55 protein-coding genes (2 of these 55 cut by a window edge) are annotated in these 57671 nt (G+C 56.3%); 14 read left to right on the forward strand and 41 right to left on the reverse strand.

Going from position 1 to position 57671, the window contains the following annotated elements:
- Nucleotides 1–203: the 3' portion of an aldo/keto reductase gene (locus tag ACOTZD_RS17400; RefSeq protein WP_017383171.1), read on the forward strand. 772 nt of this gene lie to the left of the window's left edge; the window shows 203 of its 975 coding nt (coding positions 773–975); its start codon lies off the left edge, out of view; the stop codon is at nt 201–203.
- 69 nt (nt 204–272) lie between these two features.
- Here the strand turns inward: ACOTZD_RS17400 and thiL are convergent, their stop codons facing one another.
- The 5 genes from thiL to nrdR form a co-directional block, all read right to left on the reverse strand.
- The gene (gene thiL / locus ACOTZD_RS17405; RefSeq protein WP_023315516.1) at nt 273–1244 is read right to left on the reverse strand and encodes a thiamine-phosphate kinase; all 972 of its coding nucleotides are present in this window, start codon (nt 1242–1244) and stop codon (nt 273–275) included.
- A 77-nt stretch (nt 1245–1321) separates the two neighbouring features.
- Nucleotides 1322–1741, reverse strand: coding sequence for a transcription antitermination factor NusB (gene nusB, locus ACOTZD_RS17410; RefSeq protein ID WP_006809908.1), 420 nt, complete (start codon nt 1739–1741; stop codon nt 1322–1324).
- Nucleotides 1742–1762: 21 nt separating this feature from the next.
- On the reverse strand, nt 1763–2233 hold the full coding sequence (ribE, locus tag ACOTZD_RS17415) for a 6,7-dimethyl-8-ribityllumazine synthase (RefSeq protein WP_003859098.1): 471 nt from the start codon (nt 2231–2233) through the stop codon (nt 1763–1765).
- Between the two features lie 87 nt (nt 2234–2320).
- Entirely contained in the window at nt 2321–3424 is a 1104-nt protein-coding gene (ribD, locus tag ACOTZD_RS17420; protein WP_022650459.1) for a bifunctional diaminohydroxyphosphoribosylaminopyrimidine deaminase/5-amino-6-(5-phosphoribosylamino)uracil reductase RibD, read from the reverse strand.
- Nucleotides 3425–3428: 4 nt separating this feature from the next.
- Nucleotides 3429–3878 (reverse strand): transcriptional regulator NrdR, encoded by a 450-nt coding sequence (gene nrdR, locus ACOTZD_RS17425; protein ID WP_003859099.1) that lies wholly within the window; start codon nt 3876–3878, stop codon nt 3429–3431.
- Between the two features lie 152 nt (nt 3879–4030).
- On the opposite strand from nrdR, the gene ACOTZD_RS17430 reads away from it, so the two are divergent.
- On the forward strand, nt 4031–4570 hold the full coding sequence (locus tag ACOTZD_RS17430) for a DUF3251 domain-containing protein (protein ID WP_003859100.1): 540 nt from the start codon (nt 4031–4033) through the stop codon (nt 4568–4570).
- Nucleotides 4571–4838: 268 nt separating this feature from the next.
- Nucleotides 4839–5723, forward strand: coding sequence for a nucleoside-specific channel-forming protein Tsx (locus ACOTZD_RS17435; RefSeq protein ID WP_032610182.1), 885 nt, complete (start codon nt 4839–4841; stop codon nt 5721–5723).
- Nucleotides 5724–5841: 118 nt separating this feature from the next.
- Here the strand turns inward: ACOTZD_RS17435 and ACOTZD_RS17440 are convergent, their stop codons facing one another.
- The 7 genes from ACOTZD_RS17440 to queA form a co-directional block, all read right to left on the reverse strand.
- A complete protein-coding gene (locus ACOTZD_RS17440) occupies nt 5842–6522 on the reverse strand; it encodes a helix-turn-helix transcriptional regulator (protein WP_022650457.1) in 681 nt (226 codons plus the stop codon).
- 10 nt (nt 6523–6532) lie between these two features.
- Nucleotides 6533–6898, reverse strand: coding sequence for a VOC family protein (locus tag ACOTZD_RS17445; RefSeq protein WP_032657358.1), 366 nt, complete (start codon nt 6896–6898; stop codon nt 6533–6535).
- A 137-nt stretch (nt 6899–7035) separates the two neighbouring features.
- Nucleotides 7036–8007, reverse strand: a complete 972-nt coding sequence (gene secF, locus ACOTZD_RS17450) for a protein translocase subunit SecF (protein ID WP_003859105.1) — start codon at nt 8005–8007, stop codon at nt 7036–7038.
- Between the two features lie 10 nt (nt 8008–8017).
- Nucleotides 8018–9865, reverse strand: a complete 1848-nt coding sequence (gene secD / locus ACOTZD_RS17455) for a protein translocase subunit SecD (protein WP_003859106.1) — start codon at nt 9863–9865, stop codon at nt 8018–8020.
- A 27-nt stretch (nt 9866–9892) separates the two neighbouring features.
- Nucleotides 9893–10225: a preprotein translocase subunit YajC gene (gene yajC, locus ACOTZD_RS17460; RefSeq protein WP_003859109.1), complete on the reverse strand. Its 333-nt coding sequence runs from the start codon at nt 10223–10225 to the stop codon at nt 9893–9895.
- Between the two features lie 22 nt (nt 10226–10247).
- Complete coding sequence (gene tgt, locus ACOTZD_RS17465; RefSeq protein ID WP_003859110.1) at nt 10248–11375, reverse strand: tRNA guanosine(34) transglycosylase Tgt; 1128 nt, start codon at nt 11373–11375, stop codon at nt 10248–10250.
- Nucleotides 11376–11428: 53 nt separating this feature from the next.
- Entirely contained in the window at nt 11429–12499 is a 1071-nt protein-coding gene (gene queA / locus ACOTZD_RS17470; protein ID WP_003859111.1) for a tRNA preQ1(34) S-adenosylmethionine ribosyltransferase-isomerase QueA, read from the reverse strand.
- A 92-nt stretch (nt 12500–12591) separates the two neighbouring features.
- Between queA and acpH the strand changes: the two genes are divergently transcribed.
- Both acpH and ACOTZD_RS17480 read left to right on the forward strand, forming a co-directional pair.
- The gene (gene acpH, locus ACOTZD_RS17475) at nt 12592–13173 is read left to right on the forward strand and encodes an ACP phosphodiesterase (protein WP_032608636.1); all 582 of its coding nucleotides are present in this window, start codon (nt 12592–12594) and stop codon (nt 13171–13173) included.
- A gap of 127 nt (nt 13174–13300) precedes the next feature.
- Nucleotides 13301–13903 (forward strand): peroxiredoxin C, encoded by a 603-nt coding sequence (locus ACOTZD_RS17480; RefSeq protein WP_003859113.1) that lies wholly within the window; start codon nt 13301–13303, stop codon nt 13901–13903.
- 49 nt (nt 13904–13952) lie between these two features.
- Here the strand turns inward: ACOTZD_RS17480 and ACOTZD_RS17485 are convergent, their stop codons facing one another.
- The 7 genes from ACOTZD_RS17485 to phoB form a co-directional block, all read right to left on the reverse strand.
- A complete protein-coding gene (locus ACOTZD_RS17485) occupies nt 13953–15332 on the reverse strand; it encodes a DUF3999 domain-containing protein (protein ID WP_174402111.1) in 1380 nt (459 codons plus the stop codon).
- Nucleotides 15329–17938 (reverse strand): DUF2339 domain-containing protein, encoded by a 2610-nt coding sequence (locus tag ACOTZD_RS17490; RefSeq protein ID WP_174402112.1) that lies wholly within the window; start codon nt 17936–17938, stop codon nt 15329–15331. The genes ACOTZD_RS17485 and ACOTZD_RS17490 overlap by 4 nt, the downstream gene beginning before the upstream one ends.
- A gap of 91 nt (nt 17939–18029) precedes the next feature.
- Nucleotides 18030–19847, reverse strand: coding sequence for a maltodextrin glucosidase (malZ, locus tag ACOTZD_RS17495; protein WP_072139899.1), 1818 nt, complete (start codon nt 19845–19847; stop codon nt 18030–18032).
- 162 nt (nt 19848–20009) lie between these two features.
- Nucleotides 20010–21383 (reverse strand): proline-specific permease ProY, encoded by a 1374-nt coding sequence (proY, locus tag ACOTZD_RS17500; protein ID WP_003859117.1) that lies wholly within the window; start codon nt 21381–21383, stop codon nt 20010–20012.
- Between the two features lie 81 nt (nt 21384–21464).
- Nucleotides 21465–22784 (reverse strand): branched-chain amino acid transporter carrier protein BrnQ, encoded by a 1320-nt coding sequence (gene brnQ / locus ACOTZD_RS17505; protein WP_003859118.1) that lies wholly within the window; start codon nt 22782–22784, stop codon nt 21465–21467.
- Nucleotides 22785–23192: 408 nt separating this feature from the next.
- Nucleotides 23193–24488 carry a phosphate regulon sensor histidine kinase PhoR gene (gene phoR, locus ACOTZD_RS17510; protein WP_023315505.1) on the reverse strand — a complete coding sequence of 432 codons (1296 nt, stop codon included), beginning with the start codon at nt 24486–24488 and terminating at the stop codon, nt 23193–23195.
- 21 nt (nt 24489–24509) lie between these two features.
- On the reverse strand, nt 24510–25199 hold the full coding sequence (gene phoB / locus ACOTZD_RS17515) for a phosphate response regulator transcription factor PhoB (protein WP_003859122.1): 690 nt from the start codon (nt 25197–25199) through the stop codon (nt 24510–24512).
- A gap of 187 nt (nt 25200–25386) precedes the next feature.
- Here phoB and sbcD point away from each other — a divergent pair, with 187 nt between their 5' ends.
- Together sbcD and sbcC are read left to right on the forward strand one after the other, a co-directional pair.
- A complete protein-coding gene (sbcD, locus tag ACOTZD_RS17520; RefSeq protein WP_023324223.1) occupies nt 25387–26592 on the forward strand; it encodes an exonuclease subunit SbcD in 1206 nt (401 codons plus the stop codon).
- On the forward strand, nt 26589–29720 hold the full coding sequence (gene sbcC, locus ACOTZD_RS17525; protein WP_174402113.1) for an exonuclease subunit SbcC: 3132 nt from the start codon (nt 26589–26591) through the stop codon (nt 29718–29720). The genes sbcD and sbcC overlap by 4 nt, the downstream gene beginning before the upstream one ends.
- Nucleotides 29721–29817: 97 nt before the next feature.
- Here sbcC and mak read toward each other — a convergent pair whose 3' ends face one another.
- The gene (gene mak / locus ACOTZD_RS17530; protein WP_003859127.1) at nt 29818–30723 is read right to left on the reverse strand and encodes a fructokinase; all 906 of its coding nucleotides are present in this window, start codon (nt 30721–30723) and stop codon (nt 29818–29820) included.
- A 123-nt stretch (nt 30724–30846) separates the two neighbouring features.
- Between mak and rdgC the strand changes: the two genes are divergently transcribed.
- The gene (rdgC, locus tag ACOTZD_RS17535) at nt 30847–31761 is read left to right on the forward strand and encodes a recombination-associated protein RdgC (RefSeq protein WP_003859129.1); all 915 of its coding nucleotides are present in this window, start codon (nt 30847–30849) and stop codon (nt 31759–31761) included.
- Nucleotides 31762–31808: 47 nt separating this feature from the next.
- Here rdgC and ppnP read toward each other — a convergent pair whose 3' ends face one another.
- From ppnP to ACOTZD_RS17560, 5 genes are all read right to left on the reverse strand, one after another.
- Nucleotides 31809–32096: a pyrimidine/purine nucleoside phosphorylase gene (gene ppnP, locus ACOTZD_RS17540; protein WP_003859131.1), complete on the reverse strand. Its 288-nt coding sequence runs from the start codon at nt 32094–32096 to the stop codon at nt 31809–31811.
- A 71-nt stretch (nt 32097–32167) separates the two neighbouring features.
- Nucleotides 32168–32845, reverse strand: coding sequence for an AroM family protein (locus tag ACOTZD_RS17545; protein ID WP_003859133.1), 678 nt, complete (start codon nt 32843–32845; stop codon nt 32168–32170).
- A 236-nt stretch (nt 32846–33081) separates the two neighbouring features.
- On the reverse strand, nt 33082–33273 hold the full coding sequence (gene yaiA, locus ACOTZD_RS17550; RefSeq protein ID WP_421636353.1) for a protein YaiA: 192 nt from the start codon (nt 33271–33273) through the stop codon (nt 33082–33084).
- Between the two features lie 44 nt (nt 33274–33317).
- Complete coding sequence (aroL, locus tag ACOTZD_RS17555; RefSeq protein WP_032608627.1) at nt 33318–33842, reverse strand: shikimate kinase AroL; 525 nt, start codon at nt 33840–33842, stop codon at nt 33318–33320.
- Nucleotides 33843–33986: 144 nt separating this feature from the next.
- On the reverse strand, nt 33987–34445 hold the full coding sequence (locus ACOTZD_RS17560; RefSeq protein WP_003859141.1) for a YaiI/YqxD family protein: 459 nt from the start codon (nt 34443–34445) through the stop codon (nt 33987–33989).
- Between the two features lie 97 nt (nt 34446–34542).
- On the opposite strand from ACOTZD_RS17560, the gene proC reads away from it, so the two are divergent.
- A complete protein-coding gene (proC, locus tag ACOTZD_RS17565; protein WP_022650449.1) occupies nt 34543–35352 on the forward strand; it encodes a pyrroline-5-carboxylate reductase in 810 nt (269 codons plus the stop codon).
- Between the two features lie 16 nt (nt 35353–35368).
- Here the strand turns inward: proC and adrA are convergent, their stop codons facing one another.
- From adrA to ACOTZD_RS17590, 5 genes are all read right to left on the reverse strand, one after another.
- Nucleotides 35369–36472 (reverse strand): diguanylate cyclase AdrA, encoded by a 1104-nt coding sequence (adrA, locus tag ACOTZD_RS17570; RefSeq protein WP_023324219.1) that lies wholly within the window; start codon nt 36470–36472, stop codon nt 35369–35371.
- Between the two features lie 102 nt (nt 36473–36574).
- Nucleotides 36575–36895 (reverse strand): phosphate starvation-inducible protein PsiF, encoded by a 321-nt coding sequence (gene psiF, locus ACOTZD_RS17575; protein WP_022650447.1) that lies wholly within the window; start codon nt 36893–36895, stop codon nt 36575–36577.
- Nucleotides 36896–37188: 293 nt separating this feature from the next.
- Entirely contained in the window at nt 37189–37449 is a 261-nt protein-coding gene (gene iraP / locus ACOTZD_RS17580) for an anti-adapter protein IraP (protein ID WP_003859148.1), read from the reverse strand.
- 208 nt (nt 37450–37657) lie between these two features.
- Complete coding sequence (locus ACOTZD_RS17585) at nt 37658–38872, reverse strand: multidrug efflux MFS transporter (protein ID WP_174402115.1); 1215 nt, start codon at nt 38870–38872, stop codon at nt 37658–37660.
- A gap of 169 nt (nt 38873–39041) precedes the next feature.
- Nucleotides 39042–39725, reverse strand: coding sequence for an extensin family protein (locus ACOTZD_RS17590; RefSeq protein WP_174402116.1), 684 nt, complete (start codon nt 39723–39725; stop codon nt 39042–39044).
- Nucleotides 39726–39829: 104 nt separating this feature from the next.
- On the opposite strand from ACOTZD_RS17590, the gene ddlA reads away from it, so the two are divergent.
- Nucleotides 39830–40927 (forward strand): D-alanine--D-alanine ligase, encoded by a 1098-nt coding sequence (gene ddlA / locus ACOTZD_RS17595; protein WP_003859156.1) that lies wholly within the window; start codon nt 39830–39832, stop codon nt 40925–40927.
- A gap of 3 nt (nt 40928–40930) precedes the next feature.
- On the opposite strand, the gene ACOTZD_RS17600 is transcribed toward ddlA, so the two are convergent.
- A complete protein-coding gene (locus ACOTZD_RS17600; protein WP_003859157.1) occupies nt 40931–41152 on the reverse strand; it encodes a DUF2754 domain-containing protein in 222 nt (73 codons plus the stop codon).
- A 248-nt stretch (nt 41153–41400) separates the two neighbouring features.
- Between ACOTZD_RS17600 and ACOTZD_RS17605 the strand changes: the two genes are divergently transcribed.
- Nucleotides 41401–41703, forward strand: a complete 303-nt coding sequence (locus tag ACOTZD_RS17605) for a DUF2755 family protein (RefSeq protein ID WP_003859159.1) — start codon at nt 41401–41403, stop codon at nt 41701–41703.
- On the opposite strand, the gene ACOTZD_RS17610 is transcribed toward ACOTZD_RS17605, so the two are convergent.
- Together ACOTZD_RS17610 and sbmA are read right to left on the reverse strand one after the other, a co-directional pair.
- The gene (locus tag ACOTZD_RS17610) at nt 41704–42801 is read right to left on the reverse strand and encodes a DUF1615 domain-containing protein (RefSeq protein ID WP_003859160.1); all 1098 of its coding nucleotides are present in this window, start codon (nt 42799–42801) and stop codon (nt 41704–41706) included.
- Nucleotides 42802–42813: 12 nt separating this feature from the next.
- Nucleotides 42814–44034, reverse strand: coding sequence for a peptide antibiotic transporter SbmA (sbmA, locus tag ACOTZD_RS17615; RefSeq protein ID WP_003859162.1), 1221 nt, complete (start codon nt 44032–44034; stop codon nt 42814–42816).
- A gap of 351 nt (nt 44035–44385) precedes the next feature.
- Here sbmA and ampH point away from each other — a divergent pair, with 351 nt between their 5' ends.
- Nucleotides 44386–45546 (forward strand): D-alanyl-D-alanine-carboxypeptidase/endopeptidase AmpH, encoded by a 1161-nt coding sequence (gene ampH / locus ACOTZD_RS17620; RefSeq protein ID WP_003859164.1) that lies wholly within the window; start codon nt 44386–44388, stop codon nt 45544–45546.
- A 2-nt stretch (nt 45547–45548) separates the two neighbouring features.
- On the opposite strand, the gene ACOTZD_RS17625 is transcribed toward ampH, so the two are convergent.
- Nucleotides 45549–46175 (reverse strand): helix-turn-helix domain-containing protein, encoded by a 627-nt coding sequence (locus ACOTZD_RS17625; protein ID WP_003859165.1) that lies wholly within the window; start codon nt 46173–46175, stop codon nt 45549–45551.
- A gap of 88 nt (nt 46176–46263) precedes the next feature.
- Entirely contained in the window at nt 46264–49038 is a 2775-nt protein-coding gene (locus ACOTZD_RS17630) for an autotransporter outer membrane beta-barrel domain-containing protein (RefSeq protein ID WP_174402117.1), read from the reverse strand.
- A 452-nt stretch (nt 49039–49490) separates the two neighbouring features.
- Here ACOTZD_RS17630 and hemB point away from each other — a divergent pair, with 452 nt between their 5' ends.
- On the forward strand, nt 49491–50465 hold the full coding sequence (gene hemB / locus ACOTZD_RS17635; RefSeq protein WP_003859169.1) for a porphobilinogen synthase: 975 nt from the start codon (nt 49491–49493) through the stop codon (nt 50463–50465).
- 128 nt (nt 50466–50593) lie between these two features.
- A complete protein-coding gene (locus ACOTZD_RS17640; RefSeq protein WP_023324213.1) occupies nt 50594–52318 on the forward strand; it encodes a lysophospholipid acyltransferase family protein in 1725 nt (574 codons plus the stop codon).
- Between the two features lie 69 nt (nt 52319–52387).
- Here ACOTZD_RS17640 and tauD read toward each other — a convergent pair whose 3' ends face one another.
- The 6 genes from tauD to mmuP all read right to left on the reverse strand — a co-directional run.
- Nucleotides 52388–53239 carry a taurine dioxygenase gene (gene tauD / locus ACOTZD_RS17645; protein WP_003863169.1) on the reverse strand — a complete coding sequence of 284 codons (852 nt, stop codon included), beginning with the start codon at nt 53237–53239 and terminating at the stop codon, nt 52388–52390.
- On the reverse strand, nt 53236–54063 hold the full coding sequence (tauC, locus tag ACOTZD_RS17650; protein WP_174402118.1) for a taurine ABC transporter permease TauC: 828 nt from the start codon (nt 54061–54063) through the stop codon (nt 53236–53238). The genes tauD and tauC overlap by 4 nt, the downstream gene beginning before the upstream one ends.
- A complete protein-coding gene (tauB, locus tag ACOTZD_RS17655) occupies nt 54060–54827 on the reverse strand; it encodes a taurine ABC transporter ATP-binding subunit (RefSeq protein WP_059371133.1) in 768 nt (255 codons plus the stop codon). Before tauB ends, tauC begins: the two co-directional genes overlap by 4 nt.
- Nucleotides 54828–54837: 10 nt before the next feature.
- The gene (gene tauA, locus ACOTZD_RS17660; protein WP_003863172.1) at nt 54838–55800 is read right to left on the reverse strand and encodes a taurine ABC transporter substrate-binding protein; all 963 of its coding nucleotides are present in this window, start codon (nt 55798–55800) and stop codon (nt 54838–54840) included.
- A gap of 173 nt (nt 55801–55973) precedes the next feature.
- The gene (mmuM, locus tag ACOTZD_RS17665; RefSeq protein ID WP_022650442.1) at nt 55974–56906 is read right to left on the reverse strand and encodes a homocysteine S-methyltransferase; all 933 of its coding nucleotides are present in this window, start codon (nt 56904–56906) and stop codon (nt 55974–55976) included.
- Nucleotides 56893–57671, reverse strand: partial view of an S-methylmethionine permease gene (gene mmuP, locus ACOTZD_RS17670; protein ID WP_017383140.1) — the 3' portion only. It continues 622 nt past the right edge of the window; 779 of the gene's 1401 nt are visible here — the last part of the coding sequence; its start codon lies beyond the right edge, outside the window — the gene reads right to left on this strand; its stop codon occupies nt 56893–56895. The genes mmuM and mmuP overlap by 14 nt, the downstream gene beginning before the upstream one ends.

The following is a 57671-nucleotide window of genomic DNA, read 5'->3' on the forward strand; positions in this document are numbered from 1 at the left end:
CCGACGATATCGGTGCAACGCGCGCGCAGGTGGCACTGGCGTGGCTGCTGAGCAAGCGCGGTGTCGCCGCGCCGATTGTGGGCACATCGCGGGAAGAACAGCTGGATGAGTTGTTAAGTGCGGTGGACTTATCGTTGACGCCGGAGCAGATTGCCGAGCTGGAGACGCCGTATCAGCAACATCCGGTGGTAGGGTTTAAATAAACAATTCAGGGAACAAAATCCGTAGGCCGGGTAAGCGCAGCGCCACCCGGCAATACAGAGCGCACAAAATTACGCGAAGTGATCGTACCCTTTCCAGTCAAGCGTAACCGGGGCGCCGTCGCGGACAAACAGCAGCCCTTCACTTTCCGGCATCACCTGCCCGATGCAGGTAAATTTCGCCCCCAGATGCGCTAACGCCACATCCAGTGTTCCGCGATTCAGCTCAGGCACCGTGAAGCACAGCTCATAATCTTCTCCACCGGATAACGCCCATCGCAGCGCCTGCTCAGGCTCGGCATGGCGACGCAACGGCTCTGACAGAGGAAACAGATCCAGATCGATCCGCGCGCCCACGCCGCTGGCTTTAAGGATATGGCCGAGATCGGAGATCAGCCCGTCAGACAAATCGATAGCCGAACTGGCCCGCTCGCGCAGCGCCTGGCCGTGCAAAATACGCGGCGTGGGCCGGAGATGGCGCTTCACCAGGTACGCCGCATCGTCAGCATCTTCAACCGTTAAACGGTTCTGAAGGATTGCCAGCCCTGCCGCGCTATCCCCCGGCGTACCGGTCACGTAGATCCAGTCGCCCGGTTTTGCGCCCGAACGTTTCAGCGCGCGCCCGGCAGGCACATAGCCGTGGATTGCCAGGGTCATCGACAGCGGACCGGCAGTGGTATCACCGCCAATCAGCTGCATATCGTAATAATTCAGCTGCTCAAACAGGGCATCGCTGAAGGCTTCAAGCCAGGCTTCATCCACCTCTGGCAAGGTCAGAGCCAGCGTCAGCCAGGCCGGGTCGGCGCCCATTGCCGCCAGATCGCTGACGTTCACCGCCAGCGCTTTATACGCCAGATCGGCAGGATCGATGTCGGGCAGGAAATGTCGCCCACACACTAAGGTGTCGGTGCTGATTGCCAGCGTCTGTTTTTCGGGAATATTGAGAAGTGCGCAGTCATCGCCAATGCCGGTTTCAACATCAAGACGAGAGGTTCTGACACGGTCGAAATAACGGGCAATCAGGGAGAATTCGCCGCATGCCATACGTTATGCCTCAGCAAATAAAAGAAAAAACCGGAGCCACACTGCCCGTCAGGCAATGCAGAACTCCGGTTTGCGGATCACTTTTTGTGGGGACGGATCGCAGGTGCGGCTTTATCCAGCACGCCGTTAACAAACTTGTGGCTGTCTTCAGCGCCGAAGGTTTTCGCCAGTTCGATCGCTTCGTTGATGGCCACTTTGTACGGCACATCATCACGTTTAGACAGCTCAAACAGCGCGATACGCAACACTGCTTTTTCGACCTGGCCCAGCTCTTCGAGCAGACGGGACAGGTATGGCTTCATCAGACCATCGAGATACGCGCTATTAGTCGCCACTCCCGACAGCAGTTCACGGAAGTACAGAACGTCAACGTCTTTCACGTCCTGTTCTGACAGGAACTGGTATTCAACATCAGCGATGTCGTTCTGGGACAACTGCCAGGAGTAAAGTGCCTGGACGGCACATTCACGGGCGCGGCGACGAGCAGCAGGTTTCACGGAATTCCCCTTACAAAAAAATCAGGCCTTGATGGCTTTCAATACATTGATCATTTCAAGCGCGGTCAGTGCAGCTTCTGCACCTTTGTTACCGGCTTTGGTGCCAGCACGTTCGATGGCTTGTTCAATACTTTCGGTGGTCAGCACGCCGAACGCGACAGGAATTTCAGCATCCTGCGCAACGTGCGCCAGACCATTGCTTGCACCGCCCGCAACGTATTCGAAGTGCGCAGTGCCGCCACGAATAACAGTACCCAGCGCAATCACCGCGTCGTATTTACCGGTTTTCGCCAGCGCGCCCGCTGCCAGTGGCAGTTCGTAAGCACCTGGTACCCAAACGACGGTAATGTTGTCATCTTTAACCTGGCCGATACGTTTCAGGGCGTCAACCGCACCTTCCAGCAGGCTATCATTGATGAAGTTGTTGAAACGCGCAATGGTGATGGCGACGCGAGCGTCCGGGGTAGCTACAGCAGCTTCAATAATGTTCATACTCTTCCTTTACGGGTTCATTTGGCCCCGCAGGGGGGCGGATTTTATCATAATACTTTGCGTACTGCTTCCCTATTTCAGGAGCAATTACGCTGTCGTTAAATGGAGGCAGACATCCGGGCCTACCGGACGAATCTCACTGAATGAGAGTTGCGGCGCATCGGCCAGTTTTTCAAGGCCGGGCAGCACAAACAGGCCGCGCGCGTCGTTACCTAACAGTTTAGGCGCAACGTAGACGAGAAGCTCATCCACCAGCCCCGCCTGGAGCAGTGCGCCGGCGAGCGTCGGACCGGCTTCAACCCAGATGCTGTTGACCTGCTGTTTGCCGAGCAACATCATCAGCACCACCAGATCCAGATGCCCGTTATGTTCCGGCACCGTAATGCTGCGCACGCCTTGCGGCCATTCGCGCGTATCTTCTTTGGTGCGTGCAATCCAGGTTTCCCCCGGCTGCTGCACGATGCGGTGCTCCGGCGTCACGCGGTTCTGGCTATCAATAATAATGCGCAGCGGCTGACGCAGGTTCTCCTGCGGATAGAGCGCCTGCGTATCTGCATTCAGCTCTTCCCAGCGTACGGTCATGGCCGGATCGTCAGCCAGTACCGTTTCACTGCTGGTGAGAATAGCATGGCTTTGCGCGCGCAGACGTTGCACATCGCGCCTTGCCTGTGGCGAGGTGATCCACTGGCTCTCGCCGTTCGCCATCGCCGTGCGGCCATCCAGTGACGCGCCAAGCTTAAGCTGGATAAACGGGAAGCCGGTGCGCATACGCTTCAGGAAGCCTTTATTCAGGGCTTCCGCATCCTGCATCATCAGGCCGTGGCTGACGTCGATGCCTTCCTGTTGCAGACGATACAGTCCGCGGCCCGCTACCTGCGGGTTAGGATCCTGCATGGCGGCGACAACGCGCGAGACGCCCGCCGCAATCAGCGCTTCACAGCACGGCGGCGTACGCCCATGGTGGCTGCATGGCTCCAGCGTCACATAGGCCGTCGCGCCACGCGCTTTCTCCCCCGCCATGCGCAAGGCATGCACTTCAGCATGCGGCTCGCCTGCGCGATAGTGAAAACCTTCCCCCACGATCTCACCATCTTTAACAATGACGCACCCGACATTGGGGTTAGGGTGAGTGGTAAACCGACCGCGCTGCGCCAGCTTCATGGCTCGCGCCATGTACATCTCGTCGTGCATGGTCTTAATCCTGTAAGCGGGCGATCTCTTCGCCAAACTCTTTGATGTCTTCGAAGCTGCGGTAAACGGAGGCAAAGCGGATATAGGCGACTTTATCGAGCTTTTTCAGCTGTTCCATCACCAGATTGCCGATCATTTTGCTCGGCACTTCGCGCTCACCTAACCCCCGCAGATAAGATTTAATGTGGTTTAACGCCATTTCGACGTCATCGGAGCTGACGGGCCGTTTTTCCAGCGCCTTGAGCATCCCGCTACGCAGTTTTTCTTCATTGAACGGTTCGCGCACATCGTTACTTTTTACCACGCGCGGCATTACCAGCTCTGCCACCTCGAAGGTGGTAAAACGCTCGTTGCACACCAGACACTGCCGACGACGACGCACGGAAGACCCTTCGCCTACAAGACGTGAGTCGATGACTTTGGTATCCACAGCGGAGCAAAATGGGCAATGCATACGATGTCCCTGTTATCTGGTTAACTGATTTCTATTTTACCCTGAACTGGCCCGACAACAAAGGAAGAGCTTTTTGAGACAAAGGATCTATGCCTGACGGCACTATCCTGTCTACCATTGCAGCAATCTGTGATTTCAAGGAATTAAACGCAATGACAAGACGTTACCTGAAAATAGTGCTGGTGGGGAGCCTGTTCACGCTTAGCGCCTGCGCACAGCAAAGCGAAGTCCGCGAGATGAAACAAAGCGTGAATACGCTTAACGTGGCGATGGACAAACTTAATAAAGAAACCGTGAAGATCACCCAGCAGAACGCGCTGAATGCCAAATCCAGCAATGGCGTTTATTTATTGCCAGGTGCAAACACGCCCGCGCGTCTGAACAGCCAGATTGGCACGCTAAAGATGTCTCTGGTGAATGTTGCAGCGAATGCCGATGGTACTCGCGCAACATTACGCATTCAGGGTGAGTCCAACGATCCGCTGCCCGCGTTCAGCGGCACCGTAGAGTGGGGCCAGATTCAGGGCACCACGGAGAGCTATCAGGAAGTGAACGTGAAGAATCAGCTCTTCACCGCCCCCGCCAGCACGCTGGCGCCGAGCGATGTTGACATCCCGCTCCAGCTGAGCGGACTGACGCCAGAACAGCTGGGCTTTATCCGTATTCACGACATTCAACCCGCCGCGCAATAACCCGCCCTTTTAGCGGAGTGAAATGTCACTCCGCTAACATTTACATTTCGTATGGATTGGCAACATAAATGATTGCCGCTACAATCGCGCCCGTCTAAAGTACGCAAACGTGAACGCAATCGATTACGTATGTGAGAGATATGTGAAACAACACATATTTTTGTGAGCAAGGATTCCTATAATAGGCTCCGCAGAAACACGAAATATTTAGAAACGCAATTCGCGCATTTTTCACTCCCGGAAGGGAATTTCAATCAGTGGCATGATTATGAAAAAAACATTACTCGCAGCCGGTGCAGTTCTGGCTCTGTCCTCCTCTTTCACTGTTAACGCAGCGGAAAACGACAAACCACAATACCTCTCCGACTGGTGGCACCAGAGCGTTAACGTGGTAGGCAGCTACCATACCCGTTTCGGACCGCAGATCCGTAACGATACTTACCTCGAGTACGAAGCATTCGCAAAAAAAGACTGGTTTGATTTCTATGGCTACATGGACGCACCGGTATTCTTCGGCGGTAACACCGACGCGAAAGGTATCTGGAACCACGGTTCCCCACTGTTCATGGAGATCGAACCACGCTTCTCCATTGATAAACTGACTGGTACCAGTCTGGCGTTTGGTCCGTTCAAAGAGTGGTATTTCGCAAACAACTACATCTACGACATGGGCCGCAACAAGTCCGGTCGCCAGAGCACCTGGTATATGGGTCTGGGTACAGACATTGAGACTGGCCTGCCGATGAGCCTGTCCATGAACGTCTACGCAAAATACCAGTGGCAGAACTACGGCGCTGCGAACGAGAACGAGTGGGATGGCTACCGTTTCAAAGTGAAATACTTTGTGCCAATTACCCAACTGTGGGGCGGCAACCTGAGCTATATCGGCTTCACCAACTTTGACTGGGGTTCAGACCTGGGCGATAACGATTTCCGCGACCTGAACGGCAGAAAAGCGCGCACTAACGACTCCATCGCGTCCAGCCACATCCTGGCGCTGAACTACGATCACTGGCACTACTCTGTTGTTGCGCGTTACTGGCACAACGGTGGTCAGTGGAACGACGACGCCAGCCTGAACTTCGGCAACGGCGACTTCAGCGTTCGTTCTACCGGTTGGGGCGGTTACCTGGTCGTGGGTTACAACTTCTAATCAGTGCGGGATTGTGCGGGCTGGTGCCCTCACCCCTTCCCTCTCCCACGGGAGAGGGCGCAAACACAAAAAACGGCAACATCGTTGCCGTTTTGCTTTTACCTCGCCACCCGGCTTTTTACTGCTTCACCTTGCGCAAAAAATCCGCCAGCGACCTGTCCGCGCTTTCGCTAAAGTGTCTTTCCGTCAGCGTAATATGCAAACACCGGTCGAGACGGAAGCAGCGATAGTCATCGCGCCGTTCACACCACGCGGCCAGCAGCCAGTGCTCACCCCAGAAGAACAGCCCCAGCGGCTGAACCTCACGCCAGGTTAACTGCCCGGCTTCATCGCGATAGTGCAGCGCCAGCACACGCAGGGCAGAAATTGCCTGGTGGATCACGTCGAAACCACTACGGGAGTGTGGCTGAAGGGCAATATCCGGCGCGTAAATTCGCGTCTGTTCAGCTTTGCGGCGGCTCTCTTCTGGCAGGATCGCCAGCACTTTTTCCTGGGCCGACTCCAGCTCGCGCGACAGCGATTCCCCGCCCCAGGTTTTGAGCAGACGGATCGCCACCATCAGCGCCTCGGACTCCTTGTTGGTCAGCATCAACGGGGGTAAATCAAAACCCGACATTAGCCGATATCCGCTTCCCGCCTCGCCTTCCACCGGCACGCCGGAAAGCGACAGGTCGCGGATATCGCGGTACACCGTGCGCTCGGACACGCCAAGCCTTTCCGCCAGATGCGCTGCCGTTGTCAGACGCCTGCCCCGCAGGATCTGCACAATCTGGAACAAACGGTCAGCGCGTCGGGTCATCGGTTTACTCTCATACCGGTTGATGGAGGCCGACGCGATTACCTTCGCTGTCGGTAAACAGGGCTATAGTGCCAATGCCTTGCGGCAGTTCCAGCGGGCCAAACACGCACTCACCGCCCGCAGAAGCAATACGATCGAGCGTGGCCGCCAGATTGTCAGTATGCAGGTAAATAATAGCGCCCTGCGAAGAGGGTGTAACGCCGTCAAATTTCGCCAGCGCGCCGCCGGTGGCCGGATCCTCGTGCGGGAAAACCGCCAGCTCAGCCACGTCCATCTTCTCGCGCCGCAGCGCGACCTGCATCACCGACTCATAAAATTTGGTGGCGCGATCCATATCGGCGACCGGAATTTCAAACCAGTTAATGACACTTTTCATACGTCCTCCTGCCTGTTGTTAGGGTTCAGAAGGAGTCTACGACAGGGCTCCTGACAGCATACTGTCAGGAGTGTTTGTGAGATGCAGACAAAAAAATCCCGGCCAGCAGGCCGGGATTTCGATACCGCATAAGACGCTTACGGCAGAATGGACGGCTGATCCGCCCCTTCTTTCTCGACTTTCTGCTGGATCAGATGCTCGCGCTTCATGCCCAGCTTCAGCGCCAGCGCGGACGCGACGTAGATAGACGAGGCCGTACCGATAGACACACCGATCAGCATGGTCAGCGAGAAGCCTTCCAGCACCGGGCCACCGAACAGGAACAGCATCAGGATCACCATCAGGGTGGTGCCGGAGGTGATCAACGTACGGTGCAGCGTCTGGGTCAACGACACGTTAAAGATTTCGTACGGCGTGCCGCGACGGATCTTACGGAAGTTTTCACGAATACGGTCAGATACCACGATACTGTCGTTCAGTGAGTAACCGATAACGGACATCAGGGATGCCACAATCGTCAGGTCAATCTCAATGTGGAAGAGAGACAGTATGCCCATGGTGATCACCACGTCGTGCGCCAGGGCGATAACCACGCCTGCCGCCAGTCGCCACTCAAAGCGGAAACCGACGTAAATCAGGATCGAGATCAGCGCCACAAGCAGCGCCATCGCACCGGTCTGCGCCAGGTCAGCACCAACGCTCGGGCCGACAAACTCAATACGCTTAACCGTTGCATCCTGGCTGGTCGTTTCGTTAATAACCTGAACGACCTTGCTGCCCAACTCCTGGCTGCCGTTGGCATCGTGTACCGGCGGCATACGCACCATGATGTCGCGGCTGCTGCCGAAGTTCTGTAGCAGCGGCTCTTCAAAGCCCGCTTTTTGCAGAGACTCACGCATCTGGTCCATATCGACCGGTTTTTCCAGGGTAATTTCGATCACCGTACCACCGGTGAAATCCAGGCCCCAGTTAAAGCCTTTCACGCCCATAATGACGATGGACAAGATCAGCAGAAAACCTGAAATGCCGAAGGCCCAGTAGTCCCAGCGCATAAAGTCCCAGACTTTACGGCCGTGGTTCAATTGTTCAACAGTATATTCCTGTGCCACAACGCACTCCTCAGATAGACAGCTTTTTGACGCGCTTGCCGCCGTACAGCAGGTTCACGATGGCACGGGTGCCGACAATAGCGGTAAACATCGACGTTGCGACACCGATACCGGTAGTAATCGCAAAGCCTTTGATCGCGCCAGTACCCACTGCATACAGGATAAGAACCTTAATCAGTGTTGTTACGTTCGCATCGAAGATGGAGCTGAACGCCCCTTTGTAGCCTTCTTCAATCGCCTGCTGTACAGAACGACCGTTGCTCAGCTCTTCTTTGATACGTTCGTTTATCAGTACGTTGGCGTCGACCGCCACCGCAAGGGTTAGAACGATACCCGCGATACCTGGCATGGTTAGCGTCGCCCCCGGCAGCAGGGACATGATACCGATGATCAGCACCAGGTTGGCAATCAGCGCGGAGGTCGCAATCAGGCCGAACTTCTTATAGAAGAAGATCATGAAGATGATGGACACCGCCAGACCGGCCAGACACGCTTCCAGACCCTGTTTGATGTTCTGCATACCCAGGGTTGGACCGATGGTACGTTCTTCAACAATCTGAATTGGCGCAATCAGCGCACCGGCACGCAGCAGCAGAGAGAGCTGACGCGCTTCGTTCGGGTTGCTGATACCGGTAATACGGAAGCTGTTACCCAGACGAGACTGGATGTTGGCGATGTTAATCACCTCTTCCTCTTTCACCAGCACGGCACGGCCATTGGCGTCTTTCTTACCGCTGTCTTTGTACTCCACGAACAGGGTCGCCATCGGCTTGCCGATGTTGTCCTTGGTGAAGTTAGACATGATGTTGCCACCTGCGCTATCCAGCGAGATGTTAACCTGCGGCTGGTTGTACTCATCCTGGCTTGAAGTGGAGTCGGTGATATGGTCACCGGTCAGGATCACGCGTTTGTACAGCACAACCGGCTGGCCTTCGCGGGTCTGCTTCACTTCGGAATCGCCCGGCACACGGCCTGAAGCCGCAGCAGCCTGGTCAACGTTGGAGTTAACCAGACGGAACTCCAGGGTCGCCGTCGCGCCCAGAATCTCTTTCGCACGGGCGGTATCCTGGATACCCGGCAGTTCGACCACGATACGGTCTGCACCCTGACGCTGTACCAGTGGCTCAGCCACGCCCAGCTGGTTTACACGGTTACGCAGAATGTTAATGTTCTGCTGAACGGCGTATTCACGTGCTTCACTCAGACGCGCGTCGGTCATTACCGCACGCAGCTGATTGCTGCCCTGAGAGGTGATAACCAGATCGCGGTGACGCTGAGACAGATAGGTCACAGCCTGATCGCGTGCCGCGCTGTCGCGGAACGTGATGCTCATGCCGTAGTTATCTTCTTTACGTACGGTGGTGTACGGAATGCCCTTATCGCGCAGATCGCTGCGCAGGCTGTCGATATTCTGTTCCTGTAACTTGCCGAGCGCGGTATCCATATCCACTTCCATCAGGAAGTGAACGCCGCCACGCAGGTCAAGACCCAGTTTCATTGGCTCTGCGTTCAGCGCAGCCAGCCAGCGTGGGGTTGCAGGAGCAAGGTTAAGCGCCACGACATATTTATCACCCAGCACGCCCATCAGCGCTTCACGTGCGCGGAGCTGCGTGTCGGTGGTGTCGAAGCGAGCAAGAATTGCGCCCTCTTCCAGTGCCACAGACTTAGCGGTAATTTTTTCTTCTTGTAACGTTTTCTGGACCTGGATCAGCGTTTGCTCACTGGCGGCGACACCGCGCGCGCCAGTGATTTGAACGGCCGGATCCTCACCATACAGGTTGGGAAGCGCGTACAGCAGGCCGACGATAATCACGACGACCAGCATGATGTACTTCCACAAAGGATAACGGTTTAACACGGCAGTTCCCTTTGGGAAAAGTTGGGATTACAGCGCCTTCATGGTGCCTTTCGGCAGAACGGCAGCTACGAAGTCACGTTTGATAACCACTTCAGTGGTGTCGTTGAGGGCGATAGCAATGTAGCCGTTTTCCGCTACTTTGGTTACGCGACCCACCAGGCCACCATTGGTCAGGACTTCATCGCCCTTCGCGATGGAGTTCATCAGGTTTTTGTGCTCTTTAGTACGCTTCTGCTGTGGACGCAGGATCATGAAGTAGAAGATCAGACCGAACACAACCAGCATCAGAATCAGAGACATCGGGCTGCCCTGCGCTGGTGCACCCGTTGCTGCTACCGCATCAGAAATAAAAAAGCTCATTCAAATTCCCTCATTATTAAAATTAATCAACGTTCAACGGTGGAACATCCCGCCCCTGACGTTGGTAGAAATCGGTCACGAAGCTCTCTAATTTACCCTCTTCGATAGCCTTACGTAAACCAGCCATTAAGCGCTGATAATAACGAAGATTATGAATGGTATTGAGACGCGCCCCCAAAATCTCGTTGCAACGATCGAGATGATGCAGGTACGCGCGAGAATAATTGCGACAGGTATAGCAATCGCACTCGGAATCGAGCGGGCTGGTGTCACTCTTATGCTTCGCGTTACGGATTTTCACCACGCCATCGGTAACGAACAGATGACCGTTACGCGCGTTTCGGGTTGGCATAACGCAGTCGAACATATCAATGCCGCGACGTACGCCTTCCACCAGATCTTCTGGTTTACCCACACCCATCAGGTATCGTGGTTTATCCGCCGGGATTTGCGGGCAGACATGCTCCAGAATGCGGTGCATATCTTCCTTCGGCTCACCCACAGCCAAACCGCCGACAGCGTAGCCATCAAAGCCTATCTCTACCAGACCTTTAACCGAGATATCGCGTAAATCTTCGTAAACGCTGCCCTGGATAATGCCGAACAGCGCATTTTTGTTTTGCAGGGAGTCAAAACGGTCGCGGCTACGCTTCGCCCAACGCAGGGACATCTCCATAGAACGCTTGGCGTAGTCCCAGTCCGCCGGGTATGGCGTACATTCGTCGAAGATCATTACGATATCGGAGCCGAGATCGTACTGAATCTCCATGGATTTTTCTGGATCGAGGAAGATTGGATCGCCGTTGATCGGGTTACGGAAGTGTACGCCCTGCTCAGTGATCTTACGGATATCGCCCAGGCTGAAGACCTGGAAACCGCCGGAGTCGGTGAGGATGGGGCCTTTCCACTGCATGAAGTCGTGCAGATCGCCGTGGAGCTTCATGATCTCCTGGCCTGGACGCAGCCACAGGTGGAAGGTGTTGCCGAGGATAATCTGTGCGCCAGTGGCTTCAACTTCTTCCGGCGTCATTCCTTTTACGGTGCCGTACGTGCCCACAGGCATAAACGCGGGGGTTTCTACCACGCCGCGATCAAACACCAGACGACCGCGACGCGCGCGACCATCGGTGGTATCGAGTTCAAATTTCATTTTTTCTCCGACGTCAGAAAAACAGTCCAACGTTGTAACACAGTGCCGCGGACTTATTCCCCGACACGCTCATTCAAAGCCTGCGGATTGTACGTGATAAACATCGCGTCACCGTAGCTAAAAAAGCGATATTTTTGTTCTACCGCAGACTTGTAGGCGTTCATCGTATGCTGATACCCCGCAAACGCGGAAACCAGCATAATCAGCGTCGATTCAGGCAGATGGAAGTTGGTCACCAGCGCATCAATGACTTTGTACTGATAGCCCGGGTAGATAAAAATCTGCGTATCGCCAAAGAACGGTTCAATCAGCTCGCTTTTCGCGGCCTGCGCGGCGCTCTCAAGGGAACGTACCGACGTTGTACCGACGGCCACGACGCGGCTTCCGCGCGCTTTCGCCGCCAGCACCGCATCCACCACCTCCTGCGGCACTTCGGCGTACTCAGAGTGCATGATGTGATCTTCGATGCTGTCCACGCGTACCGGCTGGAACGTCCCCGCGCCGACGTGCAGCGTCACGAAGGCCATCTCAACGCCCTTGGCGCGCAGCTTTTCCAGCAGCGGTTCATCAAAGTGCAGGCCCGCCGTTGGCGCCGCCACCGCACCCGGCTTCTGGCTGTAGACGGTCTGATACAGCTCGCGGTCGGCCTCTTCGTCCGGGCGTTCAATGTACGGCGGCAGCGGCATGTGGCCGATGGCGTTGAGGATATCAAGCACCGTGCGTTCGTCGTTGAACTCCACCTCGAACAGCGCGTCGTGACGCGCGGTCATGGTCGCTTTGATGCTCTCGTCATCCCCCAGCAGCAGCTCCGCGCCCGGCTTAGGCGCTTTGGAGGCGCGAATATGTGCCAGAATACGTTTATCATCGAGCATACGTTCGACCAGCACCTCAATCTTGCCGCCGCTGGCTTTACGGCCAAACAGACGCGCCGGGATCACGCGGGTATTATTAAAGACCAGCAGATCGCCAGGGTTGAGCTTGTCGAGCAGATCGGTGAAAGTACCGTGCGTCAGCGCGCCCGTTGGCCCGTCCAGTGACAGCAAGCGACAGCTGCTACGCTCAGGCATGGGGTAGTGAGCAATCAGGGATTCAGGTAGTTCAAAGGAGAAATCGGCGACGCGCATGACGTATACTCGTGACTTAAAAACAGGCGGCATAGTCTAGTGCTCACACCCTTTTGCTGCAACAACTAGCCGCCACCGGACAACGAAAACGCATGAATTTTCTCGCTCACCTGCATCTCGCTCACCTCGCGGACAGCTCCCTCTCCGGCAATTTGCTGGCCGATTTTGTACGCGGCAACCCGGCGGAAGCGTATTCCCCTGAGGTTGTCGACGGAATTTTTATGCACCGCCGCATCGACGTGCTGACCGATAACCTGCCGGAAGTGACGGAAGCCAAAACCTGGTTCCGCCCCGAAACGCGACGGGTGGCGCCGATCACGCTCGACGTCATGTGGGATCATTTCCTGTCGCGCCACTGGTCGCAGCTGTCGCCTGATATGTCGCTGCCTGAGTTTGTGCGCTACGCCCACGCGCAGGTGTCGATCATTTTGCCGGACTCCCCGCCGCGCTTTGTAAATCTGAATAACTATCTCTGGTCTGAACGCTGGCTGGAGCGATACCGCGAGATGGATTTCATTCAGAACGTCCTGAACGGCATGGCGAGCCGTCGACCGCGTCTGGACGCGCTGCGCGACTCATGGCATGACCTGGATGAACATTACGATGCGCTGGAAACCCGCTTCTGGCAGTTCTACCCGCGTATGATGACGCAGGCGAAAAATAAAGAACTGTGATGCCGGTATGATTGATAGGTAAAAGCTGGTGGAACGATTGTTACCACCTCTTTGTCTTATTCCCGTACTGCCTCTATACTGGCCCGCGTTGCGTTCCAAATAACCTTAGTATCTACAGGAGAATCATATGGTTCTGGTAACTCGTCCGGCTCCGGATTTTACAGCTGCCGCCGTTCTGGGCAATGGTGAAATCGTTGAAAACTTCAACTTCAAACAGCATACCAACGGTAAAGCGACCGTTCTGTTCTTCTGGCCAATGGACTTCACTTTCGTTTGCCCGTCTGAGCTGATCGCGTTCGACAAACGTTACGAAGAATTCCAGAAGCGTGGCGTGGAAGTGGTTGGCGTCTCCTTCGACTCTGAATTTGTACACAACGCATGGCGTAACACCCCTGTCGAAAACGGCGGCATCGGTGCGGTGAAATACGCGATGGTTGCGGACATCAAACGCGAAATCCAGCAGGCTTACGGTATCGAACATCCGGACGCTGGCGTTGCACTGCGTGGTTCTTTCCTGATCGATGCAAACGGCATCGTTCGTCACCAGGTTGTGAACGATCTGCCGCTGGGTCGTAACATCGACGAAATGCTGCGCATGGTTGACGCGCTCCAGTTCCACGAAGAGCACGGTGAAGTGTGCCCGGCTCAGTGGGAAAAAGGTAAAGAAGGTATGGCGGCTTCCCCAGACGGCGTAGCTAAATACCTGTCTGAGAACGTATCCAGCCTGTAATCGGCACGGTTTACGAAAAAACCCGCGAATACGCGGGTTTTTTTATGGCTTATGCTGCGCCGTCTTTTTTTACCTCGCGCCAGATGCGCCATGCCATACCCGCAAGCACCATCACCCCCGCAATCAGTACGCCCCAGACCATCAGCGTTTTCATTCTGCTTTCCTGCTCAGCCGCAGACGTCGCGGTTAAACGCGCCTCGCCCCCCAGCGGGACAGGTTCCAGCGTATCCGCCATCGGCAAGGCTGCCAGATCGTAGGTTTTACGCAGTTCGGTCGGGATCAGCATATCCGTCTCCACGCTCGCCGGTTTCGCAGCCCCGTTCCCCCACGCGAGCAGGTACGGCCCCTTCCCCTGCGCGTTAAACACCAGATCGTAGCGCACGCGCTGCCCTATCACGCCCGGCAGGTTCTCGGGCAAACGCGCATTGAGGGTCTTGATTTTTACCGCCTCGACCAGCCCGCCAGGGAGCGGAACAGGTTCAGACGTTTTGCCGCCGAGCTGGTAGATCACCTCTTTTTTCAGCGTATGCCACCGATCCTTATCCGCCCCCCGCCAGGCTATTTCTGCCGGGAGAACGCCGTCGCCATTCAGCATGAAGGCGATCGCACTCAGAGGCTGCGGATGTTTCCAGCGCCACACGGCTTCACTTTCGGATAACCGCTCCCCCTCTCCCGCCAGGCTAATGTGCTCTGATTCCGGCTGCGCAGGCGCGTTAATCGCGTTGACGCCGGTTAACGTCAGGGCAGAACGTCCCGTGTTCAGCACCAGCAGCAGATAGCGATTCGCCTCAGGTGATAACACCAGATCGGTATCGATGCGGTCGAGCTTCAGGCGATCCTGTCCACTCATCACGTCCAGCAGGGGCATCTCTTCGCGCAAGGTATACCAGTTTTTCAGATCCTCGCTGTAATAGACCGATGCCGTTCCCTGCCACGAGCCCTGCGGCGTGTCCCAGAAAAGCTGGAGCTGAGAGAGCGGAACCTCCGTCGCGTTTTCCGGCAGGGTCAGCAGATAGTGCTGTCCGGCAGCCGCAGCGTGTTGCCCTTCCAGCACAATTTCCACACCGTTTCTGGCCCGTAGCATAATTTTATCGCCGCTGTCCTCTTCCCCGCCCGGCGAGGCGTTAAGCGCAAAAAGGCGCAGCGCCGTGGTGGTCGGTGCCGGCTGCGGACGCGTCGTAGTAACCAGGCTGAACGGTACAGGCTCTCCCGACTGATTAAACACGCGCACGTCGCGCAGATCGGGCGATGTGCTCTGCTGATAAATCGCCAGCGGCAGCATGACCCGATACCACGGCGAAGAGGCAGAGGTATCAAGGGACAGGCCGTAGGCATAATCCCGCGGGGATTCCGCTGGCGCGCCCTCGCTGAATGCCGGACCGGCCATGGCCAGCAGTGCTGCATAAACAACCGCATTCATCCATTTCATTTTTCTTCTCCTGCTTTAGGCGGTAGCGGCGAGAAATAGCCCACAATCAGGACCAGGATCGCCACGCCAATAAACGCGACGGCGCGCGCCAGGCCGCCACCGCCCGCGCTGTCCACCAGCATCAGTTTGAGCATCACCACCCCCAGCAGCGCCGCACCGCCAAGCCACTGATGACGGGAGGCCTGACGGGTGGCGCGGATCATCACCACCAGCGCGCAGAACATCCAGAACAGGGCAAAGGTGGTCTGAATAAGCCGCGAATGCCACAGCGATTCCATGTTCCAGGCCACCTCGCCGTACCACGCCAGCGCACGCAGCAACGCGCCGTTGAGCCACCAGAAGCCAAGCGCCATCAGCACAACGGCGGGCCAAGGTCGGGACTGCGCAAGCGATGCCGGATAGTAGCGATCCACTGCCCGATAAAATACTACCAGCCCCAGCAGCGCGAACGCCGCCCCTTCCTCAAGCGGGTTCACCAGCGGCAGCCAGGTCTTTCGATAGACCACACCGTCCTGGAAATTGGTCACGACCAGCAATACCACCAGCGCCACAACCACAGGGATCGCGGCAAGGCAGGCGTAGAGCGCAGGCCATACCCGGAAAGGCCACCCGCGACGCCGTACGGCCGCGGAGAGCGCCATAATCACCCCACCGCCGACAGCCATCGCAATGCCGCTTCCCCAGGCCGCCATGCCCCATGGCAGGGAGCGGGCAAACCAGTAAAGCTCGGCGGCAAGGGCGAGTAAAATCATCCACAACAGCGACAGATGCAGCCCCACTGAGATGCGCGGCAGAAGTTTATCTTCGTCGCGCCGCAGCAGCATCAGGGCGGCAGGCAGCGCGATAGCCCAGGCCAGATTTGCCCAGCCGGCCGCCAGAATCTGCTGGTGCGAGACCTGATACAGCACCATCAGCAGCATCACCGGCCACAGCAGCCATTTGCTGGCATCCAGCTCCCACCATGCCAGACGAGCGGCAGCCTGCCGCCATCCCCAGGTCGACGCCGCCGTCAGCGCCAGCACGCCTGCCAGAAGCGATAACTCCTGCTTCAGGAACAACTGCGACGCGCCCAGCAACGCCACTAACCAGAACAGCAACCCACCGGCCAGCAATGCCCAGCTGCCCGGCAGCGCGATTTTCTGCCACAGCCAGGCCGCAGCCAGCCAGCAAAGACTGAGCACTGCGAAAATAAGCAGGAGGCTCAGCGAAGTGACGCCGTCCATTTGCGCCCATATCGCGCTGCCGAGCGCCAGCACCAGCAACGCCGTCCCGCTATAGCTCATGCGCCGCTGCTGCTGTTGCACGCCCAACCAAAGAATACCCAGCCCTTCCAGCGCCCAGGCCATCGCCGTCCAGCGCGCTGAAAGCGCCAGCGGAATGGCAAGCGTGGCAAACCCGCCGCCGATCGCCAGCGCCGCCATAACCAGCGGTCGTCCGATGGAGGGGTAACGCCGCAGCGCGAGAAACGCCAGCGAGAGGTAAAACGCACCATAGCCCAGCGCGCTTAGCGCCGGGCCGTACGTCCAGTGAGACGTCATGCCATACTGCATCCCAAAACCAATCAGCGGCGGAGCAAACAGCAGTACGCCGTCAATAATCTGTTTGCCTTTTTCCTGCGCCCGCAGCGACAGCGCCACGCTAAACACGCCAAAAATAAGCGTATTGGCAATCAGGAACAGCTGACAAATAACATAGTCTTCCGGCTGGTAGTCGCTCAGTCCCCACACCCCGCCAACGCCAAACGTGAAGAGCAGCCCGAGCAGGTTGAGCTCGCGCCAGTGCTGCCAGATGCTGATGACGAGAATGCCGATGGACAGCAGGAGATAGAAGGAGAATAGCGCCACAAAGCTACCGCCCCCGGTAGACAGGAGCAGCGGCGCAAGATATCCGCCGAGGCTCGCCAGCATGGCAAGGCTCAGCGCCTTTTGCAACACGGCCAGCCCGACGCTCGCCGCGCAAATCACCACCAGCAGCGCAAACGCCAGCGTCATCGGCAGCATCTGCCACAGCCGGAATGCGCCAAAGACGGTCAGATAAAGCACGCCGGTCGCTCCGCCCTGGAGGATCAGCGCGTAGATCCGCTGCCTGTGCCGCAGCCGCCATCCAACGGCCAGCAGAACCATGGCAAACAGCGCCGTGGCGGCAAGACGCAGCTCAAGCGGAAACAGTGAATGTTCAACGGTATAGCGCAGCAGGAAAGAGAGGCCGAGGAAGAGCAGTACAATCCCCAGTTTTGCCAGCGGATTGCCCTGCATAAACCAGCGCGTCAGCGAGGACAGGATGCCGCCAAAGGCGGAAGGACGTTTTGCCGCCGGTACAGGCACAGGCTCTGCTTCAGTGACGGGCGGTTCGGGACGCCAGAGATCGACAGGTGCGTTAACGGCCTCTGACACCGGCGCTGGCGTCTTCACCGGCGCGGCGGTATGCACCTGCTCCGGTGCTTTCTCAGCCACACTACGCTGCTCGAGCGCCTCAATGCGCTGGCGAAGCCGGGCGATCTCCTGCCGCGCCGCCGTGCTTCGGTTAAAGCCTATCACCGCGAGCACGGGTGCCACGACCAGCGCAAAAACCAGGAACAAACAGCCAAGGATGTAAAGCTCGTCCATGTTTCCACCTTCACCGTAAACGATCCGTTAAGATTGACACAAATCGTTGCATTTGCGCCATCTTAAAAGGTGAAAACCATTCTGCCTGCGCTTAGCTGCCGAACCAGACCGCAGCGGAGATCGCTGGCAGCGTGAGCACGCTCCCCTGGAACGTCGCTTTACCCTCTTTGCTCTTCCACATTTTACCAGCCAGCAGCGGTGAATCTTCCAGCACGACTTCACACGCCTCGCCCCGGTTGATCGCCACCAGCACGCGCTGCTGGTTATAGACGCGGACAAACACCACCACGTTATCGTGGGCGTACATCACCTGACAGCCCCCGTATCGCAGGGCCTGGCTCTGCTTGCGCAGCGTCGCCATGCGCTGGTAGAGGCTGAACAGATCCTGAGCCTGCTTTTCAGGCTCCCACGGGAAGGTTTTACGGCAGAACGGATCGTTGTTGCCGTCCAGCCCGACTTCATCGCCATAGTAGATGCAGGGTACGCCCGGCCAGGTAAAGAGCCAGGTCACCGCCAGCGGCAGACGCGCCACATCCTTACCCAGCAACGATTTAAAGCGTGCGGTATCGTGGCTGTCGAGCTGGTTAAACATCCGCAGCTGCTGCTGATGCGACAGGCCAGCGCGATAGTTTTCCATCCACGCCATGCAGGTTTCGGCGTCAATATGCTGCGGATCGTAAGAGATATCGGTGTTAGCGAGGAAACCCCACAGCGGGAAGGTGAAGCCGCGATAGTTCATCGCCGCGTCTTCTGCATCAGCCTGCAACCAATGACGCGCGTCGCCAAAGTGCTCCCCGAAGACGAATGCTTCCGACCGGGCCGCTTTTGCCGACCGGGTAATGGCGGCGACATGCTGAAGGTTATTCCGCGCCCCGCCTGCTTCACCCAGCATATGCACCACGTCCAGCCGCCAGCCGTCCATGTTCCACGGCGCTTTCAGCCAGTGGCGCACGATGCTGTCGTCGCCGCCGTAGATCTCATTCACCAGCGATGGCGACTGGAAATCGAGCTTCGGCAGGCTCGGGTAGCCCAGCCAGTCCAGGGCGCGGCCATTCTCGTCAAAACTGTACCAGTCACGCTGCGGTGAGTCCGGATTATGGCATGCGCCGCCCATCGACTGATTGTGACGGTCAAACCACGCATGAGAATCACCGCTGTGATTGAACACGCCATCAAGGATCAGGCGCATACCCTCTTTTTGCGTGTTGTGCCGCAGCCGCAGCAGCGCTTCGTCACCGCCAAACTGCTCGTCAACGTGGCGGTAGTCCTGCGTATCGTATTTGTGCACGCTTGGCGCTTTAAACACCGGGTTCAGGTACAGCGCCGTCACGCCGAGCTTTTTCAGGTACGGCAGTTTTTCGCTGATACCGTCGAGATCGCCGCCGTAAAAGGTCGATCCCCCCGCCTGGGCGGTCAGCGGCTCGTCCCATTTTTTCAGAATGATGTCGTGACCGACCGCATGATGGTAATAAACCTTGTCCTGATCGACGGTGCGCTTTTCACTGCGCGCAAAGCGGTCCGGGAAAATCTGGTAAAAGACCTGATCGTTAACCCACTGCGGGCCGTTATCCGGGTGATCCACGGCAAACTGCTCCAGCCTGGCCGGAGGGAAACGGCTGAAACCCTGCGGGGTAAACCACAGCTGGCGGTTGTTCCACAGCAGCTTGAAGCCGTAGCGGCGACGCGGTTGCCCGCTGCGCAAATCGATATTTGCCCGCCACGCCGTGACGCCCGGCTGCGGCTGGCTGCGCACTTTGTGCATTTTCAGCGACGTTTCTTCGTTATCCACTTCGGCGCGCAGGGTCACACGTTCAGGCTGATTGTCCCCTGCCAGCCAGAGCGTAATCACAAGGTTGTCTTTGTTTTGCTTAACAAATGGGGCAACCGGAAGGTGCCAGGCGTTTAACATCACGAATCCCCTTTGATGAAATTGACGTCACCTTGCCACAGGGTGATTAAGGATAGCTCACCATGATGGGATTTATTGGGGGAGGAGGACGGGGGAGGAGGCATCAGTGCAGCCTGATGCCCTCACCCTAACCCTCTCCCACGGGGAGAGGGGAAAAGAATGTTACTGTGCTTCCGCCAGCTGACGATCGCGGCGACATTTAAACATCCAGCCCACCAGCAGCAGGACGATCCACGCGAAGCCCACGTACAGGGAAATACGGGTATCCGGGTGATAACCAATCAGGCCAATGATGAAGACCAGGAAGATCAGACCGACAATGGTCGTTGGCACGCCGCCCGGCACTTTAAACTTCAGCGCTTTGGCCTCTTCTGGCGACAGGCGGCGACGGAACGCAATCTGCGACAGCAGGATCATGATCCATACCCACACGGTGGCGAAGGTCGCCAGTGACGCAATCACCAGGAAGACGTTCTCCGGCATGATGTAGTTCAGGTAGACCGAGAACAGCAGCGCCACGGTCATGACCAGCACCGTTACCCACGGGGTGCCGCGACGCGACGTTTTGGCAAACACCTTCGGCGCACTGCCCTGCTCCGCCATGCCGTGCAGCATACGGCCCACGCCGAACACGTCACTGTTGATGGCCGACAGCGAGGCGGTCAGCACCACAAAGTTGAGAATGCTGGCGGCAAACGCAATGCCCATATGCTGGAAAGTCAGGACAAACGGGCTGCCGTTGGTGCCCACCTGGTTCCACGGGTAGATGGACATAATCACAAACAGCGTGCCCACGTAGAACACCAGGATACGCATCGGCACCGAGTTGATGGCGCGCGGAATAGACTTCTCCGGATCTTTCGCTTCCCCGGCGGTGATGCCGATAATCTCGATTCCGCCATAGGCGAACATGACCATCTGGAGCGACATGACCATCCCGAGCCAGCCGTTGCTAAAGAAGCCGCCGTTGCTCCACAGGTTATGGATGCCGGTTGGCTGCCCACCGTTGCCGATACCCCAGATGATGATGCCGAAACCGGCGAGGATCATGATGATAATGGTCGCGACCTTGAAGAAGGAGAACCAGAACTCCAGCTCGCCAAACACCTTCACGCTCATCAGGTTAACGGCGCAGATAATCAGCACCACGCTCAGCACCCAGATCCAGTGCGGCACGGCAGGGAACCAGACCCCCATATAGATGCCAAACGCCGTCACATCGGCAATGGCGACAATCAGGATTTCAAAGCAATAAGTCCAGCCAGTGATAAACCCGGCCAGCGGGCCTAAGTTCTCTTGTGCATAGCGTGAAAACGAGCTGGCAGACGGGTTGTGAACCGACATCTCCCCCAGCGCACGCATGATGATATAGGCCGCGGCACCGCCGATGATGTAGGCCAGCAGAACGCTTGGACCGGCCATTTTGATGGCATCTGCCGAGCCATAAAAAAGACCGGTGCCGATAGCCGAGCCCAGCGCCATAAAGCGGATGTGGCGGGTGCTCAATCCACGTTTAAGTTTGTTAGTGCTTTCCATTAAAATCTTGCCATTCAACACGAAAAAAACAAAAAACCACGGGGCCTTAAGCCCCGTGGTTAAACAATTTGTTGCCGTTGATTAATGGGCGTTGGATGTCACCTGACGCCCGGCCGCACGGTCCCAGATAATCGCAAGAACCAGCGCTACAACGGAAGGCATCAGCCAGGCCAGGCCCTGCTCGGACAGCGGCAGACGCTGTGTCCAGGCTGGCAGGATTTCTGCAAATGCTGATGCTTTGATCCCGTCAAGGATACCAAAAATCAGGCTGATAAACATGGCCGGCGCAATAATTCGCGTCGAGTTATGCCACCACGGGCGGGTGAAGCTCAGCACCACCAGCACGATACATGGCGGATAGATAGCCGTCAGCACCGGAATTGACACCTGGATCAGGTGGCTCAGACCGAGGTTTGAAACCGCCATGGAGAAGATGCCGAGGATAAACACCAGCGTGCGGTAAGAGAGCGGCAGATACTGAGCGAAGAACTCCGCGCAGGCGCAGGTCAGACCCACCGCCGTCACCAGACAGGCCAGGAAAATCAGCGCTGCCAGCAGCATGCTGCCTGCACCACCAAAGGTGTGCTGCACGTAAGCATGCAGGATCGCCGCGCCGTTTGCGCTCTGATCGACCAGCGTTGCGCTATCTGAACCCAGACGGAACAGCGCCAGATACAGCAGCGTCAGGCCGACACCGGCCATCAGGCCAGCCCAGATAGTGTAACGAGTCAGCAGGCGCGCTTCGGTCACCCCACGGGAACGCGCGGCGTTAACGATAACGATACCAAACACCATCGCGCCAAGCGTATCCATCGTCAGATAGCCGTTCACGAAACCGTTTGAGAACGCCGCGTTCTGGTAGGCGTCCATCGCGGAGCTGATGGGCCCCGCAGGCCAGACAATGGCCGCAACCGCCAGCACAATCAGCGCCACAATTTTCAGCGGTGCCAGGAAGTTACCTACGGTATCCAGCAGTTTGCCCGGATAGAGAGAAACCAGAATCACGATGGCGAAGTAAATGAGGCTGTAAATAAACAGTGGCATCGCGCCGTCACCGGTCAGCGGGGCGATACCCACTTCAAAGGAGACGGTCGCCGTGCGCGGGGTCGCGAACAGCGGGCCAACGGCCAGATAGCAGACGGTTGCCAGCAGAACGCCAGCCACTTTGCCAATCGGGGTGCTGAGGCTGTCCACACCGCCACCGACTTTCGCCAGCGCGATAACGGTCAGTACCGGCAGGCCCACGGCAGTAAGCAGGAAGCCAAACGCAGCCGTCCAGACGTGTTCACCCGCCTGTAAGCCAACCATTGGAGGAAAAATGATATTACCTGCGCCAACGAACAGCGCAAATGTCATAAAGCCCAGCGCGATAATGTCACGCGATTTCAAGTGATGGGTCATAAAACCTTACTGCCTGTGGATGTGGTGTTGAATACGTTGAGATTTTCGCCATCCCTGATGGGACGATACAGCGGAAAATTTGCTCAATTTCAGCGGGATATGCTCCCGTCCTGGCGTGGCGAAGAATAGTTTTTCGATTTACCACGCAAATACAGTCGGTCTGACAGTATATGGGGGGCAATTTAAACGCTTATAACGTTTAAAGGCAAGAAGGGATCGTAAAACCAGAACAATATGCCAGCATGAAAATCCAGACCAACATAATATGCCATGTATAAGAAAAACTCATGGCTAATCATGCGAACAAAAAAGCACCAGCCGTATAATATTCATCCGCGTTTCGCTTGACTGCAAAGCAAACGGGCCAGCAACGCTGGCCCGTGGAAAGGTAGCCTGACACACACGCTGTCAGGCGCTTTTTTTGGCAATTAATCGTTCCGGAATCACGAAGCTAAAGCGCGTGCCCTTACCGAGGGTGCTTTCGATATTGAGCCGGCTTTCGTGGTGGCTGACGGCATGCTTCACAATTGCCAGCCCCAGTCCGCTTCCGCCGGTCTGCCGCGAGCGCGCCTTATCCACCCGGTAGAACCGTTCGGTGAGACGCGGGAGGTGTTCAGGCCCAATCCCCGGCCCGTTGTCCTCGACGCTAAACTCAGCGCCCGCCGGGGTATGCTGCCAGCGCACCGCGATATGCGTCCCTTTCGGGGTGTGATTCACGGCGTTATAGACCAGGTTTGAGATAGCGCTTCGCAGCTCATCTTCACTGCCGAGCACTTTCAGCGTGTTATCAACGTCAAAACTCAGGGTGTGCTGATTATGACTCAGCGTTTGGGCTTCGCGCTCCACCACCCGCAACATCATCGGCACATCAATGATGTCATTTAGCGCCAGCGACGGGGCAGCCTCAATTTTTGAAAGCGTCAGCAGCTGTTTGACCAGCCCTTCCATGCGGAACGTCTGCTCCCTCATGGTATGCAGCGCTTTCTCACGCGGCGCCCCCTCAAGCGTTTGCTCCTGCATCATCTCCAGGTAGCCCTGAAGCACCGTCAACGGCGTACGCAGCTCGTGGCTGACGTTGGCAAAGAAGTTACGTCTCGCGCCCTCAAGCTGGTGCATCTGGGTAACGTCCCTCGCCACCATCAGCCACTGCCGATCGCTGTAGGGCATCACGCGGATCTCCAGATGGCGACCGTTATTGAGCTTCAGATTGTGCGGGCGCGAAAAATCCCGCTTTTTCAGATACAGCGTGAACTCGGGATAGCGCAGAAGGTTGAGGATGTTCTGACCGTTATCATCCGGCCAGCGCAGGCCCAACAGCTGCTGTGCGAGGCCATTGCACCAGAAGATGGTCCCTTCTTCCGTCGTCAGGATCACCGCGTCCGGCAGCGACTCCGCACCGCTACGAAAGCGTTTGATCAGGCTTCCCAGCTCACGACGGCGCTTTTTATTACGCATCTGCATCTGGTGCAGGCCGTAGAGTAGCGGTTCCCAGCTCCCGCTTCCCGGCGGAGGTGTCATACTTCTGTCGACCCACAGCCACCAGGAAAGACGCAGTAAATTCCAGAAATGCCAGACGAGCAATCCCGTCACGGCCACCAGTAAAAACCACGGCAGATAGCCAAAGATAGCCCCCAGAATGAGGGCCGGAATACAGCATAAGATCAGTTCAAAGACGAGCCTTTTCCATGACAGACGTTCCAGCACGCGTCACACTCCTGTCATTGTTCAGAAACGGGTCGAGAAGCGATAACCCGTGCCGCGGACCGTCTGTACCATGCGATCGTGGCCGCTCAGTTCCAGTGCTTTACGCAGGCGGCGAATATGGACGTCAACCGTTCGGTCTTCGACATAGACGTTAGTTCCCCAGACGTTATTCAGCAACTGTTCGCGGCTGTAAACGCGCTCCGGGTGTGTCATAAAGAAGTGCAGGAGTTTAAATTCGGTGGGGCCCATATCGAGGGGATTTTCACCGGTCATGACCCGGTGTGAGGTAGGATCCAGGCTCAGCCCCTGCATCTCAATCACCTCTTCCACCGCCATCGGTGAAATACGGCGCATCACGGCTTTGATACGCGCCACCAGCTCTTTCGGGGAGAACGGTTTGGTGATGTAATCGTCCGCGCCGGTTTCCAGACCGCGCACGCGATCCTCTTCCTCGCCGCGCGCCGTCAGCATCACCACCGGGATATCACGGGTCATCGCCTCGCGTTTGATATGCTTGATAAACTGTAATCCGGAACCGCCAGGCAGCATCCAGTCCAGCAGGATCAGATCGGGCCAGGGTTCATTCAGCTGGTTCACCGCGCTGTCATAATCTTCCGCTTCAACCGGCTGGAAGCCATTTTGTTCAAGCACGAAGCACACCATTTCACGGATCGGAGCTTCATCTTCTACGACCAGAATACGTCTCGCCATACTTTGCCCTGTCTTATCGTATTTAAGTTACAAGTCTGTAATGCGGCGTCATTATGCGTCAGATTTATGACAGATTTATGAAAAACATTACCACTATAAATGGCAAACTGTTGTTTTATTACAGCGGTTATTTTCCGTTCCCCGAACGTTTATAATCCTGCTTTCTTATTATTGCCACGGATCTTTTATGCGCATACTTCACACCTCAGACTGGCACCTGGGTCAAAATTTTTACAGCAAAAGCCGCGCCGCGGAACATGAAGCGTTCCTGAACTGGCTGCTGGAGACGGCTCAGGCTCACGAGGTGGACGCGATTATTGTGGCGGGCGACATTTTTGATACCGGATCGCCGCCGAGCTATGCGCGTGAGCTATACAACCGTTTTGTGGTCAACCTCCAGCAAACCGGTTGTCACCTGGTGATTGTCGCCGGAAATCATGACTCGGTGGCGACGCTGAATGAATCCCGCGATATTCTGGCGTTCCTCAATACCACCGTGGTGGCCAGCGTCGGGCACGCGCCGCAGATCCTGAAAAAACGCGACGGCACGCCGGGCGCGGTGCTGTGCCCAATCCCGTTTTTACGCCCGCGCGATATCGTGCAAAGCCAGGCGGGTCTGTCCGGCAGCGAAAAACAGCAGCATCTGTTGCAGGCCATCACCCGCTATTATCACCAGCAGCATACGGAAGCCTGCGCCCTGCGCGGCGATCAGGCCATTCCGATCATTGCCACCGGACACCTCACCACCGTCGGAGCCAGTAAGAGTGATGCGGTGCGCGAGATCTATATCGGTACGCTGGACGCGTTTCCGGCGCAAAACTTCCCCCCCGCCGACTACATTGCCCTCGGGCATATTCACCGGGCGCAGATCATCGGCGGCTGCGAGCATATCCGCTACTGCGGCTCGCCCATTTCGCTCAGTTTTGACGAAACGGGCAAAGCCAAATCCGTCCATCTGGTGAGCTTCACCGAAGGCAAACTTAGCGCCGTTGAGACGCTCGAGGTGCCGGTCACCCAGCCGCTGGCGGTGCTGAAAGGCGATCTGGCCGCCATTACCGCTCAGCTTGAGCAGTGGCGCGACGCAGCGCTTAATCCCCCCGTCTGGCTCGATATCGAAATCACCACCGACGACTACCTGTACGATATGCAGCGTAAAATTCAGACGCTGACGGAAGACCTTCCCGTGGAAGTACTGCTGGTACGCCGCAGCCGCGAGCAGCGCGAGAAAATACTGCTCAACGCCCAGCGTGAAACGCTTAGCGAACTTCGGGTTGAAGAGGTGTTCGCGCGGCGGCTTGCGCATGAAGAGGTGGACGAGGCCAGACGCACCAGGCTTAACGAGCTGTTTGCCCAGACCCTGCACTCCCTCCATGACGAGGACGAAAACGCATGAAAATTCTGAGCCTGCGTCTGAAAAATCTGAATTCGCTAAAGGGTGAGTGGAAAATTGATTTCACCGCGGAGCCGTTCGCCAGCAACGGGCTGTTTGCCATCACCGGCGCAACCGGCGCTGGTAAAACCACGCTGCTGGATGCCATCTGCCTGGCGCTGTACCACGAAACGCCGCGTCTTAATAAGGTCTCTCAGGCGCAAAACGACCTGATGACGCGCGATACCGCCGAATGCCTGGCGGAAGTGGAATTTGAGGTCAAAGGCGTTGCTTATCGCGCTTTCTGGAGCCAGAACCGCGCCCGCAACCAGCCGGACGGGAACTTACAGGCACCGCGCGTAGAGCTGGCCCGCTGCGAAGACGGCAAAATTCTGGCCGACAAAGTCACGGATAAGCTGGAACAAACCGCCGCACTCACCGGGCTGGACTATGGTCGCTTTACCCGCTCGATGTTGCTCTCGCAGGGGCAGTTTGCCGCCTTCCTGAATGCTAAACCGAGCGATCGCGCTGAGCTGCTGGAGGAACTGACCGGCACGGAAATTTACGGCCAGATTTCCGCCATGGTTTTTGAAAAACACAAAGCGGCACGTAACGCGCTGGAGATGTGCGAAGCGCAGGCCGCAGGGGTTGTGCTGTTGAGCGAGGAACAGCAGCAGCACTTGCAGCAAAGTTTGCAGGCACTTACTGACGAAGAGAAAATCCTGCTGGCACAGCAGCAGAGCCAACAGAAAGATTTTCAGTGGCTTACGCGTAACGACGAACTGATACGTGAGCAGCAGCGCGCAGCCGCTTCGCAGCAGCAGGCGCAACAGGCTCTGACGGACGCCGCGCCGCAACTGGCTAAGCTCCAGCTGGCGCAGCCCGCCGCCCAGCTACGTCCGCTATGGCAGCACCAGCAGGAGCAGACCGCCCGCCTGTCGCAAACCGCAGAGCGAATTGTCGAAGTAAATACTCGCTTACTCGACAGAGCGGCACAGCGCGCGCGTATCCGCAACGGTGCGCAGCGCAACCGTGAACAGTTGCAGACAGAGCACACGGCGCTGACGCAGTGGCTAACCGAACACGATCGTTTCCGTCAGTGGGGACAGGAAATTGCCGGCTGGCGGGCGCATTTTACGCAGCTGAATCGCGATAAAAATCAGCTTGTTGCCCAGGCAGCGCGCATGGCTGAGCTTCGTCAGAAGCTGGCTGAGCTGCCGGAGAGTACGCTGACGCTGACGGCTGAGGATCTCGCGACGGCAATGGAGCAACAGGCACAATCGCGGGCGCTCCGCCAGCGTCTGACTGCGCTTCACGCTCGCTATCAGCCGCTGCAAAAACGACTGCGCCAGAATGCGGAAAGCGTGCAGAAAGCGCAGGCTGAGCAGGGTAAGCTCAATGAAACGCTGATCCTGCGGCGTCAGCAGTTCAAAGAAAAAAATCAGCACTATGCCGACCTGAAAGCGCTCTGTGAGCGTGAGGCGACAATCAAGGATCTTGAGAATTATCGTGCTCAGCTGGAAGCGGGTAAGCCTTGCCCGCTCTGCGGTTCACGCGAACACCCGGCAGTTGTGCAGTATCAGGCGCTTGAACTGACTGACAATCAGCGCCGCCGCGACGCGCTGGAGAAAGAGGTTGCTGCGCTAAAAGAGGAAGGATTGCTGGTGCTCGGGCAGGTGAATGCGCTGACCCAACAGATCCAGCGCGAGACAGAGGAAGCACAGGCTCTCTCTGAGGAAGAGCAAGCACTCACTAAAGAGTGGCTGGAGGTCTGTGCCTCCCTGAACATAGCGCTGAATATTCAGGATGATATTGCCCCCTGGATGAGCGAACAGGAGCAGTATGAACGCCAGCTGTATCAGCTTAGCCAGCGTCTGACGCTGCAAAACCAGCTCAATGAACAGGAAGATCAGGCGCGCCAGTACCAGCAGCAGCTGACGGCGACGCGTCAGGCGCTGGCGGCCTCGCTAGAGTCGCTGTCGCTTAGCGTGCCCGATGAAGGGGCCGAAAGCGCCTGGCTGAGCGCACGCGAAGCTGAATATACCCTGTGGCAGGAAAAACAGGCCCAGCACGGTACGATTCAGGAACGTATTAACGCCCTGATGCCAATCCTGGAGACGCTGCCGGTTACCGATGATACAGAAGCCGACGCGGTTATACCTGAGAACTGGCGCGGCATCCACGACGAATGCGTGTCGCTGCAAAGCCAGCTCACCACCCTCCAGCAGCAGGAGACGCTTGAGCGTGAACGGCTCCAGCAATCACAGGCTCAGTTCAACGCCGCGCTGACCGCGAGCTGCTTTGCCGATCGGGAGGCATTTCTCTCCGCCCTGCTGGATGAAGCGTCGATCCGCCAGCTTGAACAGCAAAAGCAGACGCTGGAAAACCAGCTCCAGCAGACCACGGCGCTTTCGGTGCAGGCAAGCCAGCAGCTTCAGGCGCATCAGGCACAGCGCCCCGAGGGGCTGGAAACCGATGCCGCAACGCTTCAGGCGCAGTTACATCAGCTGGCGCAACAGCTTCGGGACAATACCACGCATCAGGGGGAGATCCGCCAGCAGCTCAAACAGGACGCCGATAACCGTCTGCACCAGCAGGCGCTTATGCAGCAGATTGAGGAGGCGGCGCGTCAGGCCGACGACTGGGGCTATCTCAATGCGCTGATAGGCTCCAGCACCGGCGATAAATTCCGTAAATTCGCCCAGGGGCTAACGCTGGATAATCTGGTGTGGCTTGCCAACCAGCAGCTCAACCGTCTGCATGGCCGCTATCTGCTTCAGCGTAAAGCCAGCGACGCGCTGGAGCTGGAAGTGGTCGATACCTGGCAGGCCGATGCGATACGCGATACCCGTACCCTTTCCGGCGGGGAGAGTTTCCTGGTCAGTCTGGCGCTGGCTTTAGCGCTTTCCGATCTGGTCAGTCACAAAACGCGCATTGATTCGCTGTTCCTGGATGAAGGGTTCGGCACGCTCGACAGTGAAACGCTGGACACCGCGCTGGATGCGCTCGACGCACTGAACGCCACCGGGAAAACCATCGGCGTGATCAGCCACGTAGAGGCAATGAAAGAGCGTATTTCGGTGCAGATCAAGGTGAAGAAGATCAACGGGCTGGGGTATAGCAGGCTGGACAGGGAGTTTGCGGTGAATTGAATGGGGGACGGTGCGGTCTGATGCCCTCACCCTGGCCCTCTCCCTGTGGGAGAGGGTACAAACATCAAAAACGGCAACGCAAGTTGCCGTTTTGCGTTTATTCCGGCCACAGCCACGCCGCGCCTCGCACGCCGCTGGAGTCACCGTGGACGGCTTTGCGGATCGGCGTTTCGCACTCGCCGCCAAATACCCACTGTTTCACCAGCGTTGGCACCGTGGCGTAAAGTCGGTCGACGTTGCTCATGCCGCCGCCCAGCACAATCACGTCCGGATCGAGGATATTGATCACATGCGCCAGTGACTTAGCCAGCCGCATTTCGTAGCGGCTGAGCGCCAGTTCAGCCACCGGATCCTGCTCCTCAACCAGACGCATAATCTCGTTACCTTTCAGCGGCTGGCCGCTCAGACGATGATAATCGGTGGCAAACCCCGTACCGGAGATAAAGGTCTCTATACAGCCCTGCTTGCCACAGTAGCACGGCACTTCGGCGCGGTATTTGAGTTCATCTTCATCCATCCACGGCAGCGGGTTGTGCCCCCACTCGCCCGCGGTGCCGTTGCCGCCAATATGCGAGCGCCCTCCGAAGGCCACGCCCGCCCCGCAGCCGGTGCCGATAATTACGGCAAATACGGTCTGCGCGCCAGCCGCTGCGCCATCCACGGCCTCAGACACCGCCAGGCAGTTTGCGTCATTCGCCAGACGCACTTCCCGGTTCAGGCGTTGACTTAAGTCTTTATCAAACGGCTGACCGTTGAGCCAGGTGGAGTTGGCGTTTTTCACCACGCCGGTATACGGCGAAATGGAGCCAGGGATCCCCATCCCGACTGTGCCCGTCTCGCCCGTTGCCTGCTCTGCCATATCGACCAGGCGGGCAATCGTCTCTATGGTCTGGTGATAATCATCGCGCGGCGTAGGCAGACGGTGGCGAAACAGTTGCTCCCCCTGCTCGCTCAACGCGATGACTTCTGTTTTGGTGCCGCCCAAATCAATCCCAATACGCACAAGACACTCCTCATTATTTTGATTATCAACAGAGTAGAAGCCCGCTTCCCGATTAGCAATGCAAGCGATGCGACAATTCGTTATCATGCCCGCTGATTTAACGACAAGGCCGTGGAAATTATCATGCTGTGGTTCAAAAATTTGATGGTTTACCGTCTCAGCCGCGACGTTTCGCTGCGTGCAGAAGAGATGGAAAAACAGTTAGCCGCTTACTCCTTTACCCCTTGCGGTAGCCAGGATATGGCAAAAACCGGCTGGGTTCCGCCAATGGGTTCTCAAAGCGATGCGCTGACCCACGCCAGCAGCACGGGGCAAATCATCGTTTGCGCCCGCAAAGAAGAGAAGATCCTGCCGACGCCCGTGGTTAAGCAGGCACTCGAAGCGAAGATCTTCAAGCTGGAAGCTGAACAGGGCCGTAAGCTTAAAAAAACCGAAAAAGATTCGCTGAAGGATGAAGTGCTGCACTCGCTGCTGCCGCGCGCCTTTAGCCGCTTTAGCCAGACCATGATGTGGATCGACACCGTTAACGGGCTGATCATGGTGGACTGCGCCAGCGCCAAAAAAGCCGAAGATACGCTGGCGCTGCTGCGTAAGAGCCTTGGCTCATTACCGGTGGTACCGCTGGCGCTGGAAACGCCGATTGAGCTGACCCTGACCGAGTGGGTGCGCAGCGGGACTGCCGCGCAGGGCTTCCAGATCCTTGATGAAGCAGAGCTGAAAGCGTTGCTGGAAGATGGCGGCGTGATCCGCGCGAAGAAACAGGAACTGGTGAGCGACGAAATCGCCGTGCACATTGAAGCGGGCAAAGTGGTGACCAAACTGGCACTCGACTGGCAGCAGCGCATTCAGTTTGTGATGTGTGATGACGGCTCCGTGAAGCGCCTGAAATTCTGCGATGAACTGCGCGATCAGAACGAAGATATCGACCGCGAAGATTATGCTCAGCGCTTTGACGCAGACTTTATCCTGATGACCGGCGAGCTGGCGGCGCTGATTCAGAACCTGGTGGAAGGTCTCGGCGGCGAAGCGCAGCGCTGACAGGCAAAACGTAGGCCGGGTAAGCGAATGCGCCACCCGGCATGCTTTTATTTCAGATAGCGGCACAGATAAGAGGTTGGCTCTGCAACCTGTAAATGGAACTCGCTGTGGCCCGGCACGTTGAAGACCTGCCCGGCACTATATACTTTCCACTCCGTTTCACCCGGCAGCAGGACGTTCAGCGCGCCGCTGACCACCGTCATCTCTTCCGCTTCTGCGGTGCCAAAGGTGTATTCCCCTTCCGCCATTACGCCGACACTGGCGCGGCCAGTGCTGCTGCTGGTAAAACCAATGGATTTCACTTTACCGGAAAAGTATTCGTTACTTTGAAGCATGAACTGGCCCTTATATTTATAGAGAAAAATCCACTATAGGGGCCATGCTCATGACCTGTCACGCAAAATCATTACACCAGTAATTCTGACGCCAGACGCGCCATCAGGACGTTAGAGAGCAGCACCGGAACATCCAGCGCCTTTTGCAATAAATCACGATGCCGCTGATGGAAGCCCAGGCAGTCGAGCATCAGGACATCCGCCCCTCTGTCGATCAATTCCTGCCCAGCCGCAATCAGCTTCGCTTCGCTGTCCCAGAACGGGTTAGCCAGCGCGTACAGCGGGGTGTGCTCCAGCGCAGCCCACTTCACCGTCTGGTTATCCAGCAGTTCCTCAACGGGAACGATGACCCCAACCTGATGACCATCAACAATAGAGGCCACCAGCGGGGGGATAATCCGCATCGGTTCGAGCAGAATGGCATTACGCGCGCTGAGTCCTTTAACGGGTGCCGTGCTCATCAGCAAAATGACGTCATAGTCCTGATTGTCGAGCACTTCGATCACGCCCTGTAGCGCGCGCTCGATTTTCTGGCGCGACACATGCGCCAGTTTACCGTCACTGAGTAACGTTGCCAGGGGATCTTCCCCCTCTCCGACCGCGTAGTCTTCCATGACCTCTTCCCGACTGAGCTTCCCTAACAGACTGAGATGCGTAATTTGTTGTTCAGAGACATGCTCGGTTAAGAGCGGTAATACTTCGCTTACAGGCACCACACCAATCGTGAGGATCGCCAACGTCGCCTTCATTTTGATCGCCTTCCGTTACTACCACAACTGCCACACAGGTGCAGGCTCACTACGCTGCACTGTTCATTTATTCAACAAAACAGCACCAAGCGTAGCAGGGGATCTCAACACCGTAGTGTAAAGATCGACTGGCCTTTCCGAATCCACCTGTAATAACTAAATATTAACTGCTGCTTAACATCAGCGATAAGTTAAAAGTGTGATTCAGGCACGGTTGTAACGAATTCGGATTCCTGTCAGGACTTCTCAGGATCCTCATAGCGCCGTTTCGCATCCAGCGCTTCCTGTTCGGTTTCATGTTCGCTGATCAGCGAATCAGGTTTAGGGTGAGCGGCACGCAGCTGGTACCAGGTTACGGTTTGATCACCATTACCTTTTTCAACGGTAACGATGCGGGCTTCACGTGGATAGGGAGGTCTGGTTGGCATAGCTCATCCTTTTTTTATGTCTGAGCTATGAGTATAGACGGCTGTTAGCTGGCGCAAGCCAAACGCAGGGCGGTAATAATCTGAATCGCAACTTTTTCGGATGACGCCGACGCATCCACAACGTGGTGTGCCGCCTCGCGGTACAGTGCATCGCGTTCGGCGAGGACCTCGCTGACCTCTTCACTCAGCGGTTTCGCGGTCAGCGCCGGGCGCTGCCCCTCTTCCGGAAACGCCTCCAGCCGCCCCACCAGCGTAGAGACCGGGGCACAGAGGTAGATCACGACACCCTTTTCGCGCATAAACTGGCGGTTATACGACGCCAGGATAATGCCCCCACCGGTCGCAATCACGGTTGACGGCGCGGTCACCGCTTCCAGCGTGGCCGTTTCACGCGCACGAAAGCTCTCCCAACCCTCATCTTCAACGATATCGGCGATAGTCTTACCCGCATTCTCCTGAAGCCAGTGGTCAGTATCGACAAACTGACTCTGGCACAAACGCGCCAGCTCCAGACCAACGGTGGTTTTCCCACAGCCGCGAGGGCCAACTAAAAAGATGGGTGGGTTCATAACCAGGTGTTCCCCTTGCTGCCGGATAACTGAAGGCTGTAAAGAAATGATTGCAGTAGATGTTGCGCTAACTTTACTGCAAAGCGGTACGGAATGACAAGCCTGTGGAAGCCACACTGTACCACAAAACCGCCCGGAGGTGGGCTACGCCGGGCGGCGCTTCACTTCCAGCAGCCATTTATCCAGCTCGGCGGCAAACTGCTGGCGATCGCGCTGCGACAGGCTGTCCGGCCCACCGGTTTGCACGCCGCTGGAACGCAGCGTATCCATAAAATCACGCATGGTGAGCTTCTCCCGGATCGTTGCCGGAGAGTAGCGCTCGCCGCGCGGGTTAAGCGCCGCGGCCCCCTTCGCCAGCACGTCGGCAGCCAGCGGGATATCCGCCGTGATCACCAGATCTCCTGCGTCACACAGGCGTACTATCTCGTTATCCGCCACGTCAAACCCGGCCGGAACGCGCAGAGATCGGATGTATCTGGAGGGCGGCACGCGGATATTCTGGTTCGCCACCAGCGTTAGCGGCATCTGCACGCGCTCGGCAGCACGAAATAAAATCTCTTTAATCACATTCGGACACGCGTCCGCATCAACCCAAATCGCCATCGTCTCTCCCCATTATGATTCTGGCGACTATTGTCGCCTGCATTTCGTTGTTAAGCTATCAATGAGAGATAACAACGCATAATAACGGAGAGACGTGATGGATAAGAAAATCGGGTTTATCGGCTGCGGAAACATGGGCAAAGCTATCCTCGGCGGACTGATTGCCAGCGGGCAGGTGCTGCCGGGGCAGATTTGGGTCTATACCCCATCCCCGGATAAAGTCGCGGCGCTGCGTGATGAGTATGGTGTCAACGCTGCCGAAAGCGCGCAGGAAGTGGCTCAGGTGGCGGATATTGTCTTTGGCGCCGTTAAGCCGAATATCATGATTAAAGTCCTGAGCGAGATCACCTCCAGCCTTAACAAAGAGACCCTGGTGGTGTCGATTGCCGCAGGCGTGACCCTCGATCAGCTCGCCCGCGCGCTGGGTCACGACCGTAAGATTGTTCGCGCCATGCCAAACACCCCGTCGCTGGTGAATGCCGGTATGACCTCCGTTACCCCGAACGCACTGGTCACATCTGAAGACGTGGCAGATGTACTGAATATCTTCCGCTGCTTCGGCGAAGCGGAAGTGATTGCCGAACCGATGATCCACCCGGTGGTCGGCGTGAGCGGCTCTGCCCCGGCGTATGTCTTTATGTTTATCGAAGCCATGGCCGATGCCGCCGTATTGGGCGGAATGCCGCGCGCGCAGGCCTACAAATTTGCAGCGCAGGCGGTGATGGGCTCGGCCAAAATGGTGCTGGAAACGGGTAAGCATCCGGGCGAATTGAAAGATATGGTGTGCTCGCCGGGGGGCACAACCATTGAAGCCGTGCGCGTGCTGGAAGATCGCGGATTCCGCTCCGCCGTGATCGAGGCGATGGAAAAATGCATGGAAAAATCAGAGAAGCTCAGTAAGTCCTGATGCGCTACGCCGGGCGTCAGGCGGCCACTTCGGTGCGGCCCCGTCCGGCATTTTTGGCTTTATAGAGGGCCACGTCCGCCGCCTTTAGCCATTCACGATAGTGGGTGAACTGCGCTCCCCAGGGGGCAACCCCAACGCTGATACACAACCTCGCCGTTGGTGCTCCGTGCAGCGGCATGTTGACCAGCCGTTCATGGACGCGCGACATCGCTGCAATCGCGCTGTCGGCAGGCGTGCCGGACATGATCACCGCGAACTCATCCCCACCAAAGCGGCCAATATAATCGCCTGAGCGCAGAGTCAGCTGAAGCTGGCGCGTAATGGCAACAATCGCTTCATCTCCCACGTCATGCCCCCAGGTGTCGTTGATCGTCTTGAAGTGATCGATATCAATGAGCAGTATCGTCGCCTGTCGATGGCTGCGACGGCAGGCCTCAAATTCGTAACGCAGCAGCGTTTCCCAGTGACGGCGATTGAACACGCCGGTCATTCCGTCGCGGGTACTCATCAGCTCAAGCCGACGCTTATGCTCTGCCAGCCGGATCGCCGTGCGGTGGCTGAGCCATGCAAACAGCATGGGGTAGACCACCAGCACGGGGAGCGTCAGCCACAACGCCAGCGGTTCAGAGGTCAATAGCACAGGAGTACCCGTGGATTGCACGGTGAGCAGAGCAGACAGGGCAAGCAGCGCCAGTCCTGTCAGAAATAAGCGACATCCCCCCGATCCCATCATATTCATGCCGATCATCATGATCAGCGCCGCCGTTGGTAGCGCATTGAACCCTGTTAGCCCCATCCAGACACCGGCAAGAATGGCATCGATTTTCAGATTAACAATTTCACTTCTGTGGGGTTCAGCCGAACGAAAAGCCAGCTGCCAGGCCAGATGGGGCCAGACAAAGACCCAGCCCACCAGCAATAACCACCAAACGCCGGAAAGAAACTGGCTCACCAGAACGCTGGCAAGCGGAACAAATAGCGCCGCCAGACCAACGATGCGTGCCAGCCGTATTCGCCGGGCAAATCGCAGACCGGAACGGTATGAATCATCCTGAGAAAGCTGCTGGTGCCACGCTTCCCGAATGTTCTCGTGACTGTCATAAAACTCATCATTCATCATCTTTGGGAATATTCTGAAACATTTTCCCAAATTATAGAGAGGGGGGTAGCGGGGAAAGTATGAAATTTTGGGTGAGCCACAGCCGTGACTCACCCGTTAGCACTACGCCTGTTTTTTCAGGCACGCGCTCATGAACTTGCTGCGATCGTCGCCTTTCAGCATCTGCTGTGTCGCCTGGGCATTGCACTCGCGCATTTTTTGCTGCTGCGGGGTCAGGCTTTTTTCACCGGGTTTTGTCGCACCATTTTTTAGGCAGTCGCTCATGTACGTTTTACGGGCATCCCCTTTCAGGCTTTGCGATGTCGCCTGTTGGTTACAGGTCGTCATGCGTTGCTGCTGGGGCGTCAACGTTTTCTCTTCCGCATGTGCTGATGCCATCAGACACAGGCCAGAGAGCAGGGTAATCAGTATTGTTGTTTTCATTGCACCATCCTTTATGTGAAGTTCCACGTTAAGTCTGGTTCGTTACGGAAAAAAAACCACCCTGCGCACCTGATTTTCGCCGGGCTCCGCGGTTATTTCAGCCCTGTAGCGGCACAATGATCATTATCCGGTTTTGCCGGCAGGGAGGCGGTAATTAATAGCAGAAATTATGCGGTGAAAACTGTGCTCTGTCTCAATTTAATTTACCCTGAAAAATGTGTAAAAATAAAAACAGAGCGACGCCAGGCATCCTGCATGACAATTCTGTGACATGTCATTTCACCTCTGGCCGGTTAACTGCGAGGATGCCTCAAAAGCTTTTTTACGTATTGCTGAAGCAGCTCCGCATCCTCTGCGGGAACCTGTGAATCAGGGCGAGCTTTTTCCAGCGCGCCTTCAACGTTGTCGATCAACGCCTCCTGCTCTGGTTTTGCCATCTGTCGCAGCAGCGCCGTCACAACGATTTCCAGCGCCTCGACCTGGGCAACCAGCTCTTTCGACTCTTCTTCCTTTTGGGCAAGCTTAACCAACAACTCAGCAATGAGATTTTTCATGGTGCTATTTCCTTATGTGATTTCCCCTGAAATTAACACCCTCACTGAATAATGAAAAGCATGGATTGGCTTTATCTTATGCAAAAGTGACATCGCTGCCAAAAAAGATATTTCGTGGAGAAAGCGAAACGTTTTTCTAAAAGAAAGGCGCCGCATTTCGTTATATAAAAATGCGGCGTTCATAAGAATAAATAATATATTATCGTGTTTACCGGGCCGACTTTGCCTCAGCGATTCGCCTGCGACGGCGTAAGGCAAAGGCCAGTTGAATAATATTCAGCAGTACCACCACCGCCGTCGCGGCAAATACCCAGCGGAAACCCGCCATCGCCGAGACCGAGGCGCCAATAAGCGGACCCGCTACGTTGCCTAAATACATGAACGACTGGTTGTAGCCAAAAATGCGGCCGGTTACCTGGTCACTGGAATATTTCACCAGCAGCGTCTGAGCAGCGGGCAGCATGGCGCCATCCGCGAAGCCAAGCAGGAAGCGCAGGATGCCCAACTGAAGAGGTGTGGTGACGAATGACATGGCAAAGAAAAGGATCACCGCAATGATGAGCGTTGCCATCAGAATACGTGCCGTACCGATCCTGTCGCCCAGTTTCCCCAGGCGCGGAGCAGACATCAGCGCCGACACGCCCGGCACGGCGGCAATCATCCCGCTCAGAAACGCAATGTTGCTGCTGTCCGGCGCCATCGACTTGATAAACAGCGCCAGAATCGGCCCCACCGAGCCGTTACAGAGCTGGATCACCATCGTCGTCACAAAGAGGCTAATCATCAGGCCAGGATAAGGCAGCGAGGCGAAAACCGCTTTTCCGCTCAGGCGTTCGGATTTGCTGACAACAGGCCGCCCGCCCTCTTTAATCAGAAAAAGGGTGACCAGAAAGCTAATCGTCAGCAGGATCGCAGTAATGATAAAGACCGCACGCAGCCCGACATGGTCCGCCAGGAAGCCGCCGAGCAGCGGGCCGCCAATGACCCCGCTGATCTGGGCGGTGGAAAGCGTGCTGAGCGCCCAGCCGCTTCGCTCACGCGGTACCTGTGAGGCCACCAGCGCCATGGCATTCGGAATGTACCCAGAGGTCAGCCCCATTATCGCCCGCAGAATAAATAGCTGCCAGACGTTGGTGGCGAAGGCCTGGAGCAAAATGGCTATCGCCATCCCCAGCGAGGCGCGGAGCAGCATCAACTTGCGCCCCTTGCGATCTGCCAGGCTACCCCACATCGGCGACACAATGGCGGAGACCAGAAACGTCACGCTGAACGTCAGGCCGGACCACATGGAGAGCGCTTCATGGGAAGTGACCCCCAGCTGCGACACATACAGCGGCAGGAAGGGCAATATCTGGCTGATAGCCAGTCCGGTGAAGAAGCAGCCGAACCAGACTGAAATGAGGTTAACTTTCCAGGATTCCATAACAGAAATAGTCTTCATTTTTAGGCGAATTCGCCGACAGATTAGCAAGTTACGCGCAATGACATAGCGCCAGAGATGCGGCCTTGCAGACTTTGGTGTTTTATCTTCCCAGTCATCATATTTGTGAAATAAGTCACAATTCATCCAAATTTCGGCGGAAGATTATGCTTCATCGACATAATCCATATCCGCGCATTCCCAGATGTAAATGGTTGGCATGGGCGGCATTATAGTCCGGTCCCAGACTGTTACCGTAATAACCACAGCTTGCCGAGAGCAGCGCCTGTAGCCAGGGCTGCGTCTTTTCCGCTTTCCAACCGTTTAGAACGGTAACACGCTGTCCGTTTGCCAGCCTGAAAGCGCTGATATCCAGCGCATCCGCCGTAGCATGTTCGCTGCGCCGCGCATCCGGGCGGCTGTAGATATTGCGGCAGGCAAAGCTGCCCAGATGTTCAATACGCGCAAGCTCGCTTCCCGTCCAGGTTTTGGTGAGCGGCCGGGCCTGCTGGCTGACAAACAGCGCCGAACTTAACGCTAGCGGGCAACTGGCAAGAAAGCTGCTGTTCAGGCTGACCGGGCCAAAATCACGTACGCGCACCACGTTACTCAGTGGACACTCCCCGGCGCTGTCAGCGACCGCCTGGGTACGGATAAGCCGACGTTGGTTCGCCTGCGTTAACAGGCTTTCGCACGCCTGGGGGGTTAAACGCCGAAGTTTAAACTGGGTTATTTTTCCGGGCGGATCGTCAAGCGTAAGCGGCACGAAAGGGTTGTACTGCGACGGCAACCAGCGGTAGCCCACCGTGACGATCCCGGCAATAACAATAAGAATAAACAGACCTTTTCCTTTCACGCGCCCCCCTTCAGCATCCCTCAAAACATTATGGCAGAAGGCCGCGAAACCCGCCGGGCATCGTGGTATGTTATTGGCTTTTCGTCAGACTGGAAGAGAGTGAGATGGCAAAGCAGCGCGTAGGTATTGTCTTTGGGGGAAAATCGGCAGAGCACGAGGTGTCATTGCAATCGGCTAAAAATATCGTTGATGCGATTGATAAAAGCCGTTTTGACGTGGTGCTGCTGGGCATAGATAAACAGGGCCAGTGGCATGTTAACGATGCCAGCCAGTATCTGTTACACGCTGACGATCCGGCGCACATCGCCCTTAATCCTTCTGATATCAGCGTCGCAACGGTTCCAGGCGTGGTACAGGGACAGCTTATCGATGCCGGGAACGCGCAGGCGCTGGCACAGATTGACGTGGTGTTTCCTATCGTTCACGGCACGCTGGGCGAAGACGGCTCCCTGCAAGGCATGCTGCGGATGGCGAACCTGCCGTTTGTCGGTTCCGATGTGCTGGGCTCTGCCGCCTGCATGGATAAAGACGTCACAAAACGTCTCCTGCGCGACGCCGGTCTGAATATTGCGCCGTTCGTGACGCTTACTCGTGCCAACCGCGATAAACATAGCTTCGCGCAGATCCAGGCGCAACTCGGCCTGCCGCTATTTGTGAAACCAGCAAATCAGGGCTCGTCCGTTGGCGTCAGCAAAGTCACCAGCGAAGCGCAGTTTAACGAAGCCGTTCGTCTGGCCTTTGAGTTTGACCATAAGGTGGTGGTTGAGCAGGGAATTAACGGACGCGAAATTGAGTGCGCCGTACTGGGCAACGACTTCCCGCAGGCGAGTACCTGCGGTGAAGTAGTGCTGAACAGCGACTTCTATTCCTACGACACCAAATATATTGACGACAAAGGTGCCCAGGTTGTGGTCCCCGCCGCGCTCGATCCTGACGTTAACGACAAGATCCGCGCGATCGCCGTTGAAGCCTATCAGGCGCTGGGATGCTGTGGGATGGCGCGCGTCGACGTGTTTCTGACGCCGGATAACGAGGTGGTGATTAACGAAATCAACACCCTGCCGGGCTTTACCAATATCAGCATGTACCCGAAACTGTGGCAGGCCAGCGGGATAAGCTATCCGGAACTGATCACCCGCCTGATTGAACTGGCGCTGGAGCGTCACGCCGCTGACAGCGCCCTGAAAAGCTCCGTTAACTAACGGTTAGTCGGTTTTCTCTGCCGTCGTCGTCTCATCGGGGCGACGGCGGATAATGAATCCCGCCAGCCAGAAACTGATTACCCAGGTCACCAGCCCAACCGCATAGGTTTGCCAGCCTTTCGCTTCAAATCCCAGCAGCCCGACAACACCGTTGAGAATAAAGATCAGCCCGATCGCAAAGGCGTAGTAATGCCAGTCACGGCGTAGTTTGGAAGTGAGCTTCATGACAACTCCGGCAGAAAAAAAACTATCCTCTCACAGTTTGATAAAGGCGTCTGTGGCGGATACGTAAATTCTGAAAAGCAGCGCAGTTTCACTTATGTTATCAATTTGTGACGTGATGCAGAATTCGACAATCCAGGAGAAATCCTGAACCGAATTTCCCACGATTCTGATATTGACAAATGCTATGACCTGTCACACTCACCCTGTACGACGCGTATTAAAACAGAGTGATATTTTCGGGAGGTCTTATGGCAGACTTTACATTGTCGAAACCGATTTTTGGCGGAAAACAACCAAAAACCTCCACGGCGGGGAATATTGCCTATGCCCTGTTTGTTCTGTTTTGTTTCTGGGCAGGAACCCAACTGCTGAATATGCTGGTGCATGCTCCTGGCGTGTATGAGCATCTGATGCAGGTGCAGGATACAGGCCGCCCACGCGTTGAAATCGGTTTAGGCGTGAGCACCGTATTTGGACTCATTCCCTTCCTCGCGGGCAGCATGGTTCTGGGCGTGATTGCCCTCGTCCTGCGCTGGCGCAATCGCCACTGATTACAGTCTCATACAGCGTGCCCGACGATCGTCCACGCGTTTCGCGAACCAGGCGGTCGTCAGGTTACGCGTGATCTTCGGGCTTTCCAGCTGAATCCCTGGCAGAATGGCTCTGGGTAATGCCTTTCCACTTTTCTTCTCGGCCAGCGCAAAGACCTGCTTATAGAGATCCGTTTTCTCAAACGCCAGGCTGTCGCCCTTCTCCAGCTGTCGGCGAATGTCGCTGTTGCTCATTTCCAGCTTCGTCGAGAGTTTTCGCACCGCACGTTCGGTGGTCCCAGCCTCACTGCTGCCGTATGCAATGAGATCGCCATCCAAAGCGAGCTTCACACCGCTGGCGCGGCTTACCGCATTCTGGAAGGCTGCATTTCGGCTGGCATACCAGCCCGCATTAAAGTCGGCAAAGCGATACAGCGGTTTATCGTAGTTGGCCGGATAATTCAGCAGGTGATACGTCCCAAACCACAGCCCACCGCGCAGGGAGAAGACCTCCTGACGCACCGTACCATCGATATCCCACGGATAGCCGTCGGTATGCTTTTCCGCAAATGCGATACTCACCTGCATCGGACCGCCGGTATGCACCGGATTCAGCGATCCAAACAGCTTCTGCCCCATCGGCACCATATTGATGAAATCATCGAAAATGGCGCTAAGCTGCTTCTCGGTTTTCACCGTATCCAGCCGTTCGCTATAGCTTTTACCGTTTGGCGAGGTGATTTTAAGGGCGGTATGTACCAGGAAAACCGGGATATGCATCGATTCGGCCCGGCGGTCGATCTCTTTCCAGGCGATTTTGTTCAGGCCAGGCACAACAGGATCTGACTGATACATCGATTCCTGCTGCGCCACCGCGAGCACCGAGCAGATATTCTCTTCGGTAGGCGCGATCTTCTGGCTTTTGAAGGTCGTTGCCAGCGCATCAGCCCACTCACTGCGATCCTTCACGCTGGCGGGCATCTTCTGCCGCACCACGCTCGCCACATCCACAGGCTTCTCCCCTTCTTTGAGCGGGGCAGCCCCTTTTTCGGCACAGCCCGCCAGCACGAAAGCGGCGAGTAACGTCAGAGGTAATGCACGTGGTACGGCAAATGGCATAGCAATTCCTTTTTAACCTAATGTATGGGTGACTTCCTGCACGTCCTTATCGTCCAGCTCACGCTCGAAACTGCGTAAACGTTTGTAGATGGACATCAGCTCCACAAGCGTAGTCCAGGAGCTAATCAGATACTGGAACGAACCGCGAACCTGACCAAAGACGTTGGTGATTTGGGTCATCAGACCGAGCGTAATCGTACCCGCAACGATGGACGGGAACAGCAGGAACAACCCGAAAACGTTATCAACCTGAAGATAAAGAATGCGCGCGATATTGAAATACATGTAATGGAAATAGAGGCGGAAGTAGTTACGACGTACGGCGCCAAACAGCTCACGCACGGTAGGCGGTGACGCACGGTTGGCATCGTCTTCACCATACACCAGCTCTTTACGGTAGGCCGCTTCCACGCGCTGGTTTTTAAACTCCAGCCCCGGCAACTTGATCCCTACCACCGCCAGCAGCCCCGTTCCCATCAGCGACCAGACAATCGCGGCAATCACCAGGCCGTAGGGCAGATGGCCGACAATCGGCAGCTCCGGAACGTGCGACGAGAGCGTCACCAGCACCGGCAGGAAGGCGATCAGCGTCATGATGGCGTTGATAAAGCTCACGCCCATATCTTCCAGAGTAGAGGCAAAACGCATGGTGTCTTCCTGCACACGCTGTGCGGCACCTTCGATATGTCGCAGGTGCTGCCAGTGCGCCATATAGTGTTCGTTCATCGCGGTACGCCAGCGGAACACATAGTGGCTGACGAAAAAGTTATTCATCACGCCGATCACCACAGCGATGAGGGCGATGCCGAGGAAGATCCCCACCTCATGGTAGAACTGGTTAATGGTCACTTTATGCGGCGAACTCAGCGCCGTCTGGATCAGATCGTAAAACGGCGCATACCAGGCGTTGACCGCTACGCCCACCTCAACCAGGAACCAGGTGACAAAGATGATTAACGACGTGCCGAGAATCGACCAGTATTGCCAGCGGTGAGGAGAATAGACAAACCAGAACATGGCAAAAAGCCCTACGCAGAGCACGTAATAAGCATAGAAAAGCAGATAGCTCATGGACCAGAAGCGCGCTGCGCTAATGGGAATATCGCCCGTTGCCCCCGTAAGACGGGTCAGCCACGCGCCGCCACCGGCCTGCCAGAAAATGACAGCCAGCAGTGCCCAAATAAATGCCGACAGGAAAAAGGGCCCCGGCTTTGGGAAAAAAGACTTAAACATTGTGCTTCCTTCTTGTTGTTATGGCTGTTGCTGTGTTCAACATATCGCCACACGAAACCTTGCCTGTACCAGCCTCCCGGCTCAGGCAAAAAAGTGAGACCTGCGGGTGAATTATTAGTTCGCTTCCCAGTTTTCAAGAATTGTTTCGGTGCGTTTCATTCGCAACAGCGATCGTAGCGTCTATCATACGGTCGATGTCACAAAATGGGAGCCACGCTGCAAGTAAATTGTTCAAATTTACCCACGGTTACGTTTTTCTCGCTATCGTTATGCAAATCGGACCATTGCCCGACGCCGATTAGTAGTATAACTACCCGTAACTTTCCTTATTCACTTGATGGATGCTTTTCGTTGAAACGTTGTCTGCTCTCTATCGCCGCGCTGTGTGCGGTGAGCCTGTCCACCGCCCAGGCAGCCCAGCCTCTGACGGCCCCGGTTCTGGCCTCTGACATTGCCGATCGCTACGCGAACCTTATTTATTACGGCAGCGGTGCGACGGGAATGGCGCTGGTCGTGATCGACGGTAACCAGCGGGTGTTTCGCAGCTTCGGTGAAACACGACCGGGAAATAACGTTCGTCCGCAGCTGGATTCCGTTATCCGTGTCGCGTCGATAACCAAGCTGATGACCAGCGAAATGCTGGTGAAACTGCTCGATCAGGGCGTGGTGAAACTCGACGATCCGCTCAGCAAATATGCGCCGCCCGGCGCTCGCGTTCCGACATATCAGGGAACGCCGATCAGACTGGTGAATCTGGCGACCCATACCAGCGCCCTGCCGCGAGAACAGCCCGGTGGCGCTGCGCATCGCCCTGTCTTTGTCTGGCCAACCCGTGAGCAACGCTGGAACTACCTGAGCACAGCAACCCTGAAATCGGCCCCGGGCTCGCAGGCTGGCTATTCTAACCTGGCGTTTGATCTGCTGGCCGACGCTTTAGCGACGGCCTCGGGTAAGCCCTACCCTCAACTGTTTGAAGAGCAGATCACGCGTCCGCTCGGGATGAAAGATACCACTTACACCCCCTCCCCGGACCAGTGCAAGCGTCTGATGGTGGCGGAAAAAGGGGCCAGCCCGTGCAATAACACGCTGGCCGCCATTGGCAGCGGTGGAGTTTACTCTACGCCTGGCGACATGATGCGCTGGATGCAACAGTTCCTCTCATCGGATTTTTACGCGCGCAGCAATCAGGCCGACCGCATGCAGACGCTCATCTACCAGCGTGCTCAGTTACGTCGCGTCATTGGCATGGATGTACCCGGTAAAGCCGATGCCCTCGGCATGGGCTGGGTGTATATGGCGCCAAAAGATGGCCGACCGGGGATTATTCAAAAAACCGGTGGAGGTGGCGGATTCATCACCTATATGGCGATGATTCCGCAATCAAACGTAGGTGCTTTTGTGGTGGTCACCCGGTCGCCAAATACACGCTTCGTGAATATGAGTGATGGCGTAAATAATCTGGTGGCCGAGCTGAGCGCCAATAAAGCGCAGGTGCTTACGGCCTCTAACTGATCTCAATAGTCCGTGGGCAAACGGTTGATACTGACCAGTTTGCCCCGGCTCATATTGATGTAGTTCCCCTGACGCAGCGCCGCCAGAACCTCCGCAACGACCGAACGAGAAATACGCGTGCTACGCTGAATATGATTCATAACACCAATTTTTGAACGTAGCGCGTCATCCCACTCGGCCATATTCAACAGCATCGCCCGAATTTGGCTATAGGAATTATTTCCAATCAGCTGTATATCACGTTTTCCCAGTAAATGGTTTAGCCATGACAGCCAGCAGAAAGCTTCTTGCCAAACATGCGCTTCTTGAATAAGTTCGCATGCAGTAGAGGCAGGCAAATAAAATCCGGTACAAGGTGTTTGTGCAATCAGAGAATATTCAAGATAGTTGTCATTTATCCATGCGCTTAAACCGTGGATATACGGTGCCCGCGCAATACCCATAAGTAATTCGTCTGATTTACGGTGGACGGCAGTCAGACCGGATTGTATGACAACGGTCAATGGTTCATCATCATTATTGCCGGTAGTTATTAATTGTTGTGGTTCGGTCTTAAATGGGGTACCGGCGATTTCCAGACACTTAATGAGCCGGCTTAATTCAGAAAGTGGTTTCGCATTAACGTTCATGCATACCTCAAGTCATCTGTATCTGTCGGTTCTTTATTATTTTTAAAGCACATAAAAAAGCGGGGGCAAAATCCCCCGCGTTTTTTTCTTACCAGGTATATTTCACACCCAGGTTTGCTCCCCAGTTCTGGTCAACGTCGCCGCCGCCCAGATAAGTCGCATCAGTGTAAGCACTGAAGTTTTTCGTGAAGCTGAACTGAGTACCCAGTCCCACGCGAACCGCAGAGCCTTCTACGCCGTTATCAATGCTGTCGTTGTTGATATCAGCATTGTTGTCAGCATCGTCATACACGTAAGCCAGTTTGAAGTAAGGCGTTAATGCCTGCTCGCCGCCGTAGTTGAAGGTATAACCTGCATCCACGCCGAGTTCATAACGCATACTGTCGTAAGACTGACCATCGATACGCATGTCGTTGCTTAACTGGTAGTCATCACCGGACTGGAACAGGCCAGAAATCGCCGCGTAAGGCGTGACGTAGCCAGACAGGTTTGGTTTCCAGTCATAGCCCAGTTTCATCCCGAAACCAACGGCGTCAGTCGTGGTATTACCGTCAACATACTGACCATTGCTCATGGTGGCAGAGAGGTCGTTGTTGAAGCGGGTGTAACTCAGTGAGCTGTCGAGGAAGATATCGTTCATGAACTTCGCCGACGCGTAGATCATCGCAGTCTGGCTGTCCTGATCGACCTGACCCGTACGATCGCTGATATCACCCTTCGCGAAACCAGCCGCACCACCGACAATCCACTTCGCGTTATTACCGTCGATCTGAGTATCCAGACCTACCATAATGCCGCTTACGTCCTGATCGTAGCTAACGGTGCCATTATCCGCGTCAAAGTTGCCGCCGAAATAGCTCACCCATGCGCCGCCGTTATCTGCCAGGCCATGACGGCTGTTGGTCAGACGGGTACCCACGGTATCCTGTTGCAGATTCCAGATGTTGGTATTAGCAGAAGGAATGCTCAGCGCCATGTTGGCGTAGTCAGTCAGCTCTTCCTGCTGGAGAACAACGGTGTCGCCCTTCTGCTGCGCCTGATAGGTGTATGCACCTAAATCAGCTTTGTTTGCCGCAGTAAAGCTGGCAGCGGTATCCGCGTTATTGTCATAGACGCGAATGATCTCTTTGTTTTTGTAGTCAGCTACGGAGCCTGCGCCGGTCGCATCGTCGATGCGCACTTTATAGTTACCGGCAACGTCACCGTTCACCGCCAGATGACCGTCAGAGTTCAGCGCGACAACACCATAGTCGTAGTCCGCTTTATTGCGATCGTTGGTGATATACCGTGCGTTGTTCAGGTCGCTGTTCAGCACATAATCGCGGCTGGCAACGTTGAGTACACCGCCATCGGTCAGCACCATATTGTGCGTATCAACCTGACCCAGACCCAGCGCCAGCTCTGCACCGTTGTCCACGGTAATGGTGTTGGCATACAGCTCAGCTGTCTCTTCAGTCAGTGCCGCACGGCTGTAGCTATCCAGATACAGGCTATCGGTTGCTACCGCGCCGTTGTCGCCGATGTTCAGGCTAGACGCATTGGTCAGGGTGATGGAATCCGCCAGCAGGCCGGAGTTTTCAACATTGACCTGAGACTGGTTGTTCACCGTCAGCGCGTCGATGTTGGAGATCTTACGGGTATCCCACTCGGAACCGTTATCCAGCGCCACGTTGAACAGGCCGCTCTGATAAACCTCTTCACCTGCAACGTGACCGTTGCTATCAAAGGTAGAATCAGGCCAGATGCTGTTTGGAGAAAGTGCATGCCAGTCTACATTGCTGTAGCCTTCACCATACATCTGCGCCGTGCCGATGACCTCAACGCTGGACTGCGCGGCACCCACCCATTTACTGCCGTTGGTCAGCGTGACATCCAGCTTGTCAGTATCATCCCAGCCGTTGGTAGTTGGGTTATAGATGCCGTCATCGGTGGTATCCGTTGCCGGATCGCCATTCTCGTAGAAGTTGTTATCAAAGGTGCTGGAGAAAAGAATGTCGCCGGTAATGGTAGAGTGATCGAAGGTAGCGGTGGTCTGCATAGCGTTATCAGACGCGCCAGCCACAACGATCAGCGCCGCATCATCCGCAGCCGTGGCGTTGGTTTCACCGTAGTCGCTCGGCTTCGCCGTTTGACCGTAGAAGCCGCTGGTACCCAGATCGCTGTACGCACCGGAGGTCAGCACAGAGTCTTTCACCACCAGCGTATCGGTAAAGACATTGCTGCTGTTAGCAACGCCTTCAACACCGTCGTATGGCGTGTTATCCAGATCCTGGTAACCCTGCGTCAGCGTGATACCCGCAACGTGGGAATTGTTCTGAATAACGATATCAGATTCAACGTCCAGCGTGATGGCGTTACCCAGATCATAGGTGTCCAGATAATGCGTTTCAGTGGTTTCGCCATTGACGACATCATACGCGTAATGCTCGTAGGTATCGTTGATGGTGGAGTTATCAACGGTCAGGCTAAAACGATCATACTGGGTATGAGCGGTGCCGTCAGTATCTACGCCATCTGCACACGTCGTGGTCATACACTCTGAGGTGATCATGCCATTAATGGTGCTGTTAGAAATACTCAACGCATTCGCACGGCCATTGACACCATCATCCAGATAGTATGTCGAAATAACTCCGTTTACGGTTGATTTATTGACGACCGGATAAATGTCACCATCATGTGTGGCATCTGAATAATTCCAGTCAGCATAACCATAATACCAGGGCGTGGACGCAGTATTGTCATATCCAAAAGTATTATATGTCGTGCCGGATATATCTTTCGCATTGGCCTGAGAAGCGATAGCCAGTGTGCAGGCTAATGCAAGTTGTGATACAACCAGTTTCTTTTTCCATGTTTGCATTGGGTCATCCCTCCTCAGGGACGTAAGCAAGTTTGTCCATCAAATCATTTAGCAACATTAAATTGCGGAAGGAATTATGCAGTTTCACTTCGAAAAGGTTCAATGAATGATTCCATTAAGTCCGTATTCAGACAAATAAGCTTATAAACCCACGGCAATATCAATCATTATGAATAAATATTATAAATTCAACTGATTGCAAACTACTTTAGTTGCTTCGACACATATAATAAAAAGCAATTAATCATTTATATTTATAATCCCAAACCAATATAGAAGCCTCACCAATATTACACGCCACGCTGAACATCAGAATAAGAGTTATAATATAGACTAAATACATGCTGCGTATATTAGTCGATTTCGAAAATCTAAAAGACAACTTTAGTAAAACACCGCTCCCTGCTTTCAGGTACACTATACCTCTTTGTTCCACAAACATCAGGCATACCATGACCGATTTAATTGCACGTCCCCGTCGCCTGCGCAAGTCACCCGCACTGCGCGCCATGTTTGAAGAGACAACACTGACCTTAAACGATCTGGTGTTGCCGATTTTTGTTGAAGAAGAGATCGATGACTACAAAGCCATCGACGCGATGCCGGGCGTGATGCGCATTCCTGAAAAGCATCTGGCCCGCGAGATCGAACGCATTGCGAATGCGGGCATCCGCTCGGTGATGACGTTCGGTATCTCCCACCACACTGACGCGACCGGCAGCGATGCCTGGAAAGAAGACGGCCTCGTGGCACGCATGTCGCGCATCTGCAAAGAGAGTGTGCCGGAGATGATCGTCATGTCCGATACCTGCTTCTGCGAATACACCTCTCATGGCCACTGTGGTGTGCTGTGCGATCACGGCGTGGACAACGATGCGACCCTGCTGAATCTGGGCAAGCAGGCGGTGGTTGCCGCCGCCGCGGGTGCGGATTTCATTGCGCCTTCTGCGGCAATGGATGGGCAGGTACAGGCGATTCGCCATGCGCTGGATGCCGCGGGCTTCACCGACACCGCCATCATGTCCTACTCCACCAAATTCGCCTCCTCTTTCTACGGCCCGTTCCGTGAAGCAGCGGGCACGGCGCTGAAAGGCGATCGTAAAACCTATCAGATGAACCCGCTTAACCGCCGCGAAGCGATTCGTGAATCTCTGCTTGATGAAGCCCAGGGCGCTGACTGCCTGATGGTGAAACCGGCTGGCGCGTACCTGGATATCCTGCGCGACATTCGCGAACGCACCGAACTGCCGCTGGGCGCCTACCAGGTGAGCGGTGAGTACGCGATGATCAAATTCGCCGCGCAGGCGGGTGCCATCGACGAAGAGAAAGTGATCCTCGAAAGCCTGGGGGCGATCAAACGTGCGGGCGCGGATCTGATCTTCAGCTATTTCGCGCTGGATCTGGCCGAGAAGAAAATTCTGCGTTAATCCGCTTTAGCGCCGGGTGGCGACTTCGCCTTACCCGGCCTGCTCTCTGCGCTAATCTTCACCAAACTGCAATACAAACGACATCTCCTCCTTCTACTGTCTGGGCAAGACGGCAGGAGGAGTGATCAATGTTTAGTCTCGACAGCGTTCTTGATGACCTTTGGCCTCAGGCGAGGCCCGCACCCTGGCAAAAAAGTCTGTTAAAAAGACTGCTTCACGAAGACGAATTTCAGCAGTTTGCCGCCAGCCACCGTCACCTGAAAGGGCTGGATATGGTGGATCAGGTTCTGGAACACCTTGATATTCACTGCTCCGTTTCCGCCCGCGATCTCGAACAAATCCCCGAACACGGCCCACTCATTGTGATAGCGAACCACCCCACTGGCACGCTGGATGGGCTGGCGTTGCTGTACGCCGTTTCCCGCGTGCGCCGCGACGTCAGGGTTGTTACCAACAGGATGCTGTCCCACCTTGAGCCCCTCAGTTCATTGTTTATTCCCGTGGATAATATGGGCGGCAGAACCGCAAAAGCTTCGCTGATACAGATGGAGCAGCACCTGCAAAACGCCGGTGTGCTGATCTTCTTTCCGGCGGGCGAAGTTTCCCGCCCAACGCGCAAAGGCATACGCGATAAAAAATGGCATCCGGGCTTTATCAAGCTGGCTGGCAAATTACGGGTGCCGCTACTTCCGGTACATATCCAGGCGCACAACAGCCTGCTGTTTTATGCCAGTACCCTGGTCTCGCCAACGGTATCCATGCTGCTGTTGATGCAACAGATGTTTCGCCGCCGTCACAGTCAGTTGCCGATCAAAATCGGCCAGCAGATTGCCTGGAATGACCGGTTTAGTTCTACCCTTTCATCGCGTGAGATGGCCGAGCAGTGTCGTCAGCACGTGATACGTCTTGGCAAGGGATTGCCTGGCGTCTTTAAAACCCAGTGCGCCATTGCCCGCCCGGAAGACAGGGCCACGCTGAAGCGCGAACTGGCGCAGGCCGAGTGTCTGGGAAAAACGAGCGATGGTAAGGCCATCTATCTTTGGCAGCGCAACGGGCAGGAAGAGGCGCCTCTGCTGCGCGAGCTGGGGCGGCTGCGCGAGATTGCCTTTCGTGCCGTGGAGGAAGGCAGCGGGAAGCGGCGGGATACGGACAGCTACGATGATGACTATCTGCACCTCATTTTGTGGGATGACGATGACCTGGAGATTGTCGGCGCGTACCGCTTTATGCCAACGGCCATGCAGGTGGAAAAGCGCGGCGTCGAGGGGTTGTACAGCTACAGCCTGTTCCACTACGACGAAAAAATGCAGGACATACTGGAGCACGGCATTGAGCTGGGGCGTAGCTTTATACAGCCGCGCTACTGGGGGCGTCGCGGTCTGGACTATCTGTGGTCAGGTATTGGCGCCTATCTGGCACGCTATCCTCATTACCGTTACCTGTTTGGCCCGGTCTCCATCTCCGGGGGGTTACCGCCTGCCGCGCGGGATCTGCTGGTCGCCTTTTACCGCTTGTGGTTCCCGGCGACGCATCCTCTAGCCGCCTCGCGCCAGCCCTATCCCGCATCCCTGCCAGACGTGCTGGCGCAATTTGGCGGGGTGGATTACGTGGATGACCTGACAAAGCTCAAATCCCTGCTCGGCAACCTGGGCTGCGGCATCCCGCCGCTCTACAAACAGTATTCCGAGCTATGCGAACCCGGCGGCGTGCAGTTTGTCGATTTCGGCAGCGATCCGGCGTTCAATAACTGTATCGACGGGCTGGTGCTGGTGGATTTGTGTTATCTGAAGGCGAACCGCTATCAGCGGTATATAGAGGCGCACTTAATACCCTCCCCCCTGCCCTCTCCCTAAAAGGGAGAGGGTGAAAACCGCACCGGTCAGTCCCCTCGCCCCTTTGGGGAGAGGGTTAGGGTGAGGGGCTCAAACCGCACGGTAGAACGGCTTATCCCCCAAAATCGTCGCCCGCTGCATAATCCTTCGCTGCGGCAGATAATCCGCATTGGCGTAATGCTGCGTGACGCGGTTATCCCAGATCGCCAGATCGTTCTCCTGCCAGCGCCAGCGCACCTGAAACTCCGGTTTGGTGATATGCGCGAACAAGAAGCCGAGCAGCGCCTCACTCTCTTTCTCCGCTACGTCCACGATACGCGTGGTAAACCCTTCATTCACAAACAGCGCCTGCTTTCCGGTCACCGGATGCGTACGCACCACCGGGTGCAGCAGCGGGGGATGTTTTTCGACCGCATCCAGCCAGCGCTGGTGCTCCTCTTCCGTTTTACGGTACTTATATTCCTGGAATGATTTTTTGAAGTCATGCTCCGCCCGCAGGCCGCTCAGTAGGGTCTGGAGCGGCGCGGAGAGCGCCTCAAACGCTGCGATCCCGCTGGCCCACAGCGTATCGCCCCCCGTCTCAGGCAACAGCTTCGCCGCAAGAATCGCCCCGGCTGGCGGTGTGTCGATAAAGGTCACATCGGTATGCCAGTTATCGTTATCCGGCGGGTTATCGTTGTGGGTGTCGAGGACGATAATCTCCTCCACCCCTTCCGCATGCGGATAGACGGGGTGGATATGCAGGTCGCCAAAACGCAGGGCCAGCGCGCGCTGCTGATGCGGGGTGATCGCCTGTTCGCGCAGGAACACCACCTGATGACGCAGCACCGCGTGGTACAGCTGCTCGAACTGGTTATCGCTCAGCGGACGGGTTACGTCCAGGCCCGACACTTGCGCGCCAATGTACGGCCCCAACGGGATAATCGTCAGACGTTCACTCATTGTATTTCTCCATGCCAGGGCGTCAGGCGACGCTGTAGCGCGCGCAGTCCCAGTTCTAATCCAAAGGCGATCGCGGCGATCACTGCGATCCCTGCCAGTACCACATCGGTCGCCAGGAACTCTCCCGCCGACTGCACCATAAACCCAAGGCCGCGCGTGGCGGCTATCAGCTCTGCCGCCACCAGCGTAGACCAGCCCACCCCAAGGCCGATGCGCAGCCCGGTCAATATCTCCGGCAGCGCGCCCGGTAAAATGACGAACAGCAGGACCTGCGCGCGGCTGGCGCCGAGCGACTGCGCCGCACGTATGCGTACCTGCTGTGCACTCTTTACGCCAGCCAGGGCCGACATCGCGACCGGCGCAAAAATCGCCAGGTATATCAGTAAGATCTTTGACGTCTCGCCGATGCCAAACCAGATCACCATCAGGGGCAAGTAAGCCAGCGGCGGGACGGGACGGTAAAGCTCTATCAGCGGGTCGAGAATGCCGCGTACCGTCGGGCTCAGTCCCATCGCGATCCCCACCGGAACGCCAATAATGACCGCCGCCAGCAGCGCCACCAGAATACGCGTCAGACTGGCGCCTAAATGCTGCCAGAGCGTGGCATCCATAAAGCCCTGCGGCCCGGCGATAGTAATCAGTTTTTCCAGAACCTGGCCTGGCGGGGGCAGAAACAGCGGGCTGACCCACTGCTGCGCGGCAACCGCCCACCATACCGCCAGCAACACCACCAGCGTGCTGACGCTTAAAGTGAGCTGGCGAGAGAACGGCCAGCGTAAGGCAAGGCGCGTCCGCCACGTTTTTTCACTGAAAACAATGCTCATGAGAACGCCTCCCGTTGCTCAAACACGCGGCTTAAGACGTATTCACGCTGTTCAATAAACAGCGGATCGGATTTGATGCTGCGTACCGGTTCTCCCGCCACATAGCGCCGGGCAAACTCAAGCGGCAGGCGCTCCAGCACGCGTCCCGGCCCCGGTGAGAGCAGCACCAGCTCCGTCGCCATAAACACGGCCTCTTCGATATCGTGGGTGATTAACAGCACCTGCTTGCCGGTTTCGTGCCACAGGCGCAGCAGCAGGGTTTGCATCTGCTCGCGGGTGAAGGCGTCCAGCGCCCCGAAAGGTTCGTCCAGCAACAGCAGCTGTGGGTTAGCCGCCAGCGCACGGGCGATCCCGACGCGCTGACGCTGCCCGCCTGAAAGCTGCCAGATAAAGCGTTTTTCAGCCCCCTCCAGCCCGACCTTTTTCAGCATATCGCGCGCCGTATTCAGGCGCTGTTCACGCGCTACACCGGCCAGTTGCAGACCAAACGCAACGTTTTCCTGAACGTTTCGCCACGGGAGTAACCCTTCGTTCTGGAAAACCACGCCGCGCTCTGCGCCCGGCCCCCTGACCCGTTTCCCTTCCAGTTGGATCGAGCCGTGCTGATACGGTACAAACCCGGCGATCAGGTTCAGCAGCGTCGTTTTCCCGCAGCCGGACGGTCCCAGCACCACCAGCAGTTCACCGCTGTCCAGCGTCAGGTTGATCGCTTCCAGGGCGGGTTTGCCGCCGTAATCGGCAGACAGGTTTGTAATGTTCAGCATTGCAGCCCCCTTATTTCACAAAGCGATCGGTCACGAACTGGCTGTAATCCGCCGCCACCGCAGGCACTTTGCCCTGCTCTTTCAGGAACGTCGCAGTGTCAACAATCGCTTTGCTTACCGGCCCGTTCAGCTGCTGGACCTGCTGAGCAGGCGTCAGATAGGTGTTGCCTTTTACCAGCCCCGGCACGTCAGCTTCCGGCACGCCGCTCAGACGTGAGAGTTTCTCCAGGTTGGTGGGCTGTTTCAGCCATTCATCCGGGTTGCTGATGTATGGCTGCTGTGCGTCGATGGCGCTTTTGGCGAAGGCTTTCACCACTTCAGGGTGTTTCTCGGCAAAGTCCTTACGTACCACCCAGACATCAAGGGTTGGCGCGCCCCACTGCCCCACTTTTTCGGAGTCGGTCAGCACGGTGCCCTCTTTTTCCAGTTCGTTGACGGCGGGCGCCCAGACGTATGCTCCGTCGATGTCGCCACGCTGCCAGGCGGCAATAATGGCCGGAGGTTGCAGGTTGATGATCTGCACCTGGCCGGGCTTAATGCCCCAGTGTTTCAGCGCTGCCAGCAGGCTGTAATGCGTGGTGGAGATAAACGGCACCGCGATGCGTTTGCCGATCAAATCTTCGGGTTTCGTGATGCTTTTCTTCACCACCAGCGCTTCGGAATTTCCGAGCTGCGACGCCAGCAGGAAAACTTCAATCGGCACCTGCTGGCTGGCGGCCACCGCCAGCGGGCTGGAGCCCAGGTTGCCAATCTGCACGTCGCCCGAGGCTAACGCCCGCACAATCGCCGCGCCGCTGTCGAACTTGCGCCAGTCGACGTTCGCCCCGCTCGCTTTGGCGAAGGTGTTATCCGCCTGCGCGACTTTCGCCGGCTCAGCGGAAGTCTGATACGCGACGGTGACGTCCACCGCCTGCGCCTGAAATGCCCACAGCGCCAGTGCGCCGAGAAGTGTGATCCGCGATGAAATTGCCATAATGTCTGCTCCCTTGTTGTTATGAGAGCAGTATTTCCGGCGCGAGAATTTTGATAAAGGAATAAAAAAGAATCGCTAATGACGATTCGTTTTTAGAAAAAAAGCGGGAAAGGATAGTGAATTTTGTGCGGTTGTTTCGCCGGGTAAGGCGCAGCCGCCACCCGGCAAAGACCTCAGCGCTGAACCGTCAGCGCAGCAATATCTTTCGGCGTGGTCCGGCAACATCCCCCGATTAATTTAGCGCCAGCCGCCAGCCACTGCGGTAAATACCCCGCCAGCGTCTCGCACGCTTCACCGTGGTGATGCCAGGTTTTGCTCACCGCATCATAATGCTCGCCGGAATTCGGATAGACCACCAGCGGCAGCGATGTCAGGCTGTGCAGATGCGTCAGCGCCGAGGTGGTGTTTTCCAGCGCGATACAGTTGATCCCCAGCGCGACAACCTGCGGGTAGTTTTCCAGCGCAGAAACGACATCCCGCAGCGGCGTTCCGTCACTCAGGTGCTCGCTGTCACGCAGGGTAAATGAGAACCATGCCCGGGCGCGGGGATACGCCGTCAGCAACGCCGCCAGCGCCTTAATCTCAGTGAACGAAGGCAGCGTTTCACAGGCCAGCAAATCCGCGCCCGCATCCAATAGCGCCTCTACACGCGGGCGGTGGAAGGCGGTGAATTCTTCAGCGCTACGCACGTAATCGCCGCGATACTCGGAACCATCGGCCAGATACGCGCCGTAAGGGCCCACAGATCCCGCCACCAGCAGCGTGCCTGCATTTGCGTTCTCAGCCAGGTACGCTTCCCGCGCTTTGCGTGCCAGCTCTACGCTTTTGCCAATCAACGCCCGGGATTGCGACTCGTCCAGCCCGCGAGCGGCAAAGCCCGCGGGTGTCGCCTGATAGCTGGCGGTGATCGCCACCTGTGCCCCCGCGCGGTAGTAGTCGAGGTGTACGTCACGGATCAGCTCCGGGTTTTCCATCAGCACTTTAGCCGACCAGAGGCTGTCGGCAAGGTTACAACCGCGCGCTTCCAGCTCCGTTGCCATTGCCCCATCCAGCACGACAAACGGCTGGTTTTCAAGGAGGGCGGTAAGCGGATTATTCTGCGACATGTTCAGGCTCCTGCGTGGTCAGGTTTCGGGTCAGATAGTACGCACCATAACACAGGGCGACAAACGGAAGCCCGCAATAAAGGGCAATACGCTGGCTGGGGTCAAACCACAGGCCGACGCAGGCCACCAGGCAGAGGATAAATCCAAGCACGGGCACCAGCGGATACCATGGCGCGCGATACTGCAACGCCGAAAGCGGTTGCCCGGACTGCACGTGACGGCGACGAAACACAAAGTGCGACGCGCAGATGCTGATCCACACTGCCACCACCGCAAAACCGGAAATGGCTGACAGCGCCACAAACACCGTATCCGGCGCGACCACGCTGGAGAACAGCGCCAGCACGCCGCCCAGCATGGAAACGGAGAGCGCCGTCAGCGGCACGCCGTTTTTGTTGACGCGGGCAAAGCAGCGCGGCAGCGTTTTCTCGTTAGACAGAGACCACAGCATACGGCCAGAGGCGTACAGGCCCGAGTTCGCCGCCGAGAGGATCGCCGTCAGGATCACGAAGTTAAAGATATCCGCCGCATACGGAATGCCGACCTTTTCAAACACCAGCACAAACGGACTTTTCTCCACGCCAGCCTGCTGCATCGGGATCAGCGCCGCCAGCACAAACACGGTGCCAATAAAGAAGATGATGAGCCGGGCGATGGTGGTGCGAATAGCAACCGGAATAACCTTGTGTGGGTTTTCCGTTTCCCCTGCCGCGATGCCGATAAGCTCTGTACCTGAGAAGGCAAAGTTGACCGCCACCATGGTCA

It is taken from the genome of Enterobacter cloacae complex sp. SHL022 (assembly GCF_049237785.1).
Classification (GTDB): domain Bacteria; phylum Pseudomonadota; class Gammaproteobacteria; order Enterobacterales; family Enterobacteriaceae; genus Enterobacter; species Enterobacter hormaechei_C.

Excerpts from the sequence above, each read along its gene's own strand:
- thiL (WP_023315516.1), bottom strand. The coding sequence starts at position 1,244 with ATGGCATGCGGCGAATTCTCCCTGATTGCCCGTTATTTCGACCGTGTC.
- ribE (WP_003859098.1), bottom strand. The coding sequence starts at position 2,233 with ATGAACATTATTGAAGCTGCTGTAGCTACCCCGGACGCTCGCGTCGCC.
- ribD (WP_022650459.1), bottom strand. The coding sequence starts at position 3,424 with ATGCACGACGAGATGTACATGGCGCGAGCCATGAAGCTGGCGCAGCGC.
- nrdR (WP_003859099.1), bottom strand. The coding sequence starts at position 3,878 with ATGCATTGCCCATTTTGCTCCGCTGTGGATACCAAAGTCATCGACTCA.
- ACOTZD_RS17430 (WP_003859100.1), top strand. The coding sequence starts at position 4,031 with ATGACAAGACGTTACCTGAAAATAGTGCTGGTGGGGAGCCTGTTCACG.
- ACOTZD_RS17435 (WP_032610182.1), top strand. The coding sequence starts at position 4,839 with ATGAAAAAAACATTACTCGCAGCCGGTGCAGTTCTGGCTCTGTCCTCC.
- ACOTZD_RS17440 (WP_022650457.1), bottom strand. The coding sequence starts at position 6,522 with ATGACCCGACGCGCTGACCGTTTGTTCCAGATTGTGCAGATCCTGCGG.
- ACOTZD_RS17445 (WP_032657358.1), bottom strand. The coding sequence starts at position 6,898 with ATGAAAAGTGTCATTAACTGGTTTGAAATTCCGGTCGCCGATATGGAT.
- yajC (WP_003859109.1), bottom strand. The coding sequence starts at position 10,225 with ATGAGCTTTTTTATTTCTGATGCGGTAGCAGCAACGGGTGCACCAGCG.
- tgt (WP_003859110.1), bottom strand. The coding sequence starts at position 11,375 with ATGAAATTTGAACTCGATACCACCGATGGTCGCGCGCGTCGCGGTCGT.
- queA (WP_003859111.1), bottom strand. The coding sequence starts at position 12,499 with ATGCGCGTCGCCGATTTCTCCTTTGAACTACCTGAATCCCTGATTGCT.
- acpH (WP_032608636.1), top strand. The coding sequence starts at position 12,592 with ATGAATTTTCTCGCTCACCTGCATCTCGCTCACCTCGCGGACAGCTCC.
- ACOTZD_RS17480 (WP_003859113.1), top strand. The coding sequence starts at position 13,301 with ATGGTTCTGGTAACTCGTCCGGCTCCGGATTTTACAGCTGCCGCCGTT.
- ACOTZD_RS17485 (WP_174402111.1), bottom strand. The coding sequence starts at position 15,332 with ATGAAATGGATGAATGCGGTTGTTTATGCAGCACTGCTGGCCATGGCC.
- ACOTZD_RS17490 (WP_174402112.1), bottom strand. The coding sequence starts at position 17,938 with ATGGACGAGCTTTACATCCTTGGCTGTTTGTTCCTGGTTTTTGCGCTG.
- malZ (WP_072139899.1), bottom strand. The coding sequence starts at position 19,847 with ATGTTAAACGCCTGGCACCTTCCGGTTGCCCCATTTGTTAAGCAAAAC.
- proY (WP_003859117.1), bottom strand. The coding sequence starts at position 21,383 with ATGGAAAGCACTAACAAACTTAAACGTGGATTGAGCACCCGCCACATC.
- brnQ (WP_003859118.1), bottom strand. The coding sequence starts at position 22,784 with ATGACCCATCACTTGAAATCGCGTGACATTATCGCGCTGGGCTTTATG.
- phoB (WP_003859122.1), bottom strand. The coding sequence starts at position 25,199 with ATGGCGAGACGTATTCTGGTCGTAGAAGATGAAGCTCCGATCCGTGAA.
- sbcD (WP_023324223.1), top strand. The coding sequence starts at position 25,387 with ATGCGCATACTTCACACCTCAGACTGGCACCTGGGTCAAAATTTTTAC.
- sbcC (WP_174402113.1), top strand. The coding sequence starts at position 26,589 with ATGAAAATTCTGAGCCTGCGTCTGAAAAATCTGAATTCGCTAAAGGGT.
- rdgC (WP_003859129.1), top strand. The coding sequence starts at position 30,847 with ATGCTGTGGTTCAAAAATTTGATGGTTTACCGTCTCAGCCGCGACGTT.
- ppnP (WP_003859131.1), bottom strand. The coding sequence starts at position 32,096 with ATGCTTCAAAGTAACGAATACTTTTCCGGTAAAGTGAAATCCATTGGT.
- ACOTZD_RS17545 (WP_003859133.1), bottom strand. The coding sequence starts at position 32,845 with ATGAAGGCGACGTTGGCGATCCTCACGATTGGTGTGGTGCCTGTAAGC.
- yaiA (WP_421636353.1), bottom strand. The coding sequence starts at position 33,273 with ATGCCAACCAGACCTCCCTATCCACGTGAAGCCCGCATCGTTACCGTT.
- aroL (WP_032608627.1), bottom strand. The coding sequence starts at position 33,842 with ATGAACCCACCCATCTTTTTAGTTGGCCCTCGCGGCTGTGGGAAAACC.
- ACOTZD_RS17560 (WP_003859141.1), bottom strand. The coding sequence starts at position 34,445 with ATGGCGATTTGGGTTGATGCGGACGCGTGTCCGAATGTGATTAAAGAG.
- proC (WP_022650449.1), top strand. The coding sequence starts at position 34,543 with ATGGATAAGAAAATCGGGTTTATCGGCTGCGGAAACATGGGCAAAGCT.
- adrA (WP_023324219.1), bottom strand. The coding sequence starts at position 36,472 with ATGATGAATGATGAGTTTTATGACAGTCACGAGAACATTCGGGAAGCG.
- psiF (WP_022650447.1), bottom strand. The coding sequence starts at position 36,895 with ATGAAAACAACAATACTGATTACCCTGCTCTCTGGCCTGTGTCTGATG.
- iraP (WP_003859148.1), bottom strand. The coding sequence starts at position 37,449 with ATGAAAAATCTCATTGCTGAGTTGTTGGTTAAGCTTGCCCAAAAGGAA.
- ACOTZD_RS17585 (WP_174402115.1), bottom strand. The coding sequence starts at position 38,872 with ATGGAATCCTGGAAAGTTAACCTCATTTCAGTCTGGTTCGGCTGCTTC.
- ddlA (WP_003859156.1), top strand. The coding sequence starts at position 39,830 with ATGGCAAAGCAGCGCGTAGGTATTGTCTTTGGGGGAAAATCGGCAGAG.
- ACOTZD_RS17600 (WP_003859157.1), bottom strand. The coding sequence starts at position 41,152 with ATGAAGCTCACTTCCAAACTACGCCGTGACTGGCATTACTACGCCTTT.
- ACOTZD_RS17605 (WP_003859159.1), top strand. The coding sequence starts at position 41,401 with ATGGCAGACTTTACATTGTCGAAACCGATTTTTGGCGGAAAACAACCA.
- ACOTZD_RS17610 (WP_003859160.1), bottom strand. The coding sequence starts at position 42,801 with ATGCCATTTGCCGTACCACGTGCATTACCTCTGACGTTACTCGCCGCT.
- sbmA (WP_003859162.1), bottom strand. The coding sequence starts at position 44,034 with ATGTTTAAGTCTTTTTTCCCAAAGCCGGGGCCCTTTTTCCTGTCGGCA.
- ACOTZD_RS17625 (WP_003859165.1), bottom strand. The coding sequence starts at position 46,175 with ATGAACGTTAATGCGAAACCACTTTCTGAATTAAGCCGGCTCATTAAG.
- ACOTZD_RS17630 (WP_174402117.1), bottom strand. The coding sequence starts at position 49,038 with ATGCAAACATGGAAAAAGAAACTGGTTGTATCACAACTTGCATTAGCC.
- hemB (WP_003859169.1), top strand. The coding sequence starts at position 49,491 with ATGACCGATTTAATTGCACGTCCCCGTCGCCTGCGCAAGTCACCCGCA.
- ACOTZD_RS17640 (WP_023324213.1), top strand. The coding sequence starts at position 50,594 with ATGTTTAGTCTCGACAGCGTTCTTGATGACCTTTGGCCTCAGGCGAGG.
- tauD (WP_003863169.1), bottom strand. The coding sequence starts at position 53,239 with ATGAGTGAACGTCTGACGATTATCCCGTTGGGGCCGTACATTGGCGCG.
- tauC (WP_174402118.1), bottom strand. The coding sequence starts at position 54,063 with ATGAGCATTGTTTTCAGTGAAAAAACGTGGCGGACGCGCCTTGCCTTA.
- tauB (WP_059371133.1), bottom strand. The coding sequence starts at position 54,827 with ATGCTGAACATTACAAACCTGTCTGCCGATTACGGCGGCAAACCCGCC.
- tauA (WP_003863172.1), bottom strand. The coding sequence starts at position 55,800 with ATGGCAATTTCATCGCGGATCACACTTCTCGGCGCACTGGCGCTGTGG.
- mmuM (WP_022650442.1), bottom strand. The coding sequence starts at position 56,906 with ATGTCGCAGAATAATCCGCTTACCGCCCTCCTTGAAAACCAGCCGTTT.